This window comes from Vibrio satsumensis, from assembly GCF_050337435.1.
Classification (GTDB): domain Bacteria; phylum Pseudomonadota; class Gammaproteobacteria; order Enterobacterales; family Vibrionaceae; genus Vibrio; species Vibrio satsumensis.
Genome location: NZ_JAKJSX010000014.1, coordinates 57,672 through 115,342, shown reverse-complemented (window position 1 = coordinate 115,342; position 57,671 = coordinate 57,672). Strand labels below are relative to the sequence as shown.

At 44.5% G+C, this 57,671-nt stretch carries 45 protein-coding genes, 1 other RNA gene and 1 riboswitch (2 of these 47 cut by a window edge); of the genes, 26 read left to right on the top strand and 20 right to left on the bottom strand.

The window, feature by feature from the left end:
- Together dptH and L4C44_RS18400 are read left to right on the top strand one after the other, a co-directional pair.
- Nucleotides 1–2,415, top strand: the 3' end of a protein-coding gene (dptH, locus tag L4C44_RS18405; RefSeq protein ID WP_428805539.1) for a DNA phosphorothioation-dependent restriction protein DptH. Its footprint begins 2,682 nt before the window's first position; the window shows 2,415 of its 5,097 coding nt (coding positions 2,683–5,097); the start codon falls outside the window, past its left edge; it ends in the stop codon at nucleotides 2,413–2,415.
- On the top strand, nucleotides 2,412–4,208 hold the full coding sequence (locus tag L4C44_RS18400) for a DUF262 domain-containing protein (RefSeq protein ID WP_428805538.1): 1,797 nt from the start codon (nucleotides 2,412–2,414) through the stop codon (nucleotides 4,206–4,208). The genes dptH and L4C44_RS18400 overlap by 4 nt, the downstream gene beginning before the upstream one ends.
- Before the next feature lie 91 nt (nucleotides 4,209–4,299).
- Here the strand turns inward: L4C44_RS18400 and dndE are convergent, their stop codons facing one another.
- The 6 genes from dndE to L4C44_RS18370 all read right to left on the bottom strand — a co-directional run bounded on the left by dndE (nucleotide 4,300) and on the right by L4C44_RS18370 (nucleotide 12,153).
- A complete protein-coding gene (dndE, locus tag L4C44_RS18395; RefSeq protein WP_102266002.1) occupies nucleotides 4,300–4,647 on the bottom strand; it encodes a DNA sulfur modification protein DndE in 348 nt (115 codons plus the stop codon).
- Entirely contained in the window at nucleotides 4,647–6,656 is a 2,010-nt protein-coding gene (gene dndD, locus L4C44_RS18390) for a DNA sulfur modification protein DndD (protein WP_428805537.1), read from the bottom strand. The genes dndE and dndD overlap by 1 nt, the downstream gene beginning before the upstream one ends.
- Before the next feature lie 8 nt (nucleotides 6,657–6,664).
- Nucleotides 6,665–8,299 (bottom strand): DNA phosphorothioation system sulfurtransferase DndC, encoded by a 1,635-nt coding sequence (locus L4C44_RS18385; RefSeq protein WP_050052917.1) that lies wholly within the window; start codon nucleotides 8,297–8,299, stop codon nucleotides 6,665–6,667.
- Nucleotides 8,296–9,375 (bottom strand): DNA sulfur modification protein DndB, encoded by a 1,080-nt coding sequence (dndB, locus tag L4C44_RS18380; protein ID WP_102305505.1) that lies wholly within the window; start codon nucleotides 9,373–9,375, stop codon nucleotides 8,296–8,298. Before dndB ends, L4C44_RS18385 begins: the two co-directional genes overlap by 4 nt.
- 205 nt (nucleotides 9,376–9,580) lie before the next feature.
- Nucleotides 9,581–11,599 carry a DNA phosphorothioation-associated putative methyltransferase gene (locus tag L4C44_RS18375; protein WP_428805536.1) on the bottom strand — a complete coding sequence of 673 codons (2,019 nt, stop codon included), beginning with the start codon at nucleotides 11,597–11,599 and terminating at the stop codon, nucleotides 9,581–9,583.
- 26 nt (nucleotides 11,600–11,625) lie between these two features.
- Entirely contained in the window at nucleotides 11,626–12,153 is a 528-nt protein-coding gene (locus L4C44_RS18370) for a hypothetical protein (protein ID WP_428805535.1), read from the bottom strand.
- Between the two features lie 187 nt (nucleotides 12,154–12,340).
- Between L4C44_RS18370 and L4C44_RS18365 the strand changes: the two genes are divergently transcribed.
- The 4 genes from L4C44_RS18365 to L4C44_RS18350 all read left to right on the top strand — a co-directional run bounded on the left by L4C44_RS18365 (nucleotide 12,341) and on the right by L4C44_RS18350 (nucleotide 16,986).
- On the top strand, nucleotides 12,341–13,135 hold the full coding sequence (locus L4C44_RS18365; protein WP_428805568.1) for a YeeE/YedE thiosulfate transporter family protein: 795 nt from the start codon (nucleotides 12,341–12,343) through the stop codon (nucleotides 13,133–13,135).
- A 46-nt stretch (nucleotides 13,136–13,181) separates the two neighbouring features.
- Nucleotides 13,182–13,910 carry a DUF429 domain-containing protein gene (locus L4C44_RS18360; RefSeq protein WP_428805534.1) on the top strand — a complete coding sequence of 243 codons (729 nt, stop codon included), beginning with the start codon at nucleotides 13,182–13,184 and terminating at the stop codon, nucleotides 13,908–13,910.
- Nucleotides 13,911–13,990: 80 nt separating this feature from the next.
- Complete coding sequence (locus L4C44_RS18355; RefSeq protein WP_428805533.1) at nucleotides 13,991–14,800, top strand: M15 family metallopeptidase; 810 nt, start codon at nucleotides 13,991–13,993, stop codon at nucleotides 14,798–14,800.
- 305 nt (nucleotides 14,801–15,105) lie between these two features.
- Nucleotides 15,106–16,986 (top strand): ATP-dependent zinc protease family protein, encoded by a 1,881-nt coding sequence (locus L4C44_RS18350; RefSeq protein WP_428805532.1) that lies wholly within the window; start codon nucleotides 15,106–15,108, stop codon nucleotides 16,984–16,986.
- A 209-nt stretch (nucleotides 16,987–17,195) separates the two neighbouring features.
- Here the strand turns inward: L4C44_RS18350 and ssrA are convergent.
- Nucleotides 17,196–17,562, bottom strand: a transfer-messenger RNA (tmRNA) gene (gene ssrA, locus L4C44_RS18345).
- Nucleotides 17,563–17,628: 66 nt separating this feature from the next.
- On the bottom strand, nucleotides 17,629–18,114 hold the full coding sequence (gene smpB, locus L4C44_RS18340) for an SsrA-binding protein SmpB (RefSeq protein WP_004735156.1): 486 nt from the start codon (nucleotides 18,112–18,114) through the stop codon (nucleotides 17,629–17,631).
- A 119-nt stretch (nucleotides 18,115–18,233) separates the two neighbouring features.
- On the opposite strand from smpB, the gene L4C44_RS18335 reads away from it, so the two are divergent.
- Nucleotides 18,234–18,662 (top strand): SRPBCC family protein, encoded by a 429-nt coding sequence (locus L4C44_RS18335; RefSeq protein WP_017106599.1) that lies wholly within the window; start codon nucleotides 18,234–18,236, stop codon nucleotides 18,660–18,662.
- 3 nt (nucleotides 18,663–18,665) lie between these two features.
- Nucleotides 18,666–18,977 (top strand): RnfH family protein, encoded by a 312-nt coding sequence (locus L4C44_RS18330; RefSeq protein WP_146491359.1) that lies wholly within the window; start codon nucleotides 18,666–18,668, stop codon nucleotides 18,975–18,977.
- 156 nt (nucleotides 18,978–19,133) lie between these two features.
- On the opposite strand, the gene bamE is transcribed toward L4C44_RS18330, so the two are convergent.
- The 3 genes from bamE to nadK form a co-directional block, all read right to left on the bottom strand.
- Nucleotides 19,134–19,493 carry an outer membrane protein assembly factor BamE gene (bamE, locus tag L4C44_RS18325; protein WP_009848326.1) on the bottom strand — a complete coding sequence of 120 codons (360 nt, stop codon included), beginning with the start codon at nucleotides 19,491–19,493 and terminating at the stop codon, nucleotides 19,134–19,136.
- A gap of 167 nt (nucleotides 19,494–19,660) precedes the next feature.
- The gene (gene recN, locus L4C44_RS18320; RefSeq protein WP_428805531.1) at nucleotides 19,661–21,325 is read right to left on the bottom strand and encodes a DNA repair protein RecN; all 1,665 of its coding nucleotides are present in this window, start codon (nucleotides 21,323–21,325) and stop codon (nucleotides 19,661–19,663) included.
- A 280-nt stretch (nucleotides 21,326–21,605) separates the two neighbouring features.
- Nucleotides 21,606–22,490, bottom strand: a complete 885-nt coding sequence (nadK, locus tag L4C44_RS18315) for an NAD(+) kinase (protein ID WP_017066747.1) — start codon at nucleotides 22,488–22,490, stop codon at nucleotides 21,606–21,608.
- Between the two features lie 143 nt (nucleotides 22,491–22,633).
- On the opposite strand from nadK, the gene grpE reads away from it, so the two are divergent.
- The 4 genes from grpE (at nucleotide 22,634) to dnaJ (ending at nucleotide 28,698) form a co-directional block, all read left to right on the top strand.
- On the top strand, nucleotides 22,634–23,215 hold the full coding sequence (gene grpE, locus L4C44_RS18310; protein ID WP_019823922.1) for a nucleotide exchange factor GrpE: 582 nt from the start codon (nucleotides 22,634–22,636) through the stop codon (nucleotides 23,213–23,215).
- Nucleotides 23,216–23,603: 388 nt separating this feature from the next.
- Complete coding sequence (locus tag L4C44_RS18305; RefSeq protein ID WP_428805530.1) at nucleotides 23,604–24,878, top strand: dicarboxylate/amino acid:cation symporter; 1,275 nt, start codon at nucleotides 23,604–23,606, stop codon at nucleotides 24,876–24,878.
- 473 nt (nucleotides 24,879–25,351) lie between these two features.
- Nucleotides 25,352–27,265, top strand: coding sequence for a molecular chaperone DnaK (gene dnaK, locus L4C44_RS18300; RefSeq protein ID WP_019823919.1), 1,914 nt, complete (start codon nucleotides 25,352–25,354; stop codon nucleotides 27,263–27,265).
- Between the two features lie 284 nt (nucleotides 27,266–27,549).
- On the top strand, nucleotides 27,550–28,698 hold the full coding sequence (dnaJ, locus tag L4C44_RS18295; RefSeq protein ID WP_048608049.1) for a molecular chaperone DnaJ: 1,149 nt from the start codon (nucleotides 27,550–27,552) through the stop codon (nucleotides 28,696–28,698).
- A gap of 169 nt (nucleotides 28,699–28,867) precedes the next feature.
- On the opposite strand, the gene L4C44_RS18290 is transcribed toward dnaJ, so the two are convergent.
- Nucleotides 28,868–29,350, bottom strand: coding sequence for a type IV pilin protein (locus tag L4C44_RS18290; protein ID WP_428805529.1), 483 nt, complete (start codon nucleotides 29,348–29,350; stop codon nucleotides 28,868–28,870).
- A gap of 51 nt (nucleotides 29,351–29,401) precedes the next feature.
- Here L4C44_RS18290 and L4C44_RS18285 point away from each other — a divergent pair, with 51 nt between their 5' ends.
- The 7 genes from L4C44_RS18285 (at nucleotide 29,402) to tadA (ending at nucleotide 36,371) form a co-directional block, all read left to right on the top strand.
- On the top strand, nucleotides 29,402–29,950 hold the full coding sequence (locus tag L4C44_RS18285; protein WP_428805528.1) for a GspH/FimT family pseudopilin: 549 nt from the start codon (nucleotides 29,402–29,404) through the stop codon (nucleotides 29,948–29,950).
- Nucleotides 29,934–30,569, top strand: a complete 636-nt coding sequence (locus tag L4C44_RS18280; RefSeq protein ID WP_428805527.1) for a PilW family protein — start codon at nucleotides 29,934–29,936, stop codon at nucleotides 30,567–30,569. Before L4C44_RS18285 ends, L4C44_RS18280 begins: the two co-directional genes overlap by 17 nt.
- Nucleotides 30,566–31,903, top strand: a complete 1,338-nt coding sequence (locus tag L4C44_RS18275) for a hypothetical protein (protein WP_428805526.1) — start codon at nucleotides 30,566–30,568, stop codon at nucleotides 31,901–31,903. Before L4C44_RS18280 ends, L4C44_RS18275 begins: the two co-directional genes overlap by 4 nt.
- On the top strand, nucleotides 31,893–32,342 hold the full coding sequence (locus L4C44_RS18270; RefSeq protein WP_146491364.1) for a type IV pilus modification PilV family protein: 450 nt from the start codon (nucleotides 31,893–31,895) through the stop codon (nucleotides 32,340–32,342). Before L4C44_RS18275 ends, L4C44_RS18270 begins: the two co-directional genes overlap by 11 nt.
- A 298-nt stretch (nucleotides 32,343–32,640) precedes the next feature.
- On the top strand, nucleotides 32,641–34,203 hold the full coding sequence (locus L4C44_RS18265; RefSeq protein WP_060983336.1) for an AbgT family transporter: 1,563 nt from the start codon (nucleotides 32,641–32,643) through the stop codon (nucleotides 34,201–34,203).
- 186 nt (nucleotides 34,204–34,389) lie between these two features.
- Nucleotides 34,390–35,679, top strand: a complete 1,290-nt coding sequence (locus tag L4C44_RS18260) for a hemolysin family protein (protein ID WP_428805525.1) — start codon at nucleotides 34,390–34,392, stop codon at nucleotides 35,677–35,679.
- An 86-nt stretch (nucleotides 35,680–35,765) separates the two neighbouring features.
- Complete coding sequence (gene tadA, locus L4C44_RS18255; RefSeq protein WP_371714501.1) at nucleotides 35,766–36,371, top strand: tRNA adenosine(34) deaminase TadA; 606 nt, start codon at nucleotides 35,766–35,768, stop codon at nucleotides 36,369–36,371.
- 61 nt (nucleotides 36,372–36,432) lie between these two features.
- On the opposite strand, the gene L4C44_RS18250 is transcribed toward tadA, so the two are convergent.
- On the bottom strand, nucleotides 36,433–36,564 hold the full coding sequence (locus L4C44_RS18250; protein WP_017059878.1) for a hypothetical protein: 132 nt from the start codon (nucleotides 36,562–36,564) through the stop codon (nucleotides 36,433–36,435).
- 315 nt (nucleotides 36,565–36,879) lie between these two features.
- A complete protein-coding gene (gene mltF, locus L4C44_RS18245; protein ID WP_146491366.1) occupies nucleotides 36,880–38,448 on the bottom strand; it encodes a membrane-bound lytic murein transglycosylase MltF in 1,569 nt (522 codons plus the stop codon).
- Between the two features lie 329 nt (nucleotides 38,449–38,777).
- Here mltF and purL point away from each other — a divergent pair, with 329 nt between their 5' ends.
- Together purL and L4C44_RS18235 are read left to right on the top strand one after the other, a co-directional pair.
- Entirely contained in the window at nucleotides 38,778–42,674 is a 3,897-nt protein-coding gene (gene purL, locus L4C44_RS18240) for a phosphoribosylformylglycinamidine synthase (RefSeq protein ID WP_428805524.1), read from the top strand.
- Nucleotides 42,675–42,938: 264 nt separating this feature from the next.
- A complete protein-coding gene (locus tag L4C44_RS18235) occupies nucleotides 42,939–43,472 on the top strand; it encodes a DUF3332 domain-containing protein (RefSeq protein ID WP_008223831.1) in 534 nt (177 codons plus the stop codon).
- 97 nt (nucleotides 43,473–43,569) lie between these two features.
- Here the strand turns inward: L4C44_RS18235 and dapD are convergent, their stop codons facing one another.
- The gene (gene dapD, locus L4C44_RS18230) at nucleotides 43,570–44,601 is read right to left on the bottom strand and encodes a 2,3,4,5-tetrahydropyridine-2,6-dicarboxylate N-succinyltransferase (protein WP_428805523.1); all 1,032 of its coding nucleotides are present in this window, start codon (nucleotides 44,599–44,601) and stop codon (nucleotides 43,570–43,572) included.
- A 504-nt stretch (nucleotides 44,602–45,105) separates the two neighbouring features.
- Here dapD and ushA point away from each other — a divergent pair.
- The gene (gene ushA / locus L4C44_RS18225; protein WP_428805522.1) at nucleotides 45,106–46,806 is read left to right on the top strand and encodes a bifunctional UDP-sugar hydrolase/5'-nucleotidase UshA; all 1,701 of its coding nucleotides are present in this window, start codon (nucleotides 45,106–45,108) and stop codon (nucleotides 46,804–46,806) included.
- 83 nt (nucleotides 46,807–46,889) lie between these two features.
- Here ushA and L4C44_RS18220 read toward each other — a convergent pair whose 3' ends face one another.
- The 5 genes from L4C44_RS18220 to L4C44_RS18200 all read right to left on the bottom strand — a co-directional run bounded on the left by L4C44_RS18220 (nucleotide 46,890) and on the right by L4C44_RS18200 (nucleotide 51,176).
- A complete protein-coding gene (locus tag L4C44_RS18220; protein ID WP_285955020.1) occupies nucleotides 46,890–47,531 on the bottom strand; it encodes a MarC family protein in 642 nt (213 codons plus the stop codon).
- Between the two features lie 229 nt (nucleotides 47,532–47,760).
- The gene (locus L4C44_RS18215; protein WP_428805521.1) at nucleotides 47,761–48,750 is read right to left on the bottom strand and encodes a GGGtGRT protein; all 990 of its coding nucleotides are present in this window, start codon (nucleotides 48,748–48,750) and stop codon (nucleotides 47,761–47,763) included.
- A 23-nt stretch (nucleotides 48,751–48,773) separates the two neighbouring features.
- Nucleotides 48,774–49,466 (bottom strand): iron-sulfur cluster assembly scaffold protein, encoded by a 693-nt coding sequence (locus tag L4C44_RS18210; protein ID WP_428805520.1) that lies wholly within the window; start codon nucleotides 49,464–49,466, stop codon nucleotides 48,774–48,776.
- Nucleotides 49,467–49,659: 193 nt separating this feature from the next.
- A riboswitch (Fluoride riboswitch) is annotated at nucleotides 49,660–49,743 on the bottom strand.
- Nucleotides 49,744–49,897: 154 nt separating this feature from the next.
- Entirely contained in the window at nucleotides 49,898–50,191 is a 294-nt protein-coding gene (locus L4C44_RS18205) for a YebG family protein (RefSeq protein WP_008223840.1), read from the bottom strand.
- A gap of 88 nt (nucleotides 50,192–50,279) precedes the next feature.
- On the bottom strand, nucleotides 50,280–51,176 hold the full coding sequence (locus L4C44_RS18200) for a LysR family transcriptional regulator (protein WP_428805519.1): 897 nt from the start codon (nucleotides 51,174–51,176) through the stop codon (nucleotides 50,280–50,282).
- A 163-nt stretch (nucleotides 51,177–51,339) separates the two neighbouring features.
- Here L4C44_RS18200 and L4C44_RS18195 point away from each other — a divergent pair, with 163 nt between their 5' ends.
- The 4 genes from L4C44_RS18195 to recB form a co-directional block, all read left to right on the top strand.
- Nucleotides 51,340–52,335 (top strand): TDT family transporter, encoded by a 996-nt coding sequence (locus L4C44_RS18195; protein WP_165924416.1) that lies wholly within the window; start codon nucleotides 51,340–51,342, stop codon nucleotides 52,333–52,335.
- A 127-nt stretch (nucleotides 52,336–52,462) separates the two neighbouring features.
- On the top strand, nucleotides 52,463–55,939 hold the full coding sequence (gene recC, locus L4C44_RS18190) for an exodeoxyribonuclease V subunit gamma (protein WP_428805518.1): 3,477 nt from the start codon (nucleotides 52,463–52,465) through the stop codon (nucleotides 55,937–55,939).
- 6 nt (nucleotides 55,940–55,945) lie between these two features.
- Nucleotides 55,946–56,107 (top strand): hypothetical protein, encoded by a 162-nt coding sequence (locus L4C44_RS18185; RefSeq protein WP_394142477.1) that lies wholly within the window; start codon nucleotides 55,946–55,948, stop codon nucleotides 56,105–56,107.
- Between the two features lie 240 nt (nucleotides 56,108–56,347).
- A protein-coding gene (gene recB / locus L4C44_RS18180) for an exodeoxyribonuclease V subunit beta (protein WP_428805517.1) crosses the window boundary here: on the top strand, nucleotides 56,348–57,671 show its 5' portion. 2,351 nt of this gene lie beyond the right edge of the window; only the first 1,324 of its 3,675 coding nucleotides appear in the window; the start codon lies at nucleotides 56,348–56,350; its stop codon lies off the right edge, out of view.

The following is a 57,671-nucleotide window of genomic DNA, read 5'->3' as shown; positions in this document are numbered from 1 at the left end:
GGTTTTGGCTTGAAAGGAACGGATTACCAAGACTACCCACATTTGATGATGGCTAAATACGTCGGTGCTCTGTTAAAACCTGCGCTCAAGCCGAATACTCAATATCACGGTGCAAATGCAGTTGCCCTTGCCGTAAGTGAAGACTTTAAAGGTTTACTGGAACGTTCATACGATAGCTCTATCTGGACGACCATCATTGATCCTAAGGTGACGTTGGACTTCTTCCACAGCAATGAAGACGTAGTATTGATTCACTATTCAGATCAGTACACCAGCTCTTCTAGCTACGATGCAATCACCGTTACCGCGCAGCGAGGTTTGTTTGAGAAAGTCATCAAGCAAGGTGATGGTGGCCAAATCAATGAGTTCAACGCGTTCAACGGTGATTGGCTGTTGAAAATGATGACTTGCGCGCCGACCATCAATAAAGAGCGCAAAGGCGTGATTGGTGCCTACAAGTTCGTTACTAGCCTAGTGCATGACTCAGACATTACATGGGTGCCGCTGTCTGTTGCTGAGATGATTCGTGTATCGGGTAATATTGGTCTGAAGATGTCTGACAGCGAATTCTCTCGTAACGTTCAAGGCTACAAGAAAGGCGAAATTTCTGACGATGTATTATTGGTTGGTTTCAAAGACCAAGACATGTACTTGCTACCTGTTGAAGTGAAAACGGGTTCGGTGCCGAATTATAATAAAGCCGTTAAACAATCGAAAGAGCTATTGCGTTACTTAAGCCAAGACTTACTTGGTAACAAAGACTTAGCGAGCAAGTTATACCGTGGCTTGTTCATGCGCCAAGTTTTGATGCAAGTTGATAAGTATCGCTTATACAAAGTATTTGCTGATGATTACTTCGACACTTTACTGGCAAACAAAGAAGAGTGGCTAAGAGGCGACTATTCACTTGGCCAAATCGCAGATTACCCAGAAGGCTTTGTGGTTAGCCACCTTGAAGGGGCTGGCTGTTTACAACCTGACTACCATATGATGGAAGGGGTGTTAAAAGTCGACCTACCTATGGGGCTACTTCCTGGCTTGGTGGAAACTCCGCTGCAAGAAGTGTTGAACGAATTAGATGTAGTGAAACTTTGCCACGTGCCAAGTGAGTATGTGCTGAATGGTGAAACTCGATTAGAGAAACTTGCTGAAGTTGAACCTCAGCCAGTACTTGTGGAATCTGATGAGGTTGAAACTACAGAGCCAGTGCAGCCTGAACAGCCTGTTGTTGAAGAGCAAGTATCGCCAGTCGTTGAACCTATGAAGGTTGAGTCTAACAGCAACTTAAACGTGTTGTTTGGTCATAATGCGCTAACACAAGCACCACTGAACTGGGAGCCAACGAATACCGCCAAATTCATGAATACCAATACTGGTATTATCGGCACCATGGGGACGGGTAAAACGCAGTTTACCAAGTCGGTGATCACTCAGCTTTACCGTAATCAAGTAGACAACGTAAACGGTGCGCCAATTGGGATGCTTATTTTCGACTACAAATCCGATTATGTAGACGATAAGTTCCAACAAGCGACTGCGGGTAAGAAGTTTAACCTTCACAAACTGCCATACAACCCATTGAGCTTATTTGGTGATACGCCGATGCTGCCTGTACACACAGCTCGCGGCTTCTCTGAAACCATGGGTAAAGCGTTTGGCTTGGGCCAAAAGCAGCAACTGCGTTTGCGTAAGCTGGTGGGTGAAGCGTATGAGTTAGCGGGTATTCGTAAAGCAGATCCAAGCACTTGGTCAAAACCAGCGCCGACAATCTCACAAGTATGGGACTTATTCATTGAAACAGACCCAGATGAAGATTCATTATATGCGGCACTTGAGAGCTTATATGAGCTAGAGATCTTCGAAGACGACAATACCAAGTGCATGAGCCTTTACGATCTTGTAGATGGCATTACAGTTGTGGAGCTAGCAGGTTACCCAGCAGAGATTCAAAACCTTGTAGTCGCACTGACATTAGACCTTTTCTACTCACAGATGCAGAAGAAAGGTAAGCCTGAAGTACAGGGCGATTTCCGTCAAATTACTAAAATGATTTTGGTGGATGAAGCCGATAACTTCATGTCTCAGAACTTCCCAAGCTTACGTAAGATCTTGAAGGAAGGCCGTGAGTACGGTGTTGGTGTGATCCTTTCTACACAAGACATTACGCACTTTCAAACTGGTGAGAATGACTACTCAAGCTACGTACTTACTTGGGTAATCCACCGCGTAGCGAAGATTCGCCCGCAAGAGCTAAAAGCCATGTTTGGTGTAAACGAAAAAGCTGAGCAAGAGAAGCTGATGGAAACCATCAATAAGCTAGAGAAGCACTATAGCTTATACATTGATGGTGCGAAGAAGATACTCCCAATGAGAGATAGAGCATTCTGGGAATTAATTAATAAGGATTGTAAATGAAGGTAACGCCGGAATATAAATCATTTGGTGAGCTTTTTCATGAAAGTAACGTCTTTGAAACACCTATGTTTCAAAGAGACTATTCTTGGGAAGGTGAGCAAATCGAGCAGTTTACAAATGATATAAAAGAAGCTCTTGACAAGAAGTCGGAAGAACAAGATTACCAGCATTTTTTTGGAGGAATTGTTTGTGCGCAAGAAGAAGGTGTGGGAAATCGTAAAATAGTAAATGCTTTAATTGATGGGCAACAAAGGCTCTCTACTATTGTTATGTTTTTCTCACGCTTAAATTTTGCTTTAAAGAACTTAGAGTGTGATGGAGAAGATCTGATTTTCAAAGGTACTCTTCAAAATTTAATGTCAAAGTATCTTAAGTATACAGAGCGAAAAAATAGAGAAAGTGTATTTCATCCGAGGCTTACTATCGGTGTGGCTGACAATGAGTTCTTTCAGTCTGTAATCAATTCTTGTGATGTCGAGTCAGAAAGAGATTCTCATAAGCTAATTAAATCTGCTAGTAATGATCTTTATAATTTCATTATTAACGATCTATTTAGTAGTAAAACAGTGACAGAAGTGCTGGATATTGTTGATGATATAATTAGTATTTTCGAAGAGTCTTTTTTACTTATTCACATTATTACTACTAGTGTAGATGATGCTTACAAGCTGTTCATGGTACTTAATGACCGAGGCTTAAACCTAACTGAAGGTGAATTACTAAAAGCACATACACTTGGTAATTATGATCCTAAAAACCCACTTGTTTCGCAAATGGCAAAGGATTGGGACTATATTTTGTCTCATGAAGCAAATAAAGTCAGTGATTACCTGAGATGGTCTGCGACGATGATCAAGGGCCGTCATATTACTGCGAATGAAACTTTAGAAGAATTCAAGTCAGGTTATTTTGAGAATTCATTAGATATTGAAGAAATGGCGAAGAATGTAAAGTCGTTGAGAAAGAGTGTCTTTAAATTATCATTAATCTCAGAAGCTGAGTGGCCTTATGAAAGAAGCGAAAAGTATACTAGTTTTCATTCGACAAAGTTAGAGTGGTTAATTAAAAAGCTTAAGCATACCCATGCAATGCCGTTACTGCTTGCTAGTTCATATCTAGATGAAAAGCTGTTTCAATCTGTCATCAATGAAACAGTTAAATTTTTCATTAGATACAAAGTTATTAGTAACCTCCATGCTTCTGTTTTTTCTAAGGTATATCCGTCATTAGCTAAGAGTATTCATGAAGATAGCGATAACTTTAACATAAAGAGCCTTCATGAAACCTATCAAAAACAACTAGATAGCAAAGACCCTAATGATCTAGCTTTAGAAACAGGTATTAGGAGTATGTATTATCAAAGAAAAGGTGATAACAGACCCCTAAAATATTTGCTTATAACATTGCAAGAAAACTGGGCTTGGGTAACAGATGGATATAAAACAGGGCCAGCAAACAGGTTAAAGAGGGAAGATATTACAACTGTATTTGACTTCAATAATACATCTCTAGAGCATCTGTACCCATATAGTGCAAAACCTGAAGATGTTTCAGAAGATATGGAAGCAATAAAAAACTCAGTTGGAAATTTAGTATTATTGGACTTAGATAGAAACAGGTCTAATGATAATAAAATTTTTGAGGAAAAAAGAGATGTATTTGATAACACTGGTATTGGAGTGCATAAATTAGTTTTCGATAGCGAAAGTTGGGGAAATGAAGAAGCAAAAGTTCTAGAAGAAAAGTATCTCGAGTGTGCGAAGCGAGTTTTTTGTTTTAAAAGAATCTTATAAGCTCTTTACACTCAATAGCAGACCACAAAAGCCCTGAGGTTAAAAACATGCCCACTTAATAACTATAAAGTGGGCATTACACTAGATAAATTTATATTTTTAGTGCTAATTCAGTTAATGATCTGTGGTTCCTTATAGAAGCAATTCCATCTTCAACATGCGCTGCCCAAGCTTGTTGATACTCTTTAGCATCAAGCTCTGGGTAGTACATTTTTAACATTAACTCAGTCACTTCACCAGTTTCACCAAGCCATGTGTACTTATCTAGCACCAGTGAGCCATCTAACTTGGCTTCTTGACCTTGGTATCGGAAATCACTTTCAATAGAACGAAAGAAAGCAATACGTGCCGAAACGTTTGGAGTGATTCCAGTATAGCCCTTCAACTTTTTAAGCTGCTCTTCGGTAGAGCGGGTTAAGTTCATGCGGTTAGGTAGCATTACACAGCCTCCTTAATCGATTCTTTCCAGAAGTAACCTTCCTTCAACGTTGAAGACTTGGTTGTGCCGTCGAAACAGATCTCGTAAGTACGAGCAAGATCGTCTTGGATGAGGCTTGTGTAGTTCCTATCAATTTCTGTGTCTGTCGATAAAATTACCACTTGGTGGCTTGCTGTTGGGAAATAATTCTCAACCAGTTTGTCACGGTGATGCGAATCTAATCGGCCTAATGGTGTATCAATGATAATTGGCAGCTTACGACCAGATGTACGCCCAAGTGCCTCTAGAATCGAGATTGCGTATATTTGCTTCTCACCAGCAGACATCGCCTTACGGTTGATCTTAATACCGTGTTCATCAACTAACTCAACATCGAACGTAGCTGGATTGATCGAAGCTGTAAGCTGCAAGTCTTCTTTTCGGGCTAGTTTTTTGTATGATTGAACGAATTCATTTTCTAACTGATTTACACGCGCTTTGGTTAACTGTTCACCAAACTTCTCTAGTAATAAAATCGAGTTTTGGGCGTTGCTAACACTTTGATCTTTGTTGGATTGATCTTTGTGCTTATCGTGTAGCTTTTGAATTTGGCGAGCTGTATCCAGAGCTAGTCGAAGCTCTCGTTTGGCTTTTTCTAGCAAGTCATGGTATTCAATAATCAGTTGTTCTTTCTTCTTATCTAGAGCACGGACATCTGCAAACAACTCTTGCACTTGTTCTTGCTCAGGGGCGCGCGCGATATTACTGGAAGCGTTGTCGATCTCTTCTTCAACTTTTTGAAGACGTACTCGTGCCCTATCAAAGCGAGCAAAAGAGTCTTGCGAAAGGTTAGATAACTGGTAATCGATGGTGTTTGACTGACGGTCAGAAATATCTAGAAGTAGGTCTGTAGAATCAAATTCACCTACATGAGCTTTAAAGCTGTCTGCGATTGCATTTTGCGCCATCTCTGTATCAAAGCTTGGGTATTTTGAGCATAGGGTTTCTAAGAATGAATCTAGCTCATTACCAAAGCTCTGTTTCTTCTTAACTTGTTGCTCTTGCTTGATTTGAGTTTGAAGCCTTTGCATTGCCTTTGGAGCAAGTGAAAATGGAAGGTTAGTTTCCATTTCCATGCGGATTTGCTTCTCCAGTTCCACTTTCTCTTTAAGAAGGCTCTCTACTTTTTGTTGTTCATCTTCTCTGGTCTTAGCCCAAGCGCCGCCACTTTGCGTTAGCTCAGCTTCTTTCACGTGTATATTTCGGGATTCCTCCCTTATGTTCTCAACGATAAAGTCGGCTTTGCTACGCAGCTTTTCAGCTTTACGTTCGTGAATAATGCGTTGCTCGTCTAGGGAATTCATCTCTTCTTTTAAAGACTGACTTAAAGCTCCGGCTCCTTGTTTCTTTAAGAAAATGTTGAGGTCGCTTTTTAGTTTCGCGATTACATCTAAACCAAGTAGACGACGCACAGCCGTTTTAAGAACGCTACCAGATTCATCTTCTGCTAGCTCAGCGATTTTCTCGCCGTCGAAGAAGAACAGATCAGCAATACCTGTTGGAATAAGCTCATTAAGAAAGCCTTGGCACTGCTCGTAATTCAACTCAGGAATTTGAATACCATCTTTCTCAAGGCACAGGTTATCTTTCTTACCGCGCTTCCAACCGCGAATCACTTTATAAGTGTTCTCTTCACCGTTTTGGCTGTATTTAAACTCAAGCTCGATCGATGCATTATCTTGAACGCCGCCATGGCCGACACCTTTGTGAATCAGTTCCGATAAAGCGTCAACGTAGTCACCATTTGAAAGTAATTGGCTAAATGATTGACGCCCGAAAAGCGCTAAGCGAACTGCTGTCAGTATTGATGTTTTACCGGCACCATTTAAGCCGCCAAACAAAATAATTGGTCGTTCGGTCCCTTCGATAGGGCCACTTTTACTTAAACGAGCCGGAGCGGGGCGCAAGTCAATTTCATGCACACCGCGAAACACGCGAAAGTTGTTTAAAGTTAGTTTTGTAATCAACATTTCAGTATTTAAAACTCTTTTTGAAGCTGTTTATCTAGGTCAGCAAGCTGTTCGTTATAGCGCTCAATTTCTTGTTGGTGAATATCAAACTCGGCTTTGCTTTGTAGTGAAGCATGCTTTTGTTTGATTTCTTCCAAGCTTCCCCAGTCTCGTTTCAATAGCGATGCGATCTTGTTCGAGATGCCACTACGACGGCTCAAACCTTCCATAGATACCTCAAGCTCGATGAGTTTCATGATCATTTCAGGTTCGACATCGAAGTTATTGCAAAGCTCATGGATCAGCTGTGCGTCATCTTTACCAAAACTTGCGTTATCGTCATACACCCAATCAAGGTCGTAGCCATAAACGTCTTTAAAAATAGTTGGTAGAGAGTCATCCCAATCCGGTTCGTTTGGATCGTGGATCCACTCTTGGCGAATAGCATGCAGCTCTGGCACTGTGATTAACTCAATCTCTCGGCCTTCAGCTTTGTATTTCTTATCTAGCTCTAGTAATTCACGGAGCCATTGACGGCGGTATTTAAGCCAGTAAGGACCCGGGACGTGTTTACGCTCGCTAGCAATATCTTCGCCTTCTTTCGCGTATTGGTAGCTTACGCGACCGGTACGACGTTTATGGTTTCTGAACTCTGCTTTGTTAGCAGGATCTGTCGTCATTGCTAACTTATTGCGGAACTCAAGAAGAGGTGCCATCCACTCTTCGCCATTTTGGATAAGGCTTTCCATCGCTCGGTCTTTGGTTACTACGGTACATGTCCAGCAACCAAAACGAGAGTTACCACAAGAGGGGGTAGTTTCGTCAATCACCATTGGACATTCACCTTGGCCTGAAGAGTCTTTATATAGATTCCAAAGCACTAGGTTTTTACCGCCCCATGGGTTTTCCCATTCTAGGTCATAGTCATCTTTCCAGATGTTTCTAGTACCTAGTGGCGTTTCTTTTGTCTCTAGGTGACATAAACGCAAGATCTTCCAAACATCATCAACAGCCCATGTATCAATAGGGGTGTAAATAAATGCATTGGCTAGCGTTGTATGACGAGCTAGACGAGAGCCATCAATTTTGTGTTTAGCGATAACCTGAGCACGCGAGGCACTTTCTTGGCTACGTGAGCCCAATACAACAATCACCTCATCAAATTGAGATACTTTGCTTTTGATGAAGTCACTAACCGGATCGATCTTCATTCGCTCCGTACACCAGCGAAATGAACGTGTCGGTGCTGGGTAGCCTTTACCAAGAAGGCTTGACCAGAACGTTTGGTCTGACTCAGGTACAACTTTGTGGCAGCTGATTGGCAAGTCGTCACGCTTAGCGCCTTTTTGTATTGCCGCTAGGGAGTCTTTAATGTGGTTAACAACAACAGGTGTCTCAACCAGTGTGTCTGATGAAACGACAAATACGGGTTTGTGGCGTTGTTCTTTCTCTAGACCAAGTAGTGCCATATAGATTAAAGACATGATAGCGGAGGAATCTTTACCACCACTGTAGCCGATCACCCATGGGCGGTTGTCTGCACAATAGACGCGTTGAACGTCAGCAACATAGTAGCTGAGTTTATTATTTGCGAACTCTTCAGCGTTGATGAATTCTTGGTATTCTTCGGCGAGATCTTCTGCCAATTTTAGCTCGTGTATCATGATAACTGCTTCTCTAGAGCTTTTTCTTCTGGGGTTAGTGGTAACCCAAGTTCAATTTTAAGTGCGTTTGCCGTGAGCTGAATGTTGATGTTCGATTTACTCAACTTGCCGTGGTTCATGCTGCGCTTTATCCATTCAGGATTGGTTTTCAACCAATTGACTTTCCCTAGTAGTTGAAGTTTTTCTTTCCATTGCTTTGGCTCTTGGCACAACAGGTGTTTACCCAAGACGCCAATCGCATGTAGCCCGACACCATGTGCGTGGATGTATTCTTGGCGAAGCTGTGCTGGGGATACTTGTTTGTCGATCACCATTTGCCAATCTTTGATATGGCGAGTGACCTCTTCCCAAAACTCAGACGCTAACTGCTTCTCTTCTTCAGTGAAACCATCTTTTGGTCCTTTACTTAAAAGTGCTCTTGTTGATTGTTTAATGCTGCTTAAAGTAAATAGCTTGTTCGACTTTGGACTGATGTTGGATTTTTCCATTTCAGTCATTCCAATGAAGGGTTTCACTTTAGCTGCTAATTCACGCGCTAATTCAGAGCTTTCGTCTCGGTGATCGTAGAGAGTACCAAGAGATGGACTGGGTTTTACTGCGTATTTGTTTAAGTCAGCAAACATTTGTTGGCTTCTACCTAAACCTTCATCGATGAAGAACAATACTGGAATGTTGTCTTGCCCAAGGTCTGGGTTTTCTCTTAGTGCTTCTTCTATCGCTTTACGACGGTGTTGGCCATCGTTAATTAGAATCTGCGCATCCATCGGGATTTGAAGCGTCCCTAAGTTAGGGGCTCCTTCGTGATCGTGGAAAGATATATCAACTCCAACCGATGCTGTTAATGCTGAGAATACGTACTCTTTAGGGTTGTCGAGTAGGTATCTGACCATTTCAGGTATGCGAGTCTTGTTTAATGTCCTTTGAGCTCTAAGCTCTGGTGGAACATCATCTTCGTTGTAACTGAAAATCTTCGGGATGATTCGAAGAGGGCATGTCGCAATGTAAAATGGACGTCCTGCTTGAATACCTCTGACAGCTGGAAATGAATAGCAATAGCCTGAATCTTGATTTTGCATAGTGAACTCTAAGTTATGTTATTTGTCTATGACATAAACCATAGTTGGTATGTCATATTTTGACAAACTAAGCTTTCGGTTTGTTATGCTTTAGTCTTATCTATGCGAATTATTACATAGGTATGCCAAAATAGGCTGAATATTTTACAGGTATGTAGGCCAGATATCTATGGTAACGATAGGTTTTTATAGTACTAAAAAAGCGCTATTTTGAACTTAGCGTAAACCCTTTGATTTCTTTATGTTCCTTCTCTAAAAGCACCTCAAATTCTGTTCTCATCATCTGTGTTTCCTCACTTGCTTCAAACTCCATGAGCTTCGCCAATCGTTTATCAAAGCTCTGTTGTTTCTTGTAGTTCTCGTGCTCGGTTGGCATGTAAAGATACTTATTGAGCAGTGGCGGCCTGCGATCTTCATTAATGTAATCGAAGAAGTCGATGTCTTGTTCTGCCATTTTTATCTTTATGCGCTCTACTAAGAACGGCACAGATTTTTCAAAGTCGTCATAAGCAGTCAGGGTAAGTTTCCCGGATGTGATATGAATTTTAATTAGGTCTATTTCTTCATCCAGTTCGCCATACATTTGTAACCCTGCACCAACGTAGACTCGCAGCACTAGTGGTAAGTTGTCGATAAAGTCTCTATGTAGGATCAGTGAATGTCCTTCGTTTAGCAGGCTTGCTGGCAGTTGGCTGTGTGCTTTCTCGCATTGCTGATGAATTAAGTCGGTGTCGGCAATCGCAAACAGTAATTCTGCAGCCAGGTTGATCGCGGTTTTGTAATCATCAAACAAGGCTTTGATGTCGCGCTTTAGCGGCTCTGGTTGCTGCGTATAGGTTTTTCTTTTCTCAAACAGTCCCATAGCAAAGTAGAGGAGAAGATCTTCTTTTCGGCTCTTTTCTGCTTGTTCAAACTCTTTGGTATCAAACATCTCTTGCAGTAAGTTAAAGGTTTTTCTGTGTGAGCCAACCAGCTCTCTTACTTTGTCTGATTGTTCAAATTCATCATTGGCAGGAATACGCCCTAGCTCTAAGCAGGTATTCCAAAAGTCATTAAACAAGTCTTGATGTTGAGTAATAAGCAGTTTGGCTTTGTCTTTGGCTTCAATAGGCTCTGGCGAAGTCAGTTGCTGCCATTTATGGTGGCGTTTGTATTTACTCTGTAGGTACTGTTGCTCTTCCAATTTGTCTTTGAAGATATAGAAGATACCAGGCGCGACGGTAATGGCATCTTCTTGTAGGCTTCTCTCTATGTACGCTTTGATCTCTGATTGCGCATAGTATTTTTGGAAGGTGTTACGAGAGGTGATCACCCCATCCTTATAAGGTTTGAACTGAGCAATGTAGTTTTCGTTGGCCAGCATGACAGAAACCACCAGAAGCTTGTCTGCCAGCTCCCATGCGCCTAGTAGGGCATCGAGTCTTTCATCTTGATCTTCTATTACGTTAAGAACAAAACCTATGTTTACGATATCAGAATTGGATTTGTCGTTGTCGGGTTGAAAGTTCGGATCCCAACCTAGAGCGTCGAGGCCATGTGCTTCGAGCTCTCTTAAATCGTCTCCGCGGCCGCAGCCGTAATCGAAAATTGAGTGTTCGCCTTTTAAGTAACCATGTTTAACGAGAGTCTTCATTGGTGCGGAGAGTTCATGACGCACGATGGCCGTTCTGTGCCTATCAATCCCTGCCTGCTCTTGCGTTGTCACAGAGGAACATCGGAATAGTCGACCATCGACAAGCTCGTAACCATGGCGTGCTATTAGGTTTTCCCAAGAACGTTTAAAACCAATCAAACGGCTGTTCTCATAAAGCCCTGCATTCTCGCCTTCTTGTGTGAGTGAAACGAAGTGCTCGTAATATTCACTCGTAGGCAAAACCATGGTTTCTTTTCTATGTAAGATCGGCGGGTTTTCAGATTCGAGATAACCTGTAATTTTGTGGCTTAGTTTAGAGAGGTCGACATTGAGGCTTTGTTCTAATGCGGGATAGGAATCAGTATAAAAATTAGGGTAGTGAAGAAGAGATAAGCGGAACTCTTTTTTAAACAGTTTAACGAGGTTCCAGTCTTCTTCATCTAAGTTAACGGCTTTTGCTACGGCAGGAATAAACTGTGTTAATACTTTAGGCAATGCGCTGAATGCGTCTTTATGAAGATAAATGGCATCGGGAAGTTGTTTTCCAACTTTTATTTGAGAAGTAAGTTCAGCAAATAGCTCTTCGTTCATTCCTATTCCTTAGGCGTTTTTGAAGATTATAAATCATCAAACAATGCCTGTGTGGCGCTGCCTTTTGCACTTTTTGTGTTTACGCGAAGCCCATCACTTCGGCGTTGTCGGATAAGGGCATATTTTGAATTATCAGCCCCAACGCTAATATGCAGAGGTTTATCTTTGCCATAAAAATAGAGGCGGTCGAATTCTAAATGTGTACAGATAAATCGAGCGACCTCATCCATACGTTGCTCATACCCTTCAACATAAATATCACACGCAGCCCCATTGCGCTTACAGATACGGCTATCCCGGGAGTTGAGTTCCATAGAGGCATGTTGGTCAATATCGGGCGCCATATCCCCAGGGCTATTTTTCAATATCCACCTTAAAAGAGGATGGCTTGTATAACCATAGGTTACCGTTACTTCTCCTAGTGAGCGTTCGATAGGTTGTAAAATTTGAACCGCTAAACACTGGAGCTCAGTGGCAGAAAGTTTATTAACCTTGTTGTCTCCTAAGTAATTAGGGTGTCTAGACTTATGCCAATCAATAAGCTTGTGGTGCATATTCTGTCCTTAGGGTTCTAGGTTGCTACTATATTTAACGAACGACGACAGCAAAATCAATGCAATCTGGAGGCTATGTATGTTGTTTATTCTCGCTTTGCTCTGCATTTTCTTATTAGGATATCTCGCCCAAACCACAGGCCTTTGTATGGTGAGAGGAGTAAAAGAGGCGATTAAAGGATCACCAATGTTCATCGTTGCGATTGTTTTTAGTGGATCGCTGGCTTGGGTATCAATGGGGTTAGGTTCAGTGGTTGAGGGGCGTCAGTTGTCCATAGCTTTTTGGCCGAGTTTGTTCTCACTGTTTGGGGGCTTTCTGTTTGGTATTGGAGCGGCAATTAATAGTGGTTGCGGGGTATCTACCGTAAGCCGTTTAGCTCGCGGCGAAGTGGTTATGTTGGGGACTATATTCGGTTGGTTTGTTGCTTGGTTGGTGTTTGCTCCAGTTTTGCCTTCGGAGTTGAAAGGATCTAGGTTAGTACTGTCCGACTTTTCCAGATACATATTTCTTGGAAGTATCTCGCTCACAATTGTGGTGAGTTGTTACTTTATGAACTCGGTCAATCGTAAGCTGTGGTTTTCAATGCTGGGCATTGGGTTGATGGCCGGTTTCGTATTCTTGTATGAACCGCATTGGACGCCAAGTGGTTTGCTGAAATCTATGGGTACTTCAATTTGGCATGGGAAGACAGAAGACTGGCCGAGTAGTGAGCGTTTTATATTGATGACCTCGCTGTTAGTTGGAATGATCAGTGCTGCACTATTTACAGGATCTTTTTCATTGAGGTTTAGCCCGATACGTCGGTTTGGTAAACATTTAATTGCCGGTGTACTGATGGGGTTTGGAGCCGTAATGGCCGGAGGAGGGAATGACACTCAACTTCTTGTTGCCATGCCGGTGCTCTCTCTAGCGGGTGTTTTTTCTGTGTTGAGTATCATTGTTGGTATATATACCGGAGTTAAGTTGATCCAAAGTCGATAGTTAGCGACAGTACGTAGATTACATGTATACGTAATTTGAGATGACAATGAAATACATCGGAATTGATGGCTGTAAGGCGGGATGGATCGCTTGGATTGTTTCTGATAATCAGGCGCCAGTGTTCAAAGTGGTAAAGGCGCTTGATGAGCTAGCGAGTGATCTTGTCGGTTCGACGGCACTTATCGATATGCCGATTGGTTTTAGTGACGCACAGACTCCAGATAGATTATGCGATAAAGCAGCAAGACGTTTCCTCACCAGCAAGCGTGGATCTTCGGTGTTTCCAGTGCCGTGCCGAGAGGCGGTTTATCAAACCGATTACATTGCGGGGTGTAATGCCAATGTGGAGCAGCTTGGTAAGAAGTTCTCTAAACAGACTTGGGGCATAGTTCCCAAGATCCGCGAGCTTGATGAACTCATTGAATCTCATCCCAATCTTTCTATCAGGGAATCACATCCTGAGGTGGTGTTTGCAGCTTTGAAAGGGGAACCGCTTACCTTTTCTAAGCGGACTCAAGAGGGCAAAGAGGAAAGGCTTTCTATTATTCAGCAACTCATCCCGCAATGCTGTGAAGGCTTGGCGTTGGCCATTTCAAACACCAAGCGTAAAGATGTCGCGATAGATGATATTTATGACGCATTCATATTGATGTTGATTGCGTATCACGCTCCAACATTGTCGTGCTTGCCTGAATTTTCTGATATTGGCGGAAAGGCGGATAAGGATCAGAACGGACGAGTTCGAGAGATTGTCTATTGGGACAAAACGCGCTAACAAAGCGTGCGTTTAGTTTTGTTTAATGTGTTATTTTTCAACCCCTGTTGATTTCCACTCCTATTTTTTGAGTCTCTGATATGAAACGTTTTATTGTTGGTTTGCTGACAACCTTGATCAGTGTGGCGAGTTACGGCCAAGTTGCGCCTGTCTCTCAGTGGCAATGCGACATGATGAAAAAGAACAAGGTATTGAATAGTGGAGCGCCTGTTGGTTGTGAGCGACTATCCAAAGTGGATTTCGATTTCATTAATTTCAACGGGGAAACGCAACAGGGCAATATAATCGTGCTTGATGTTGTTGCACCTTCCGTTGAACGAATCTTTTCAGAGCTCAAACAACGCAATTTTCCTCTTCATTCCGCTCGCCTAATGCGTGAATTTAACGGTGACGATAACGCCTCAATGGACGCGAACAACAGCAGCGCGTTTAATGCTCGGCCTATCACTGGCGGAGGAGGTTGGTCGAAGCATGCTTACGGTGTGGCAATCGACATCAACCCAGTTCAAAACCCTTTCTTAGCGTTCGATAGCAACGGAACCATCACGGTTAAGCCATCACAATCGGCAACCAGCTATGTAAACAGAACGCGCTTTCGTGCTCGTAATGATATTGAGCGCCGAGGCATGGCGGAAGATGTGGTCGAGCTGTTTGCACATCATGGTTTTATGATCTGGGGAGGAGACTGGAATGCCCCAATCGATACTCAGCATTTCGAGGTCGGTTCGAGAAAGTTCGTTAATCAACTGCTCTCTAAACCCAAACCAGAAGCCAAGGTGTTATTTGAGCGATACGTCGAATCTTACCGCCAATGTTTTAATAAAAATAAAGTCGAGGGCGCAGAAAAAGCTCGTGCTATCTGTGCAAAGAAAACAGTCGGGACTTTTTAGTGCTATGTTTATCTAGAACCGTTTGTGTTTTAGCAAGTTAAGCTCGCTTCAAGGGTATTTTGAATCGCTAAGGTCAACGCGCGTCGTTGGCCTTTTTTATATTCGTTTCTCCTATAGAACACCGAGTAATCAAAAGGTTATTGGGTATCCGTTAGTCAATAATTGATGAAGTAATACGGCGCAAAGTCATCGGTTTGTCATTGAAAAAGTCATAGCGTAAACGTTATGTGAGAACCATTGCTGGTGGGGGAACTTATTGCCTTTTCACCAGTATTATTAGTGAACTGATCACAACGGACCAACTAATGAAAAAGATACCTTTGGCTCTAACTCTTTTAAGCACTCTACTTTTTTCACAATATTCTTTGGCTACAGACACTTCACACACCACGCAAAATCCGACTTACGAACTCGATGGTAAGGCGGTATTAGGCCGTACTGAGAATGTGTACCTCTCTAGCGTTCAAGGGCTTAAAGACGTTCCTTTCATTGGCAAAATCGACACTGGTGCTGAAACCACTTCCATGCATGCAGAAGACATTCATGTAAAAAGCACACATGCCGATTACAAGAACCTCAAAGACAAAGAGTTGATGGCGGCATTAACCGAAGATGTGCTGAACAATAGCGGCGTTGATTACGATGATTGGGATGGCAGCACCTTTGCGAAATATGAAGCGGTGGTCTCTTTTAAGGTTCAAAACCCACGATCGGGAGACATGGTATTAATCGAAGCGCCTTTAGAGCGTGTCAGCATGATCCGCAGCCGCACCAGCAGCACGCCTTTGCTTCGCCCGACGATTAAAATGTCGCTTACCATTGCGGATCAAGAATTAAAAACAGACGTTAACCTTACCGACAGAAGCCACTTCTCTGCGCCTGTGCTGATTGGTAAAACCTTCCTTGCGGATAACGCTTTAGTGTTTGCGGGTTATGACTACTTGCAAGAGCAAGAAAATGCGACGGTTGTTGGCCGTAAAGAGGTGGTGTCTATCTCTGGAATGGCGATGAATGCGACCTTCTCTTTAAAGAACCGCTACAGCATTTTGCATGCAAAAGACATCGACATAGACAAAAAGAACAAACAAGTGACGTTTGATATGTTCGACAACGACGGCAAACAAAAAGAGATGACATTGCCATTAGTTCGTATGTTAAGCGTGAGTGGTAAGAAGAGACCTTTAGTCTATGTGCCTGTTCAACTCGATGAAAACACAACTAAAGACGTTTTGGTGTACCTACGTGAGCGCTCGAGTAATGAGTCGCAGTTGAGATTTGGTACCAGTACCGCCAGCGAACTTTTCATGATTGACACCAGTGCGGAGAATATTTTATCAGAAGGTTCAGAGAGCTTTAGTGATGTGGCTGAGTCTGGTGAGCCTATGATTATCTCGCCGGAAGAGGACATCACCCTAGATGACTTCCCGCTTAAGGCTGTGGCTTCTTTCACTGTCAATACGCCTTTGCTGAAGGTCGACAGTTTTGAAATGTCAGGTAAAGGCAAAGAGGCTTCTGTTGAATTTTATCTTACGGATGTAAATGGTGAGAAGCAGAAGGTAACAAAGCCAATTATTAAGAAGCTTAAAGTCGGTGATGATACTCGTCCGGTTGTAAGTGGTGAGTTTGCGGTCTCTGGAAACGTTCGTACGCAAGAGTTTGCCATCGACGTGCTCAACACAAATGAGAAAGAAGCGTACTTTATTTTAGGTAAGAAGATGGCAAAAGAAGGCGTTTACGTTAATACGCGTTCTGACTACCTTCTGAAAGCTGAGCCACTGTTTAAAGTTGGGCACATCGAAGTTGTTGAAGTGAATGGTATGAAGTTCCCGGCCAAGCTAGATACTGGCGCGGATGTAAGTTCAATGAACGCAGTTAATATCAAACGATTCAAGAAAGATGGCCAAGACATGGTGAGTTTTACCTATCAAAACAACCAAGGCGATAAGCAAGATTTCACTAAGCCAGTGATTGATGTGATGCGCATTAAAGCTAAAAAAGGCGAGAAGGTGAACATTCGCCCTGTAGTAGAAATGAAGGTTAAGTTGGGTGACCTAGAAAAAGAGGTGAGGGTAAACCTTCAAGACCGTTCGCGCTTCGAATACAGCATGATTCTAGGTAAGAACTTCTTAAAGCACGGCGCAGTAGTGAGTAGCGATGAAGATTATGTGCTGGGTGATATGGAGTAACACCTAAACTTATCTAAGTTCGTATCAGAACAGTTCTAAACGGCCACACATTTCAGCAATAGGATGTGTGGCTTTTTGTTGATTGTCTGTTTTTTGATATTGATGCGCTGGTGGTTAAGTGTTTGTTATAAATGAATTTACCCACTAATTCATAAGATGCAGACAAACAAAAAGGGCCAACTCTTTCGAGTTGGCCCTTTCCAAACGTTTGGTGGAGCTGGCGGGAGTTGAACCCGCGTCCAAAAATCATTCATCATTGGTACTACATGCTTAGTCGATCTTTAATTTCACCAGCAACCTGCGAACCGACACGCTAGTTAAAGGCTAACCTGAATTATAATTCGCGCTTTTCCTCTCAGGTGGGAGAAGCCACGCTAGCTAGTTTGGGTTTGATCTCTTATTGGTCCCCGTCTTACGAGCGGAAGCTAGGGTAAGAGAGCTCTGAGCAGGTTATTAAGCTGCTAGTGCGTAGTTTTCGTCGTTTGCGACTATTTTTTTGCGGCTTTTAACGTGGCCAACCGCCCCACGGCATGCACCTCAGACTTCAAAATTCCTGTCGAATCCTAAATCAGCCCCAAGTGTTATTTGCATAGTACCAGAAAAGCTTACCCTGTCTAGCACTGTGCGTTTAAGTGCTTAAAATTAACGCAAATTACTCTTCATAATTCGTGCTTTATCTCTCGCCCAATCTTTTTCTTTCATATCAGTACGTTTATCGTGCAGCTTTTTACCTTTCGCTACGCCAACTTTAATCTTCGCCCAAGAGCGAGACCAGTAAAGTGCGGTTGCGACAAGTGTCATGCCTTCACGGTTAATACGACCGATAAGGTTGTCGAGCTCTTTTCTCGACATAAGGAGTTTACGGATACGTGTTGGGTTCGCCACGATATGAGTACTCGCTTGAGTAAGCGGAGTAATCGTCATACCACTGATGAATGCTTCGCCATCTCGGATGTAAACGTAGCTTTCTGCGATATTGGTTTTGCCTTCACGTAGGGATTTTACTTCCCAGCCTTGTAGCTCAAGCCCCGCTTCTATCTCATCATCGATGAAATATTCGTGGCGAGCTTTCTTATTAAGCGCAATGGTATTGCTACCGGCTTTTGATTTTGATTTATTCTTTGCCATAATGGCCTCATTATACGGATTGCACCCTAGTTGGGGAATCCTTTTTATTTGCGCTCTGGCCCAATACAATTAAAATTGCAGTTTGTGTTAATGTAACGCTGTCTTTAACAGGAGTCTATATGCCAAAGGTTACTCGTTCAGCATTAGTGTCGTTTAGTGCCGACCAGATGTTCAGCTTGGTCAATGATGTTGCTCGTTATCACGAGTTTTTGCCAGGGTGTTCTGGTTCACGTGTGATCGAATCTTCAGATTCAACTATGGTAGCTTCGGTTGATGTCTCTAAAGCGGGTATCAGCAAAACATTTACCACATCGAATCGCTTAGCGGATGGTGCTGAGATTTTGATGGAGTTGGTGGACGGCCCGTTCAAAAAGCTGCAGGGTGGTTGGTACTTTACTCCGCTCGACGAGCAAGCTTGTAAGGTTGAACTTAAGCTAGAGTTTGAGTTCTCTAGCCGAATGATTGAAATGGCATTTGGTAAGATTTTCAATGAGCTGACGAGCAATATGGTCAGTGCTTTTACTCAACGCGCGAAACAGGTCTACTAAGCCATGACTATTGAATCGGATATGATCCACGTAGAGGTTGTCTTTGCACTTCCTCAAGAACAGCGTGTGTTTACTTTGGTAGTGAACAAGCACGCGACCGTTGAAGAGATCATTGCGCAGTCTGGCGTTTTGGAATTGTACCCAGAGATCGACTTAGCGAAAAATAAGGTTGGTGTATTCAGCCGCAACGTTAAGCTAGATGCGACGGTTCGTGATAAAGACCGTATCGAAATCTACCGTGCATTGTTGGCCGATCCAAAAGAGATTCGTCGTAAGCGTGCTGAACAAGCGAAAGCGGCCGCAGCTAAATCGTAACGCAAAACAAATTTAACTAAGAAGAGAGCTCGCTATATTGGCGAGCTTTTTTGTGGCTGTTAGTTAGACACAGCAGCTAATTTGTAGCAGATATTAAAAAACCTGCTCATGAGCAGGCTTTGACGATTCTTGCTTGAGAGCTTTGTTGGCTGAAAGCTAGCGAAGGCTTTCGAAGAACTCATCACTGGCTTCAAAATCACCATTGATCGTTACTAGAGTGCCTGTAGCATCAAAGTTCACGACAAGGTTTTTCTGAATAGGGTCGTTGTGACCTTTTTGATGGTGGTAAATGTAATACCACGTATCTGGGTAGCCATTTTCGATAAGCATAGGTGAGCCCATAACGTAACGAACTTGTGTTTTTGTCATGCCAAACTTGAGCTGGTCGACAGCTTCTTGTTCAACATAGTTACCCTGATTGATGTCAATTCGATAAACCAACTTCTCTAATAGAGAGCAACCGGTCAACATTGTTAGTGCAAGTGGAACTGCAACTAACCACTTTTTAATTCGCATAGTTTGAGATCTTTCTTCGCTAAAATACTGCCTGATAATAAACAAGCTCCAGCAAGAAGTAAAAAGCTCCTTGCGCTTTGAGCTTGTTATGACTGGCAATTTTGAATTAAGTTGCAAAATTGCCAAGATTTTTCGGTAAATTATCAGAAAGTTGCTGAATATGTAACCTAAGCTGCGATTAATAACTCTTTTGCGTTGGCAAGCGTCGATTCGGTAATTTGGCTACCACCAAGCAGTCGAGCAAGCTCTGAAATGCGCTGTTGTTGATCCAAGGTGTGCATTTGGGTCTCTGTCTTACCCGATTTAGTGTTCTTAGCTACGAACAGTTGTTGGTGCCCGCAACCTGCCACTTGAGGTAAGTGCGTCACACACATCACCTGCGTAGATTCGCCCAGCTTACGTAGCATTTTTCCGACAACAGCCGCTGTTGGACCACTGATACCCACATCGACTTCATCGAAAATCAGGCTTGGTGTGTCTACTTTTTGCGCTGTGATTACCTGAATCGCGAGTGAGATACGCGACAGCTCACCACCAGACGCTACTTTAGCAATGGGCTGCATTGGTTGACCTGGGTTCGTCGACACAATGAAGGTCACGTTGTCCATGCCCAATGGCGACGGGTGGGTGTTGGTGTTGTTCACTTCAATGGCAAACTGTGCTTTTTCCATGCTCAGTTCGTGCATGCTTTGCGTGATCAGTTTGTTTAGTTCTTTTGCGTAACGAGTTCGAGATTTATGAAGCTTCTCTGATTTAGCAACGAACGATTGGTATTGGTTTTCTACCTCGTTTGCCAATTCTTCCAACTTTTCATCAGAGCAATCAAGCGCTTCAACTTGTTGTAGTAAGTCTTGATGATGCTTATAAAGCTCTTCAGGCAACACGTGGTGTTTACGAGATATCGACATCACTTTTGAGAAACGTTCTTCAACATAAGCCATACGACCGGGATCGACATCAATGCTGTCTAGGTATGTTCTTAACTCGTTGTTGGTTTCTTCAATCTGAATAATCGCTTCAGAGAGTAAATTCGGTAATTCAGCCAACTTTTCATCGAGCTCAGCTAACTGAATTAAGGAGTTATTGGCCGATTGCAGAATACCAAGCGCATTAACTTCTTCGCCTTCATAAATAAGCTCGATAGCTTGCTGGCAGGTTGTGGCCAGTTCTCCGCTATTGGAGAGGCGCTTATGCTCTTGTTCGAGGTCTTCATATTCTTCCTCCCCAATAGATAGCTCATTTAACTCTTTGATTTGGTATTCAAGAAGTTGTTTTTGAGCTTGGTTTTGCTGGCTATTTTCACGTAACTCTTTTAAGTGATTATCCGCTTGTCGCCATGCTTGGTAAGCGTTACGTGTCGACTTCAATAGGTTCAAGTGGCCTGCGTATTGATCAAGCATGGCCATTTGGTAGTCGCTCTTCATTAACTGATGATGAGCATGTTGACCATGAATGTTGATCAGCAGTTGGCCAAGTGATTTCAATTGCGAAAGAGGAACCGGGCTGCCGTTGATGAATGCGCGAGAGCGACCTTCTTTAGAGATAGTTCTGCGTAAGATGCACTCGCTGCCATCAAGTAGTTCGTTGTCTTCTAACCAGCGGGTAGCGTGCAGATTGTTCTCAAGTAAAAAAGCGGCACTGACTTCGGTTTTTTCTTCACCCTGTCTAACCATTCCTGCATCTGATCGTCCTCCAAGACATAAGCCTAAAGCGTCGATAGCGATAGATTTACCTGCACCAGTTTCCCCGGTGATTGTTGTCATGCCTTTAGAGAGTTCTAGCTGTAAAGACTTAACAATAGCGAAATTATTAACACTTAAATGAGCCAGCATTTTTATTTACCTGTATAACTGAACAATACTGTATATAAGCTCAGTATATACTGTTTCTTTATACAGTAAAGTCGACAGGTGAAAATTTTTTGCGATAGCTCTCAGAATTGAACTTGTCTGTAGATCACTGAAAGCAATATAGATTCCCAACTCAGTCGTTCCTCCCTCTTGGGAATGACTGTGTGATGGGTTGGCATGAAGATATAGATGGTGGGCTTTTAATCGGCAATAAAAAAGGCTGACGAATGTCGTCAGCCTTTCAAAATTATTCACTATTTACTTAGAACAGCTTACTCGACCAGCCTAGCTTGTTACGTAGGACATGGTAGTAATTGTAGTCTTTAGGGTGGATCAACTTGAGCACATTTGGGCTTTGGTAAATGTGAATCTCATCGCCAGGAGAAACAGGCAGCGAGATTTGACCATCACAGCTCACTTCCTGAGTTCCGCGGTTATCAGGCGATACGATAAGCTTGATACGACGCTTGCCATCCACCACAAGTGGGCGACTTGAAAGGGTGTGCGGGAACATTGGTACTAGTGAGATAGCATTTAGGCTTGATGACAGGATAGGGCCGCCGCCAGAAAGCGAGTAGGCGGTAGAACCTGTCGGTGTTGAGACGATCAAGCCATCAGAACGCTGTGAGAAGGCGAAGCTGTCATCGATATATACTTCGAACTCGATCATGTGAGCAACTTGGCCGGGGTGAAGTACCGCTTCGTTGAGTGCCGCATTATGGCTTTTTATTTGGCCGTGACGGTGAATTTCTGTTTCAAGCAGGAAGCGTTCTTCTTCCATGAACTCGCCTTTGAGAACATCAGTAAGCGCACTCTGGAAATTTTCAGGGTTGAGGTCGGTAAGGAAGCCAAGATTACCTCGGTTAACCCCAATCACTGAAATGTCGAAACGTGACAAGATTCTAGCGGCACCGAGCATATTTCCGTCGCCACCGACCACAATGGCGAGATCGGCGCGCTTACCTAATTCAATCAGGCTAGAAAAATGTTCTTTTGGGATGTCGTCTAAAATAGTGGCGAGTCTGTCATCAACAAACACTTGATAACCCTCAGCACTTAACCACTGATAGAGCTCTCTATGAGTCTGAATTGCTTGCTGATCTCGAGGTTTACCGATAATGGCGATGACTTCAAATGGCTTTTTCATAACGTTTCCAAACGAATTAGGCTTGAATCAAAATTCTTCATCCCCATAATAAAGGCAAGTTGAACGTCTATGCGAGTGTTTTATATCAATTTGGGGCGCAAACACGCCTGTCACTTGCATTGAAAACGAATTCTGGAGATATCATGAGCAACGAAGAAAACAAAGTAACCGAAGAAGAGCTAGATCAGATCATCGCTGAAGCTGAGAAAGTTGAAGAAGCTGAGCTGAATGAAGACGCTGCTGATGAGCAGGAAGCAAAAATCGCTCAACTGGAAGCTGCACTGCTTTCTAGCGAATCTAAAGTGAAAGAGCAGCAAGATTCTGTTCTTCGCGCTAAAGCTGAAGTTGAAAACATGCGTCGCCGTAGCGAACAAGAAATTGATAAAGCGCGTAAATTCGCTTTGAACAAGTTTGCTGAAGGTCTGCTTCCTGTAATCGACAACCTAGAGCGTGCAATGCAAGCGGCAGACGCTGAAAACGAAGTGGTTAAGCCACTGTTTGAAGGTGTTGAACTAACGCACAAGACGTTCGTAGACACAGTTGCTAAGTTTGGTCTTAAAGAGATCAACCCTGAAGGTGAAGCGTTCAACCCTGAATTCCACCAAGCAATGTCTATCCAAGAAAGCCCAGACCACGAATCAAACACGGTTATGTTTGTAATGCAAAAAGGCTATGAACTAAACGGCCGTGTGGTTCGCCCAGCGATGGTTATGGTTGCTAAGTAATTACTTATTACGTTGCCAGCTGATTGATTAGCGCATTGACTGAGTAAGTCGTGGCGGCAAAATAAATCACTGGTTTACGTGAAGTGAAAAGAGAGGCATATGCCTCTCTTTTTTTATGTCTATAGCTTGAGAGTCCACGTAAATAAGCATCAAAACCGTATTGAGAATGTCGTTCTTTTTATTTCATTTAGATCAGCGATTTAGAGTTTTGTGTTATGAAACTTGTTGTGAATGAGTAAATGTTTTGATGTCACATTTGTGATGTTTTTGTAAATAAACACTTTTAATTGTTATCTTTGTATGTAAAATCCACTGCCATATAGCGATTTTGATCGCATATATAACTATAAAAGTACAAATTTCAAACACAACAAACTGGAGAAGAACGATGGATAAATCGCTCTCAAGTAAAATTTTTGTAGGCTTGTTTGCTGGTCTACTTATTGGTACTGCTATTCAGTACCTATTCAGCGGTATTGCTATTTTTGATACGTATCTACTTGGTGCTGCAGAAGGTGCTGGTGGTATGTTCGTATCACTTATCAAGTTACTTGTAGTTCCTCTTGTATACGTATCTATTGTTTGCGGTATTGTTGAGCTAAAAGATATTCGTTCATTTGGTCGTCTTGGTGGTAAAACCTTTGGTCTTTACATTATTAACACCATCATCGCGATCTCAGCAGCGCTAACGATTGGTCTTATTTTCCAACCAGGTGCAGGTGCGAATCTAGCGGGTACGGTTTCTGAGACAATTGCGCTTACAACAACTGAAACACCAGACATCTTCTCTCTTGTTGTTAACATCGTTCCTAGCAACCCTGTAGAAGCGTTCGCAAGCGGCGACATGCTGCAAATCATCTTCATGGCAATTTTGACAGGTCTTGCTATTCAAGCGCTTGATTCTCGTGGTGGCCCAGCTATCAAGACATTCAAGATGGCTAACGAAATCATGATGAAGCTTATCGGCCTAGTAATGAGCTTGGCGCCTTACGGTGTATTTGCTCTGATGATTCAACTGGGCGCAACACTGGATGCAGACACGCTAATGTCAGTTGCTGGCTATGTGGCGCTTGTGGTTGCAATGCTAGTGTTCTGGATTTTCTTCTTCTACCCAATGATGGTTGGTTCATTCACTGGTATTTCTCCAAAGCAGTTCCTACGTGCAACGCGTGAGCAAGTTCTATTCTCACTATCTACAGCAAGTTCGAATGCAACAATCCCAGTAACTATGCGTACTCTTACTGACAAACTAAACGTATCTAAGTCAGTAGCAGGTTTCGGTGTACCACTAGGTGCAACAATGAACATGTCTGGTGTATCTATCTACATCGCACTAGCGACTATGTTCGTAGCAAACGCATTTGGTCAGCCAATCAACACTGCTGATATCTTCACTCTAGGTCTAACTATCCTGCTTCTTTCTATCGGTGCTGGTGGTGTTCCAGGTGGCGGTGTAGTAATGGTAGGTGTTCTATTGCACCAACTAGGTCTACCACCAGAAGGTCTAGCGATTGTTGCTGCTGTTGACCGTATCTGTGACATGTTCTGTACTTCTTCAAACGTAGTAGGTGATACAGCGGTGAACACTATCGTTGCTAAATCTGAAAACGAAATTGGCGTTGAAGCTAATGAAGAAGCTGAGCTACAGGAAGCAGAAGCTTAATTCAGAGACTCTTTCCGCTATAGATTTAATCTGAGCTGAAACCCTGAGTAGATAAACGGAGCCCAAGTGGCTCCGTTTTTTATTGGGTGAGAAGGTCACTTTATCTACTTTTACTCAACAAACGATAGTGCGGCCTTAATTGTTGTGTGAGGGAGCCTCTTTGAGAGTCCGTTTACAGAAACAAGACTTTGCTACAAGAAAGGATAGTCGAGGGTGAATAAACCCAGTTATGGGACTTATGTAGGCGGTAATGATATGTATTCGTGCCTAATCATTCCTTTTATTAAAATAAATGTAAAAAAATCCATTTTCACCCTTGAAAAGGCTTCGTGAGCCCTTATCTATGGTGCATACGAAAGCAAATTACATTTGCACTTAAATTTTGTGTATTAGGGTTGAATCCCTGATTACCGCCCCCCACATATGTGGGTATAGCAAAAAACTAATATAGATTATATTTCGGAGATAGCCTGATGGGTCGAATCATTGGTATTGATTTAGGTACTACTAACTCTTGTGTTGCTGTTTTAGACGGCGACAAACCACGCGTACTAGAAAATGCTGAAGGCGAACGCACAACAGCATCGGTAATCGCATACACTGACGGCGAGACGCTAGTTGGTCAACCTGCGAAACGTCAAGCAGTTACTAACCCTCAAAACACGCTATACGCAATTAAGCGTCTAATCGGTCGTCGTTTTGAAGATGAAGAAGTTCAACGCGATATCGAAATCATGCCTTTTAACATTGTTAAAGCTGATAACGGTGATGCATGGGTTGAAGCGCAAGGCCAAAAAATGGCTGCTCCTCAAGTATCTGCTGAAGTTCTTAAGAAAATGAAGAAAACAGCTGAAGACTTCCTAGGCGAAGAAGTAACTGGCGCAGTTGTTACTGTTCCTGCTTACTTCAACGATGCTCAACGTCAAGCAACTAAAGATGCTGGCCGTATCGCTGGTCTAGATGTTAAACGTATCATCAACGAACCAACTGCTGCTGCTCTAGCTTACGGCCTAGACAAGCAAGGTGGTGACCGCACTATCGCTGTATACGACCTTGGTGGTGGTACATTCGATATCTCTATCATCGAAATCGATGAAGTAGAAGGCGAGAAAACTTTCGAAGTTCTTTCAACTAACGGTGACACTCACCTTGGTGGTGAAGATTTCGATAACCGCATGATCAACTACCTAGTAGATGAGTTCAAGAAAGAGCAAGGTATCGACCTTAAAGCTGATCCACTAGCAATGCAGCGTGTTAAAGAAGCAGCAGAAAAAGCGAAAATCGAGCTTTCTTCTACTACTCAAACTGACGTAAACCTACCTTACGTTACTGCTGATGCGACTGGTCCTAAGCACATGAACATCAAAGTGACTCGTGCGAAGCTTGAGTCTCTAGTTGAAGACCTAGTTCAACGTTCTCTTGAGCCACTAAAAGTAGCTCTAGCAGATGCTGACCTATCTGTAGGCGAAATCACTGACGTTATCCTAGTTGGTGGTCAAACTCGTATGCCTATGGTTCAAGCTAAAGTAACTGAATTCTTCGGTAAAGAGCCACGTAAAGACGTGAACCCTGACGAAGCTGTTGCAATGGGTGCTGCTGTTCAAGGTGGTGTACTAGCTGGTGACGTTAAAGACGTTCTACTACTAGACGTTACTCCTCTATCTTTCGGTATCGAAACGATGGGCGGCGTGATGACTAAGCTTATCGAGAAAAACACAACTATCCCTACTAAAGCGGATCAAGTGTTCTCTACAGCTGAAGACAACCAAAACGCAGTAACTATCCACGTTCTTCAAGGTGAGCGTAAGCAAGCGACTTACAACAAGTCTCTTGGTCAGTTCAACCTAGAAGGTATCCAACCAGCACCACGTGGCATGCCACAAATCGAAGTAACATTCGACCTAGATGCTGATGGTATCCTGAACGTATCTGCTAAAGATAAAGCAACAGGTAAAGAGCAGAAGATCACTATCCAAGCATCAGGCGGCCTGTCTGAGGAAGAGATCGAAGCAATGGTACAAGAAGCAGAAGCTAACAAAGAAGCGGACAAAAAGTTCGAAGAGCTAGTAACTGCACGTAACCAAGCTGACCAAATGATTCACGGCACTAAGAAGCAAGTAGAAGAAGCTGGTGAAGCTCTACCTGCAGACGAGAAAGCTAAAATCGAAGCAGCTATCACGGCACTAGAAGAAGTTAAGTCTGGTAACGACAAAGAAGCTATCGACGCTAAAGTTCAAGAACTTATGCAAGCAGCTCAGAAGCTAATGGAAATTGCTCAACAGAAAGCTCAAGCTGAACAAGCTGGTGCTGACGCTGGTGAACAACCTAAGCAAGACGACGATGTGGTAGACGCAGAGTTTGAAGAAGTTAAAGACGACAAAAAATAATTTCGTCGCAGAGTAGCCTGATTTCGTTGTCGGAAGTGCTCACCTACTAGCGTAGGCTCCGCGCTTCCTCCTAGAACTCAAGCTATCTGCTTAGAAATTTGTCTCGAAGACTTATTAATACGGGCGTCAGAGGTAACTCTCACGCCCGTAAATTTGTATTTAGACTTGTCGATCTAGATAATAGCTTTATTCGGCATTTCAGCCGGCAGAACTTTTATCTAGATTGATACACAGACTACTGAAGTGATCATTCGGTAGTAGCAATTATTTTGGTGACCTAGAACATGTCAAAACGTGATTTTTACGAAGTATTAGGCGTAAGCCGCGATGCATCAGAGCGCGATATTAAAAAAGCGTACAAACGCTTAGCGATGAAATTCCACCCGGACCGTAACCAGGGTGACGAAACCGCAGCAGATAAGTTTAAAGAAGTAAAAGTAGCGTACGAGATCCTAACTGACTCTCAAAAGAAAGCAGCTTACGACCAATACGGTCACGCAGCCTTTGAACAAGGTGGCATGGGCGGCGGCGGTGGTTTCGGCGGCGGTGGCCAAGGTGACTTCGGCGATATCTTCGGTGACGTATTTGGCGATATCTTCGGCGGCGGTCGTCGTGGTGGCGGTCAACAGCGCGCACAACGCGGTTCAGATCTACGTTACAACATGGAGCTTTCTTTAGAAGAAGCGGTTCGTGGTGTTTCTAAAGAAATCGAAGTACCAACTCTTGTCGAGTGTGATACTTGTGACGGTAGCGGCGCGAAAGCGGGCTCTTCTGCACAAACATGTGGCACTTGTCATGGCCACGGCCAAGTACAAATGCGCCAAGGTTTCTTTGCGGTTCAACAGACTTGTCCTACTTGTAATGGTAAAGGCAAGATCATCAAAGACCCATGTAACTCATGTCATGGTCAAGGTCGCAAACAGAAGACGAAAACACTTAACGTTAAGATCCCTGCTGGTGTTGATACTGGCGATCGTATTCGTCTATCTGGCGAAGGCGAAGCGGGAGAGCAAGGCGCTCCAGCTGGCGACCTGTACGTACAAGTACACGTAAAAGAACACAACATCTTTGAGCGTGACGGCAACAACCTTTACTGTGAGGTTCCAGTAAGCTTCTCAATGGCTGCTTTAGGCGGTGAAGTTGAAGTTCCTACACTGGATGGTCGTGTAAACCTTAAAGTGCCAGAAGAAACACAAACGGGCCGTATGTTCCGTATGCGTGGCAAAGGCGTGAAAGGCGTTCGTGGCGGCGGTGTGGGTGACCTAATCGTTAAGCTAGTGGTTGAGACTCCAGTTAAGCTAAGCTCTCGCCAAAAAGAACTACTGCGTGAATTCGAAGAAACATGTTGTGGTGAAGCGGCAAGTAAGCATAAGCCAAAATCTGAAGGTTTCTTTAGCGGCGTTAAAAACTTCTTCGATGACCTAACTAAGTAATCAATTCATTGATGTATTAGGTTATTGATACTTTAGGTTGTTGATAATATTAGAAAAGCCTGCTCATGTAGCAGGCTTTTTTGTGTCTGTAGGTTAGAGAAAGAAGCTCATAGAGGAAAGAATTGAGGTTGCACAGATAAATTCTAGAGCCCTTTGGTGGTTGCTCTTGTTACTTCCAACACGCTTCTGGCTCTGAAACGCCAGAATGGTGTAGCTCCAAAATATCGGTCGTTGAGTCTAAGCAGTCATCGTTTGTCTGTGGGGCGTGCGGCTCAGCTTGAATAGTATAGGTGGTGCTGCTTGCTGAGATAGCGAGCGTGTATCGGCTTGTATCGGTATCGCAAAAACTGCATGTCCCGGTGGAAATAATCCCTTGCGCTGCGGATGCATAATCGCCCACATATAGTGTTTCCATCTCTAATTGTATCTTGGTCATGTCGGCTAACGCGGTGACACGATGCGCCTTCATGACATGGTTGGTATAACTCGGGTAGGCGATTGCCCCAAGTACTCCCACGATGACCACTGCCAGCAATAACTCGATCAATGTCATCCCTCTCATACTTATGTTGTTGCTGTTGCATATATTTTTTCGAATCATCGCGAGTAGTTTCCTTTCATAGCTCAGCCCATTCTTCTCCGGTGGTAGCATCGCTGCAAGATTAAATGCGGTTACGCATTGAGTTACATAGGAATTTGGGAAATGACTCGCGGGTTTACTTTGTTAGAGCTGTTAATAACAGTATCGGTACTGTCGATACTGATAGCGACGGCTGCCCCTAGTTTTAGTTCTCTGTTAACGTCCTCCAAAATTCAAAGACTCGCCCCTGAGGTTCATGGTTTCTTGGTTACTGCGCGATCCGAAGCCATTGCCCGAAATCAAGAACTACACCTTCTATTTTTGGTTTCGAATACGTTAGGTGCGATTGAGGATACAGAAGGTGAGTGGGATTTGGTTCTCAGCACTACCGCTTCTTATGTGCCAGGTAATGTGGTGATGCATCTTGATGGTTCAGCCTATCAAGATATCACAGTCTCGTTCAGCTTTTTAAATCAGAACTCAATCTCTATTGATGGAGTAAGAGGTCGCTTTATTAATGGTAACGTCACCATAGCTTCAGTGAGTACACCGTCTGAAGAACTTTCTATTAAGGCATCAAATACAACAGGGCGTATTCGGATTTGCAGCAGCGACCCTAATAGCTATGGGCGCAACAGCATTGGTCACTATGGTTATGAGATCTGCAACTAAGCTTGCTCAAGGTAGTACCTTGGTAGAAATGATGGTGGCCTCTGCTATAGGCGTGATTGTTATAGGGACGATTGGTAGTGTGTTCATTACTAACCAACGTCTAAGCTCAGAGAAAAGCCTGGAGGTGCTCCTTTCACAAAACTTGTTCTCCACTGCACAAATGATGAAAGAAGAGATTTTGCGTGCCGGATATAACGCCAATGCCGGACAGTCGGTAACGTTATCAGGTGCACCAAATACGATTTATGCCCAGCAAGTCAGTGCTGATGAAGCTTATCTTGGTTTTGTTTATCTGCAAAATAGTACCTCATCTGCTTATCGAAATATTGTTTATCAGTTCAAAGACAATAAGCTCAACTACTGCCTTGGAGAATCGACCGATCTTTTGGCTATCGATGAAAAGCCATTTAGCAATGCAAGCGGTGATGTGACGATGATGTGTCAAAGTTTGTTCTTCGAACGACAAATTCAGATAGATGCGTTCTCTGTTTCTGTGGAAGACATATCGAGCAGTCAGGCGAGTTCTCAAAGGATCAACATGACGCTTGAGGCGTCGTTAGTGAATGCGGATTTGAGCCAAAAAGTGATGACATCCGTTGTGCAAAGGAACTGGCAATGACGAGTGATAAGCAACAAGGAGCGATAACGCTGATGTTAGTCAGTATTCTCTTGATTGGTGTACTGATCGTTTCTCTTGGTTCATTTAAGGTCACGTTCTATCAAATCAAGCGGGCGCAAAATGAGGTCCAAGCGCGCAAAGAACACTGGCGATCGGAAGGGGGCTTAGAGTGTACCTACTCCTACTTACTTGAATTAGACAAGACAATTGCTGATATCAAAGACGCGAGTACTCGTCCTGCAGATTTTTCTGATTGGTGTTCTCCTTACGAAAATAAACCGCAGATCGAAATCTCGGATAGTGCAATTTCTAGCGCTTACATCGTAGCGTCATCCTCAAACGTACAGTCACTTTTTAAGACAATAAGAGAAAGATCTCAGCTCGGTAGTGGGGCGATTCAGTCTACTGGTCCTATCGAACTTATTGGAACTTTGAGCCTGAAGCCGACAGCGAAAGAAGACCCTTTAAGTGGCAATGAATATGAGTGTGTCAGTGTCTCTTTTGCTGATCTGTTCACCTATCAATATAACGAAACCCATAGTAATTCAGGACAGGCATTAGGGTTAGAGGTACTCGATCCTATTGCTGATGGTCCATTTTCTGGCTTCGATGGCATTTGCCATAGCGACTATAAAACAGCGATCCCTAAAGGCGTTTCTGGTAGCTCTTATTCGATCTATGCCCCTGATTATTATCAAGGAACCAATCCAGCGCCTTTTAAGAAGGACTTTAATCCGGATCCGAATATGAATCCCTTTTACACCTTTTTTGGTGTTGTTAAAACCGAGCAAAATATTGTCGACCTGTCACAAGATACGGATTTGTTTAAGCATGTTCAGCTATTGAATGCGACTGAGTGCGGCACTGAGATTATGGAGCACTTTACGGCAGGGCAAACCAAGGGGCTGTGGGTTGAAGGCAACTGCCATATTAATGCTGCGGTTGCGGCCACAATCAATCCATCACAGCTGTTGGTTGTGCAAGATGGTGTGTTGGCACTAAATGGAGCCATGGCTTACAACGGAGTGATTTATCATTTGGTCGATTATCAAAAGAGCCATGTAAAAACGCGTGTCGATGACTTTTGGAAGAACCTTTTGCCGAATAACGTATTTGCGCCTTTTATTAAAGACATAGATAACGCCAGTGTCGTCAAAAAAAGTGTCGGGATTCAGTTTGCATCTGGTTTGCCTTCTGGTGGCCTTATTTTTGATTCACCTGCAGGTGTGACGACCATTGTTGGTGACATGGACTTAGATTTTCGTGCGGATTCTAATCCGATTGATCTGCCTTCAACTTATCAGTGGAAGCGAGGATCATGGAATGATTTCTAAGAACTCAGGTTTTAGCTTGATAGAGGTTCTTATCTCTTTTCTGTTGATTGGCGTTGCCTCGTTAGGTCTGGTTAAATTGCAGGTCTACGCTGAACAAAAATCGGATTTTGCGCTCCACAGCGTAGAGGCGCTGCATTTTGCTGAAAGGCAGATGGAGTATTATCGAACTCGGGTATCTAATGCGAGTGGGGCGGTAGGTTTAATTCCTTTTTCGGAACTAAATCAGGCGAGTCACTGTCTCAATAGAGGCAGTTCAGATCCTTTATCCGGTTTGTCGGGTTCTGCCTATGCCATGACCTGTGAAGTGACTAATGCAGGCGGTGCTTTGTCCGATGCGTTAAAAAATATTACTGTCACAATTGCATGGCGAGATCGTATGAACCATGCGCAAAGTATTTACCTCGAAACTATGCTATCCAAATACAGTGAGTTTGATTGACCTACAAGCAAACGTTTACTGCATGCCAAGGCTCATGCCACTTCTTTTACTGATAATTTTCACTCCTCGGACATTGTTTGCGTGCTAGTTAAAACTCTGTATATGGAATGGTGTTTTTTGTGTTTTTATATTGTTGTGGTTGTATGGTATTTTTGCAAAATATGTCTCCATTTATGGAAAATCAGGTGGAATCTTGTGCTTTTTAACAACGACTTTAATAGAATATGTGCTGTACCAATAGGCCGTGGTCAAAACTTATATTAGGCCTAAACAAAACAACATCACATATGGAGTTACAATGAGTAACCAAGCCGTAAAAAAAGCACCATCGACTGAGAAGATCAGTGGCATGGACCGCTTTCTAAACTTCATTGAACGCGCCGGCAACAAAATTCCAGATCCAGCAATTCTGTTCTTCTGGGCTCTAGTTATTGTATGGGTAGCATCTGCACTTTTATCGAATCTTTCATTCGACTTAATCAACCCTCAAACGGGTGCTGCTCTTGAAGTAAACAACCTACTAACTGGTGAAGCACTTGCTAGCTTCCTAGCGAATATGGTTACCACGTTCACAGGCTTCGCACCTCTAGGTATCGTACTTGTTGCTATGCTAGGTGTAGGCGTTGCTGACTCTTCAGGCTTCATTACGACTGGCCTTAAGAAGATGCTTAACTTCACGCCAGCTAAGCTACTAACGCCAATGCTAATCCTTGTTGCTATCGTGTCTCACACAGCAGCAGATGCAGGTTACGTTCTAGTCATCCCTCTTGGCGGTATCATCTTCCACGCTGCGGGTCGTCACCCTCTAGCGGGTATTGCAGCAGCGTTTGCTGGTGTATCAGGTGGTTTCTCTGCGAACTTCATCCCTTCAGGTATTGACCCGTTACTAGCTGGTTTCACTCAAACAGCGGCAAACGTTCTTGACCCTGAATACGTGATTAACCCTCTAGCGAACATCTTCTTTACTGGCCTATCTTCAGTTCTTATTGTTGCTATCGGTTGGTACGTAACTGAGAAAATTATCGAGCCTCGCCTTGCTAATACGCCAGTTGATGAAGATGCAGAAGCGGCACCTGATCTTGGTACGTTCACTGCAATCGAATCTAAAGCATTCCGTTACGCTGGTTGGGCAATGGTTGCGGGTATTGGTCTGCTTATCGCGGCTCTAGTTCCTGAAAACTCAGCGCTTCGTTCACCTGAAGGTGAGCTAACAGCGTTCTCTGCTCCAGTTATGAAGTCTATCGTTCCTCTGATCTTCATCCTGTTCATCATTCCAGGTATCGTCTACGGCCGTGTAGCGGGTACTTTCAAGAACAGCAATGACGTAATCAAAGCAATGTCAGAGACAATGGCTACGATGGGCGCATACATTGTAATGTCGTTCTTCTGTGCACAGTTCCTATCTGCATTCGGTCAATCAAACATCGGTACAATGCTTGCGCTTTACGGTGCTGAAGGTCTGAAAGCGATGGACCTTCCTGGTGAAGCAACGGTTGTTGGTATGATTCTACTAACGGCTTCAGTCAACCTGCTTGTAGGTTCGGCTTCGGCTAAGTGGGCGCTTATCGGTCCAATCCTAGTTCCAATGCTAATGGTCGTGGGTATCTCTCCTGAGCTATCTCAAGCGGCTTACCGTGTAGGTGACTCAGTGTCTAACATCATCTCTCCACTAATGGTGTTCTTCCCACTGGTTGTTGTTTACTGTCAGCGCTACGTTAAGTCGACAGGTATTGGTACTCTAGCTTCTCTAATGATGCCATTCTCGATTGCCATGCTAATCGGTTGGTCTTTGTTCTTGCTAGCTTACTGGGCTCTTGGTATCCCACTAGGTATCCAAGCACCTTATACTTACACTATGTAAGATTGAACTAAGCGATATTAAGCTTTACTCATTCCTAAGCCCGCACCGAAATGTGCGGGCTTTTTTTTCGCTATCTTTTTCTATTTTTTTATATCAAAAACTTTTTATATTCAAAATAAAGGCACTCAGCTTATAATCCGGATTACGGCTAATTGTTGGCCGGTAAATTTAGGAAATCCAAGCCACATGAAAATTCTGCTTTTAGTAGGGTTAATTGTTTTAAATGGTCTGTTTGCCATGTCAGAGATTGCATTGGTAGCAGCAAAAAATAGTCGGCTGAAACGCTTAGCCGAAAAACACCGTTCCGCTCAGATTGCTCTTGAGCTCAAAGAAAACCCAACCCGCTTCCTCTCGACTATTCAAATCGGTATCACAGTAATCGGCCTGCTCAGCGGTATTGTGGGCGAGGCAACGCTATCGGCTCCACTGGCCGTTCAACTTGAACTATGGGGACTCGATCCAACACAAGCGAATATCTTGTCTACTGCGGTTGTGGTGGTGGGTATTACTTATTTCGCCATCGTTGTCGGTGAGTTGGTACCAAAGCGTTTTGCTCAATCTCAAGCTGAAAACATTGCTGTGTTAGTCGCGCTGCCAATCTTCTGGTTATCTAAAATCGCGACGCCGTTTGTGTTTGCGCTGTCGGCTTCTACGGAAGGCATTCTCAAGTTGATGGGGCGAGGTGGTGACGAAGATAGCGTAACTGAAGATGATATCCATGCACTTGTGAAAGAGGGTTCTGAATCGGGTGTGATTGAACGCGGCGAACAAGAGATGATTCGTAATATCTTGCAGCTTGATGATCGCCTTGTGAGCTCTTTAATGACTCCGCGTCGAGACATCGACTTTTTGGATGTCGACCAACCAGTAGAGCAAATCTTAAAGAAACTACGTTCATCAAAGCACAGTGTGTTTCCATTGTGCCAAGATCACCTCAATAAAGTGGTGGGTACGGTGTCAGCCAAAGCCTTGCTGAATCAGGCAGGCAATCTAAGCATTCAAGTGATCATGGGGCTGTCTCGCTCACCGATCTATGTTCCAGAATCGATGAAAGCTCTGCGTTTACTTGGCTACTTTAAAGAGTCGGGTACTGAGATGGCATTCATTGTCGACGAGTATGGCGATGTTCAAGGTCTTGTGACTCATTACGATATTCTTGAGGCGATTGCTGGCGAACTATCGAATAACCCGAACGATCTTTGGACTGAGCAAGTGGAAGACGGTTTGCTGGTGGATGGATTGATTCCGATCAGTGAACTGAAAAACCGTTTAGAGCTGTCGGATTCTGAGGGTGAAAGCGAGAGCTTCCAAACGTTGAATGGCCTTGTGACTTGGCTAATAGGACGATTACCTGATGCAGGCGAGGTTGTTCAATACCAACAGTGGCAGTTTGAAATTATCTCTGTTGAGAACAATCGCATTGTGAGCATCAAAGCGACGCCAATAGCCGAGAGCATAGAAGACGTTAATAGCTAACAGTTCGACCAACTAGCAAGCGGCAATCGTTCATTGTCTCTTGTTGTCTATTATCTCTTTATTGTTCATTATCACGAAGATTAGGTATGCTTCACCGCATACCTAATTTCGTTTTAATCCTTTGTTTTCTGGAGTTCCCTTTGTCAGACCATCAATTCACCCCTCAAGATGAAATCTTCATGCGACGCGCCATCGAGGTAGCTAAGCAAGCAGAGAGTGAGGGAGAGGTTCCTGTGGGTGCTATATTAGTGAAAGATGGGGAGATTATCTCTGAAGGGTGGAACCGTTCGATTGGCAGCCACGATGCAACGGCACACGCAGAAATTGAAACTCTGCGTAAAGCGGGTCAAACCTTAGAAAACTATCGCCTGCTCGATACCACTTTATACGTCACGCTCGAGCCTTGCCCAATGTGTGCAGGTGCTTTGCTACACAGTCGAGTAAAGCGCATTGTGTTTGGCGCTCCAGACTTAAAAGCGGGCGCTGCAGGTACAGTGTTGAATTTGTTTGAAAGTCAGGCCTCATACCACTATGCCGACGTTGAACATGGCTTGTTAGAGGAAGAGTGCCGTGAGCAATTACAATCGTTTTTCAAGCGTCGTAGAAAAGAGATAAAAGAGAAGCGCAAGCAAGAACGTCTGCTGGAAGAGCAGCGTGTAGAAGCAGATATGAAGGCTGGTAACAAGAAGTAGCAGCGAGCTATAGGCACTCTCAATCGCACGAGTGCCAAGCAAACTGACTTGGTAATTACATTTACTCAGCAATCATCTGCATGAAAGCGCGATTGCGCCAAATGATCTTCTTCTTATTATTTGAAAGCATACGCTTACGACGGTTTGCAGCAACGGTCTTATCAAGGCGTTTCGATTTCAGTTTCTTCATCATTTCAATGATTTCCTATGTGTCGTCTGACTTTTTAGTTTGGACTAACGATTTAATTATAGTGTTATTCGTTTGTTTGGCCTGTCGCACACTTGGCTTACTTAGAAGAGCTGTTCTAGTCTAAAGCCAGCATCGCAGTGCAGCAGAGCATAATCTTGATTGTGGTGTGCCGTTATAAGGTTCGATTGTTACTGCAATATGACACTCGAGATCTGATCATTATTTTCCTGCCTGTGTCCCTTATCCTGTAGCGACGAAAGAAGAGTCGAAAAAAGCAATAAAAAAGAGCAATGCTAGATGGCATTGCTCTTTTGGTTTTTACTGCGAAGGCTCAGAACTGCTTACTGTCGATTGAGCTGCGCTGATACTTGATTCAGCACCTGAGGTTTCTAAAGGTGGGATCACCACCAAACCTTCAAGGCTTGCTTCTTGTTCTTTATTACGCTGATTTACATGGCCAATAATGCTCTGGTAATAGCGGCGAATGTTCTCAACGTAATTCCTTGCTTCATCACCACGCGCATAGCCGTATCGAGTTTGGCTGTAGTACTTCTTCTGCCTCAACAGAGGAAGTCGATCTTTTACATCACCCCAAGCGTCAGGGTTGCCGCCTTGTGCTTTGGTTAAGCGGCGAGCATCCATCATGTGACCGTAACCTACGTTATATGAAGCGAGGGCAAACCAGATCTTTTCATGTTGAGTAATAGAGTCTGGAACTCGGTTAACGATACGGCGCAGGTACTCGACACCGCCTTGTACTGACTGTTTCGGGTCAAGACGATTGGTAACACCTACGCTCTTCGCGGTTGGCAGCGTCAACATCATCATGCCTCGAACACCAGTAGGAGAACGCGCGACTGGGTTCCAGTGTGACTCTTGGTATGCCAAAGCAGCAATCAAGCGCCAATCAAATTCTTGCGAGTATTGCTGAAATAGTGGTGACCATTTAGGTAGCTTACTATCCAATGCGCGGATAAAGGCACGAGTATCAACGTAGTCAAAGGTACCAATGTGGCCGATGTATTTCTCTTCCAGTGAAGCCAGTTCACCAGACTGTTTAAGGTTACCGAAGAACTCAATCAGCAATGCATACAGACTCTCATCTTCTGAACGCTCTAAGTACCAAGAGATAGGTTGGTCTTCTGTTAGTTCAAAAGCCAAAGCTACATCAGGGTATAAACGCTGCGCCAACGAGAGCTCAATGGAGTCTGCAACGGTAAACAGTCGCTCTCCGGTTGATACTTCTTTTAGCAGGTCATTGATGTCCGCATTACCGACCGCATCGTAGATAAAGTCATCGTGTATGTTCTGAAGCTGTTTTAGTGTTGGTTCAAAGTGTGAGTCTTTCACCACAACTAAAGATGGCGTCAGTGTTTCATTTGATGCCGTTTCTTCTGATTCAGATTGTTCTTTTACAAATTCGGCCTGACGCTCGTTCTCAAACTTGATCAGTTGATCGAGGTTTCTTGGTCGCCATTGACCTTTCTTGTACACTACTTGTTGGCTTACATAGTAATAAGCAGGTGCGGCGCGATAAGCGCGTGTCAGGTTGTTATTTTGCGTTAAGCCAGTCGCGATAAGATCGATCTCACCTTTCTGCAGTGCAGGGAACAAGCCAGACAAACGGTAAGCGGGTTTAACCTCAAGCTTTACACCAAGCTCCTGCGCAAACTCACGAGCTAATTCGTAATCTAAGCCGGCTGGGCCATCAGGACCGATGTAATAAGAGAGTTGGTTATTTAGGGTGCCGACACGAAGAACGCCACGATCTCGTATCTGCTCAAGGACACTTTTAGGTTCAGATTCAATCTGACATCCAGCCAACCCAACTAGGGCGATGGTGAGCAGAAGGAACTTAGACGAAAAGATGAGCGTAAATTTAGGCATCAAAATGAAATCTCGAAAAGTGGAAGCCCCTTTATACCAAACCCCGCAAGGCTGGCAAAGCAGGTTTAATTAAACAGTTGTAAAAGTGGTGATAAATGCAGCAAAAGTACCATTTACGGAGAAAGATAAAAAAAATCACGCAAACGGTTGCTTTTGGTGTTACGTCACAAAAAGAAATGCTTTATAATGCGCTCGCATTGAAGAGGTGGAATCGGCATAGGTTTGGCAACCTTCGGGAATAGCTTCGAAGAAAACAGTTAGGTTGTTCCTATAACCCACTGAATTTATTCCAATACTACCTTAATCAACTGCATAAGAGACGTAAGCACATGAGAATTTTGCGTGGCTCCCCAGCTCTATCTGAGTTTCGTGTTAACAAGCTTTTAGAGCTTTGTCGTGAATTAAGCTTACCTGTAACAGGTATTTACGCTGAGTTTGCCCACTTTGCTGATCTAACGGCAGACCTAGATGAGTCTGAAGTTGAGAAGCTAGAAAAGCTACTGACTTACGGTCCAACGATTGAAGAGCATGAACCTGAAGGTTTACTGCTGCTTGCAACGCCACGCCCGGGCACTATCTCGCCTTGGTCTTCAAAATCAACAGATATCGCACATAACTGTGGACTGGCTAAAGTGTCACGTCTAGAGCGCGGTACTGCTTTCTACATTGAAACCTCTGCTGAACTTTCTGAGCTTCAACTTGTTGAGCTGAAAGCAATCCTGCACGACCGTATGATGGAAGTCGTTTTCACTGACTTCGAATCAGCGGCGGCGCTTTTCACTGTTGCTGAGCCTGCTCCTTATGCGGAAGTTGACCTATTAGCTGGCGGACGTAAAGCGCTTGAAAAAGCAAACGTTACCCTAGGTCTTGCTCTTGCAGAAGATGAGATTGATTACCTTCTTGAAAGCTTCACTGAGAAGCTAGGTCGTAACCCGACTGACATCGAGCTAATGATGTTTGCACAAGCGAACTCAGAGCACTGTCGTCACAAGATCTTTAACGCTGACTGGACTATCGACGGCGTTAAGCAAGAAAAATCACTGTTTAAAATGATCAAAAATACGTTTGAAGTTACTCCTGATAACGTACTTTCTGCATATAAAGATAACGCAGCAGTTATGACTGGCTCTGAAGTCGGTCGTTTCTTCCCAGATCCAGAAACTCGTCAGTACAACTACCACCAAGAGAAAACACACATCTTGATGAAAGTTGAAACGCACAACCACCCAACGGCAATCTCTCCATGGCCGGGCGCATCTACAGGTTCAGGCGGTGAAATCCGTGATGAAGGCGCAACAGGTATTGGTGGTAAACCAAAAGCTGGTCTGGTGGCGTTCTCTGTATCTAACCTTAAGATCCCGAACTTCGTTCAACCTTGGGAAACTGACTTTGGCAAGCCAAGCCGTATCGTTACTGCTTTGGATATCATGCTTGAAGGTCCTCTTGGTGGCGCGGCATTCAACAACGAATTTGGTCGTCCAAACCTACTAGGTTACTTCCGTACTTACGAAGAGAAAGTAAACTCTCACGCAGGTGAAGAAGTACGCGGTTACCACAAGCCGATCATGCTAGCTGGTGGCCTAGGTAACATCCGTGATGAGCACGTTCAGAAGAAAGAGATCCCAGTAGGTGCAAGCCTAATTGTTCTGGGTGGCCCTGCAATGAACATCGGCCTTGGTGGCGGTGCGGCATCTTCAATGGACTCTGGTTCTTCTTCTGAAGATCTTGATTTCGCTTCTGTTCAACGTGAAAACCCAGAGATGGAACGTCGTTGTCAGGAAGTGATCGACCGTTGTTGGCAGCTAGGTGATGCGAACCCAATCGCATTCATCCACGATGTGGGCGCGGGCGGTATCTCAAATGCACTTCCTGAGCTAGTAGACGATGGCGAGCGTGGCGGTATCTTCAACCTACGTGACGTGCCAAACGATGAGCCGGGCATGAGCCCACTTGAGATCTGGTGTAACGAATCTCAAGAGCGTTACGTAATGGCGGTTGCTGACAAAGACATGGCAACGTTCGACGCTATTTGTAAGCGTGAGCGCGCACCTTACGCTGTGGTTGGTAAAGCAACAGAAGAACGTGATCTTAAATTAGAAGATTCTCACTTCGACAACACGCCAATCGACATGCCAATGGACATCCTATTAGGTAAGACACCTAAGATGCACCGTGACGCGAAAACGCTAAAAGCGAACAACCCTGCGATTGACCGTTCTGGTATCGAAATGAACGAAGCGGTTGACCGTGTTCTTCGTCTACCAACAGTTGCTGAGAAAACATTCCTTATCACCATCGGTGACCGCTCGGTAACTGGCCTTGTTGCTCGCGACCAAATGGTTGGCCCATGGCAGGTTCCTGTTGCTAACTGTGCTGTAACTGCAGCAAGTTACGACTCTTACCACGGTGAAGCGATGTCTCTTGGTGAGCGCACGCCAGTAGCTTTACTAGACTTCGGCGCATCGGCTCGCCTAGCAGTTGGTGAAGCAATCACAAACATCGCTGCGACCAACATCGGCGATATCAAACACATTAAATTGTCGGCTAACTGGATGTCACCTGCGGGTCACCCAGGTGAAGATGCAGGTCTTTATGAAGCGGTGAAAGCGGTGGGTGAAGAACTATGTCCAGCACTGGGTCTAACTATCCCTGTGGGTAAAGATTCAATGTCGATGAAGACCAAGTGGGAAGAGAACGGCGAGCAGAAAGAAGTAACGTCTCCGCTATCTCTTGTTATCACTGCGTTCGCACGTGTTGAAGATGTTCGTAAGACGATTACGCCTCAACTGCGCACTGACAAAGGTAACACAAGCCTAGTTCTTATCGACCTAGGTAACGGCAAAAACCGTCTAGGTGCAACGGCACTGGCACAGGTTTACAAGCAGCTTGGTGACAAGCCAGCAGACGTAGACAACGCAGCGCAACTGAAAGGTTTCTACGAAGGCGTTCAAGCACTTGTTGCTAACGACCAAGTTGTGGCTTACCACGATAAAGGTGACGGTGGTCTATTCGTAACACTGGCTGAAATGGCGTTCGCAGGTCACTGTGGTGTTAATGCAAATATTGAAGCGCTAGGCGAAGACACACTAGCAGCGCTATTCAACGAAGAGCTAGGTGCGGTAATCCAAGTTCGTAACGACGACCTAGACGCAGTACTTGCTACGCTTGCAGCAAACGGTCTAGAAGCGTGTTCACACGTAATCGGCTCTGTTGAAGCATCTGATGAGCTAGTGATTAAGTCTGGCGAGTCTGTAGTAGTTGAACGTAACCGTACTGAACTGCGTACTATCTGGGCTGAGACGACGCACAAAATGCAAGGTTTACGTGATAACCCTGTATGTGCAGATCAAGAACACGAAGCGAAGAAAGACAACTCAGACCCAGGTCTGAACGTGAAACTAAGCTTTGACGTAAACGAAGACATTGCTGCTCCTTACATCAACACGGGCGCTAAGCCTAAGATGGCAATTCTACGTGAGCAGGGTGTTAACTCTCACGTTGAAATGGCAGCAGCATTCGACCGTGCAGGCTTCGAAGCGACTGATATTCACATGAGCGACATCCTAACGGGTCAAGCGGTACTCGAAGAGTACAACGGCCTTGTGGCTTGTGGTGGTTTCTCTTACGGTGATGTACTGGGCGCTGGTGAAGGTTGGGCTAAATCAGTTCTGTTTAACGATTCGACTCGTGACCAATTTGAAAACTTCTTCAAACGTGAAGATACTTTCTCTCTAGGTGTATGTAACGGTTGTCAGATGTTGTCTAACCTGCGTGAACTTATCCCTGGAGCTGAATACTGGCCACGTTTCGTTCGCAATGAGTCTGAGCGTTTTGAAGCACGTTTCAGCCTCGTTGAAGTTCAGAAGTCTGATTCTGTATTCTTCAATGGCATGGAAGGTTCTCGTATGCCAATCGCAGTTTCTCACGGTGAAGGCCGCGTAGAAGTGCGTGACAATGACCACCTAAATGCGATTGAAAACTCAGGTACGGTTGCTCTACGTTACGTTGATAACAACGGTAACCAAACGCAGCAATACCCGAACAACCCGAACGGTTCGCCAAACGCTATCACTGGCCTAACAACGACCGATGGCCGTGTGACTATCATGATGCCTCACCCAGAGCGTGTATTCCGCACGGTTGCAAACTCTTGGTCTCCAGAAGGTTGGGGCGAGAATGGTGCTTGGATGCGTATGTTCCAAAACGCTCGTAAGAATGTAGGTTAATCACTTTCATACAGATCGCATTAATCTAGGCTAGGTTAATCAAAAATGAAAAGCGTAGATCGAAAGGTCTGCGCTTTTTTATTTCTTAAAATTTAGGAACCAGAGCGAAAAAATTAATGGTTGCAGTTTGCTGTTCTAAAAATCTCCACTACGCTAAATGTTATGGAATCAATTTGTTAGGCGAATAATTCTTGCACTCGAGCAAGGAAAACTTCGTTCGGCTATGCAAAAACTGAATCAATCATCGTGGCATAAGAGGGATCTATGAAAACAACAATTACAAAAGCAGTAGCAGTGGCAGCGATTGTCATGTCGTTAGCTGGATGTGTCGGTAGCAACGCCGTTACTGGTAAATTAATGAAGTTCAACGTCGAGGTGGTGGATAACCGTTACGCTCGTGCGGGTGTCAACTTCTTGCTTGCTCCGGTTTACGCACTCACCACCGCAGCCGATTACATTGTCTTTAACTCAATCGAATTCTGGGCGGGTAAAAACCCACTCACAGGCGCACCTCACATCTTTGATAGCAAAGTCGATACCATGATTGATGTGAATGACAGCCTTGATGATTCACTAAAAGAAGCCCCACTTGGTTTCAATAATCGTCAGATCGAATGGGGTGAGATGCAGCAAATTGATGAGAACACGATTCGTATGGACATCACTTATAACGATGGTCAGAAAGCCGTTCTGACTGGTGTTCGTGATGGCGACAAGGTCAGCTACTACATGGATGGTACGCTAGTATCAGAAACCTCTATTCAAGCGCTTGAACAGCTAGCCGCAGAGAAAGCGTAATCCTTCTAGTAATATACCAATAAAATAAAAGCCGCTGGATTCAACTCCAGCGGCTTCGTATTTTCTAGCATCTAGCATCTAGCATCTAGCGCTTAGATTAGTTGTTGCTGTGTAGCTCGCTGTTCAGTTCAACAGCAGACTTGTTCGCTAGACATTCAATTTGACCAGTGATCGAGTTGCGACGGAACAGAAGGTCAGAAACGCCAGCTAGGTCGCGAGCTTTAATGATTTCTACTTCGTTGCCTTCTTTATCTAGCATGCGAACTTTCGTACCAGCAGTCACATATAGGCCAGACTCAACAGTACAGCGGTCGCCCATTGGGAAGCCAAGACCCGCGTTTGCGCCTAGTAGGCAGTTTTCGCCGATAGAGATAACCATAGTACCGCCACCAGACAAAGTACCCATGATAGAAGCGCCGCCGCCGATGTCTGAACCGTTACCTACAACAACACCTGCAGAGATACGACCTTCAACCATGCTTACGCCAGTTGTACCTGCATTGAAGTTGATGAAACCTTCATGCATTACTGTTGTGCCTTCACCCACATGTGCGCCTAGACGAACACGAGAAGTATCAGCAATACGAATACCTGTAGGTACCACGTAATCAACCATTTTAGGGAACTTGTCGACACAATCTACAGATAGGGCACGACCAGCAAGGCGAGCTTCGATTTGACGCTCAGCAAGCTCAGGAAAGTCGATTGGACCCTCGTTTGTCCATGCGATGTTGTGCAGTAGACCGAAGATGCCGTCTAGTACTGTACCGTGTGGTTGAACTAGGCGGTTAGAGATGAGTTGCAGTTTTAGGAAGCCTTCAGCAATAGATGTTGGCTTCTCGTCTGTCGCAAGAACAACAAGAACAAGTGGCTGTTCAGATGCTGCTGCTTTTTCTGCGAAAGATGCGTTAGCTGCATCATCGTTTGCTGCGAATGCTTTCGCGAGTTCTGCGCTTTGTGCTGCAGAGATTTCGATAGCTTGGTTGCCTTCAGAGTAACCTGATACTTCTGCCACAGCGGCTACAAGAGCATCGCTTGGGTTTAGAAGTGGGTTAGGGAAGAACGCTTCAATGATTTTATTGTCGCGATTTTTGGTTGCCGTACCGAAGGCTAGTGAAAAGTAAGCCATGTTGAATCTCCATGTGTTGAGTCTTGATTTTGCTATTCCAAAACAACGGCTCGAATAACAAGCGCTGCCGCTAGCAAAGTTAATTTAATTGCGTTCATCATAAAGAGAGCGCCCTCGTTATGAAAGGGCGCATTGGGATAAAGTCTGTAAAATGATATTGCTTGTCTTTCTGGCGATAGTTTTCATTATCCGGATACTGCACCATGTTCTTAATGCTACGGCGTTTTATTCAACCACTCAGTATGCTTTCATTTCTATATCCGTCACTCATATTCAACTCACCTTGTTGTTAGCAGTATCAATAGGCTGAGTCACACTTTCTTTATAAATTTATGTTTATTATCAGAATTATTCGACTTCTGTTGATTAATCGCTTGTGCCTACAGTCCGAGTAAATACTCAAATTTTCAGCTGCGTAATTAAGATGAAGATCACTATAACCCTATATTAATTAAGTATATTTCCAGCCATAACGACATTAAAACGATTAATAAAGGATCTTCTATGAATTTTACTAAGTCTTTACTGGTGCTCTCTATCGGCGTAGCGATGGTTGGCTGTGGCTCGGACAATGATGATACGGCAGTGACATGTGATACTGCGGCTTCTTGTACCAAGTTTACCGTTTTACATACCAATGATAACCACGGTCGTTTTTGGGAGAATAGTAAGGGTGAGTACGGAATGGCTGCTCGCAAGACTTTGATCGATAGCATTCGTGCAGAAGTCACTCAAAACGGTGGTGAAACCATTCTATTGTCTGGTGGTGATATTAATACCGGTGTGCCTGAGTCTGATATGCAGGACGCGGTACCAGATTTTGTTGGTATGAACCTTCTTGGTTACGACGCAATGGCATTAGGTAATCATGAGTTCGACAATAGCTTAGATGTGCTAGAGATGCAGGCTGAACTGGCTGATTTCCCAATGCTAGCGGCGAATATTTATATCAAAGATGGAGACACAGTTACTGATGAACGCCTTTTCTCTCCATACAAAGTATTCACTATTAATGGGTTAAAGGTTGCGGTTATTGGCCTGACAACTAAAGATACGGCTAAATTAGTTAATCCTGACAACGTCGCGACAATTCACTTTGCCGACCCACAAGTTGAAATTAAAAAAGCCATAAAAGAAATCGAGGCCAATGAAACGGTTGACCTGATTTTTGCTACCACGCATATGGGGCACTACGCCGATGGTCAACATGGTAGTGAAGCTCCTGGTGATGTGTTACTTGCTCGTTCACTGGAGGAAGGGCAATTGGATGCCATTATTGGCGGGCACTCCCAAAACCCTGTCTGTATGGAAGGCAATGAATACGCAGACTTTAATCCGGGAGATGATTGTAAGCCAGATCAGCAAAATGGTACTTACATCATGCAAGCTCATGAATGGGGTAAGTATGTAGGCAGAGCTGACTTTGAGTTTTATGACGGTAAACTGCATTTAGCGAAGTACGACTTAGTGCCGGTGAACTTGAAAGAGAAAGACGAAAATGGTGATTATCAGTTTATCCAAGCTGAAATTGAACCCAACGCAACAGTTATTGCTACCCTTTCCGCGTATCAGCAACAAGGCCAAGAGTTGCTTGATGAAATTATTTCAAACACCGATGCGAAGCTTGAAGGTGATCGTAATGTTGTTCGATCTGAGCAAACCAATCTTGGTCATTTGTTAGGTGAAGCATACCGTACTTACGACTTAGTGAATGCTGACTTCGGTGTTATGAATTCTGGTGGTGTTCGTGATTCTATTCAGGCGGGAGATGTTACATATCGTGACGTGCTGACTGTGCAACCTTTCGGAAATTTCGTGACTAAAGCAACGATGACTGGGGCTGAGGTGAAAGCGTACTTAGATGTTGTTGCGACTATGACTGCAGGCTCAGGCGCTTACGCTCAATTGGATAATATTAGTTTAACTGTAGACTGTGATTTGGGTGATGTGACCATTCGTGACATCAACGGCAAAGGCTTTGACTTAGCGGACACCTACACGTTCTCCGTGATAAGTTTCAGTGCTGCTGGTGGTGATGACTACCCAGTAATTGATGTTGAATCGACGCAGTTAACGGATGCCTCAGTGCTACGCGAGTTCTTTGTTAAGAACCCCGATGTCACTGCAGCGAATTATGCACCAGTGGATGGTGATCTAATCTACATGAGTAATGGTTCAGAAGTAAAAGGCTGCCCTGCGAACTAATTTATAACTCATAAACAAAAACGACAAAGAAAATAGCCAGCAAATAGCTGGCTATTTTTGTATTATATTTTTGTAGTTTGAGCTTAAACAAACAGCGCCTTGTAAGCCTGTTCTATCCCCTCAATCAGCATCTGCATACCGATAACGGCGAGTATCAAACCCATCATTCGTGTAATTACATTCAATGCGCTTGGTCCAACTGCTTTAACGAAGCGCTCGCCGAATACAAATAAGACATAGGTTAGGGTGCAGAGGAGGCCAAATGCCACAATGGTAATTATGGTCTCGTAAATCCCCTCTGTGCTGGCAAAGTTCATCGCAGTGGCAATGGTGCCGGGGCCTGCCAGAATTGGCATGGCTAAAGGTGATACTGCGATGCTTAGCGCCGCGTCTCGTTGGGCGTCTGAGTTGACTTTCTCTTTCGCTTTGGCGTGTGTTGAGTCACCTTGCAGCATGTGGAAGCCAATCAAAAAGACCAGAATACCGCCTGTGATGCGCAGTGCATACAGTGTGATACCAAAGAGATCAAAGATCAGTTTGCCTGAGAGCGCAAAAGTACTGACGATGATGAATGCGATAAACACTGAACGGAAGGCGATGGATTTGACCGTTTCTCTGTCATTGTCACCGGTTAATCCAAGAAAGATCGGAGTGTTGGCGATAGGGTTCATTATGGCAAAAAAGCCCATGAACACGGTAATGGTATGAATGATGAGCTCTTTCATATTAATCCTTTGAAAAGATGCAGTTAAATACTAATGGTTTGTGTATTTAATCTCAGATACAAATAATTATTAGAAATAGATAGTAGAGCAAGTGTGAATAAAAAACAGCCAGCATAAGGCTGGCTGTTTGGTTTTAGTGATAGGTGTAGGGTTTTGGTCGTCCGTTATTGCTTGTTTCTCAGTTTACGGACTCCACTCTATGGATAGATTGTGGTGCTCAACGTTGTCGTTATACGCTTTGAGATTCGCTCACTGCTACAGCCAATGCAACCGTCGCACCCACCATTGGGTTGTTGCCCATGCCGATGAAGCCCATCATTGCCACGTGAGCAGGGACAGAAGAGCTACCTGCGAACTGCGCGTCAGCGTGCATTCTGCCCATGGTATCTGTCATGCCGTAAGACGCTGGACCTGCGGCTACGTTGTCTGGGTGCAATGTACGGCCGGTACCGCCGCCTGAAGCGACTGAGAAGTAAGGCAAGCCTTGGCGAGTGCGCTCTGCTTTGTAGATACCAGCAACAGGGTGTTGGAAGCGTGTTGGGTTGGTTGAGTTACCCGTGATACTCACATCCACTTCTTCTCGGTGCATGATCGCTACACCTTCACGTACATCATCTGCGCCGTAACACAAGATCTCTCCACGAGGGCCTTGTGAGAAGCGGCGACGTTCTGTTTCAACTAACTCACCCGTTTGGTAATCAAATTGAGTGCGAACATAGGTAAAGCCATTGATGCGAGAGATTAAGTAAGCCGCATCTTTACCTAGACCATTTAAGATCACTTTCAATGGGTTTTGACGTGATGTGTTGACGTTTAGCGCAATTTTAATCGCCCCTTCTGCTGCAGCAAAAGATTCATGGCCCGCAAGGAAAGCAAAACAATGGCTCTCTTCATTGAGAAGACGAGCTGCTAGCGCGCCATGCCCAATACCAACTTGGCGTTGCTCTGCAACACTGCCGGGTTTGGTGAATGCTTGAAGGCCTTCACCAATAATATTCGCTGCTTGTTCTGCGCTAGTGGCTTTACGAAATAGCGCTAGTGCTGAGCCAAGAATATAGGCATCGGCAGCGCTTTCAAAAGCGATAGGCTGGGTGTCCATTACTAACGCTTTTGGATCAACGTTGTGGGCTTTGCAGTATTGGTCAGCTTGCTCCAAAGAGTCGAAGTTCATTTCTGCCAATACGCGAGTTACTGATTCATTAAATTGAGTGTTCATCATATCTTTCCCCTAAATTGGCAAAATTACTGTTGGCGTGGGTTAATGGTGGTAACGGCTTCATCGAAGCGACCATAAGTCCCCGTCGCAAGGTCAGCAGCTTCATTGGCAGGCATGCCTTGATTAATCGCCTTCATCATTTTGCCGAGGTTGAGATACTCGTAGCCAATCACTTCGCTGTGATCATCAAGTGCAAGCTTGGTCACGTAACCTTCTGCAAGCTCTAGGTAACGAACGCCTTTCGCTGAGGTTGAGTAGCTAGTACCTACTTGGCTGCGCTGTGTTTGACCTAGGTCTTCTAATGCGGCGCCAATTTCTAGGCCGCCTTCAGAGAATGCAGACTGAGTTCGACCGTAAACAAACTGCAGGAAGATTTCGCGCATCGCTACGTTGATCGCATCGCACACCAAGTCTGTATTGAGTGCTTCGAGAATGGTTTTTCCAGTGAGGATTTCGGCTGCCATCGCGGCTGATTGAGTCATGCCTGAGCAACCAATCGTTTCGATTAGCGCTTCTTCGATGATGCCGCTTTTTACGTTAAGTGTCAGTTTGGCTGCACCTTGTTGTGGTGCACAAGTGCCCACGCCATGGCTTAAGCCAGAAATAGCGATGACATCTTTTGGGCTAACCATTGCGCCTTCAACTGGAATTGGCGCTGAATTGTGCAGATCACCCCTTTGAATAGGGCACATGGATTGAATTTCTGAAGAGTAATGCATAATGTTTTCTCACTAATAAAGTCGTAATGACCTAGGGCGTTGAGAAAACAGGACGTGTTGGAAGAGGTGCGGCTAATTCACTACAGATCTTGAGTATCGATAATCCAAAGGTGTCATGAAGCTCGGTCTTAATAGACTAAGTCCATTTCAAAATGGAGGAATAGCGATACACCCAACAGTATTACCTGTTTTCGATTCTGTAGGAGTCATTAGCACGGTTCGAAAGAACGGGCGGTTGAAGCAAAAGCTTAGGTGGAACCCCATCACCTGATGGCTATAGATTAGATCTTCATCACACTTTTGTGCAAGCGAATGTTTAGAGCGATTTCGACTATAAACAGAGTTCATTATATTTCGATAAGCATAAAAAAACGCCAATAACGGACTCTGATTAGAGGTGTCATTGACGTTTTTTAGAGAACTCCAGCTAGTTACGCTGCATCTTCTTCTGCGTCTTCAACAGCTTCAAGCTTCTTAGCTTTTTTCGGAGCTGGCTTACGCTTAGCACCTAATGCGTAAAGAACTTCTTCTTTGTTCTTTGCTAGGTACATTGCAAGTTCTTCTTGCTTGCCTTCATCTTCAACTAAATCGCTTTTGCCTAAAAGTTCAAAAAGCTCATCAGCCATATCCAGCATTTTGTCGTATGCGTCGGCTTCGGCTTTAGAGGTAAAAGTCATTTTCTCTTCTCCGTTGCGTTCCACCACGTACTTGACGATAACAGCCATGGTTAATCCTCTAAGTTTGATAAATTTTACTGGCTTTTTATACAGTTTCTGATGTTAAAAGTCCAGTTGGAGCCCCAACTATGCGGCCTCAATCTTGATGTGTAGCCCAGTCTTCACAATAACTCATGAAAGATTTCAGTAGTGGGCTCTGGTATTTGTCCTTGTGTACCAGCATCCAGAAACGTCGTTTCATGTCGAGTGGCACATCGAGCGCTTTCACTCGGCCTGAATCAATCGCGCGTTGTGCTGCTAAACGCGATAAACAGGCAAAGCCAAGTCCTGCAGAAACAGAGTTGATGATCGCTTCAGTGGTGTTGAGTTCAAAGGATTCATACCAATGTTCGATGCGAGGCGCAACGGCACGAAGGAAAAACTCGCGGGTCCCTGAGCCTGATTCACGTAGAATCCAGTGACTATCTTCCAAATCGCTTAAAGTCACTTTTTCTTTTGAAACGAGAGGATGTTGATTACTAACAATAATACACATTTCATCGCAGCTAAACTGACTCGAAATGAGTTCAGGGTGTAATGTTTTTCCTTCAATTAGCGCGATATCAAGTTCATAATCCACCAACTTTTGGCAGATCAGGGCACTGTTTGAAATGAACAAGCTTTGATCCTGATGCTGAGTTCGTTCACGAAAGCCAGATAGAATAAATGGCGCAACCTGATTACCTATTGTGTCACTCGCGCCTACCTTTAGATTGCCACTTAAGGGCTGGTCGTCACGGAACAAAACATCAATACCAGCAGCACGATGTAATATCTCATCGGCCAATGGGAGCAACTTATGCCCTTCTTGGTTGAGAATTAATCGGTTGTTGACCCGGTCAAATAGAGAGTGACCGAGTTGCTTCTCCATTTCGCCTAGTGCCATGCTGACCGCAGCTTTAGACAAAAACAGCGCTTCTGATGCGGCGGTAAGCGTCGAATGCTGGGTAATGGTGACAAACACTTTGAGTTGTTTAATTGAAATATTAGCCATCAGATCCCTAGTTTTACTCTGCTGGTGAAAATGGGTTATGTTCAGTATTGATGAACACTTGTTATATATAATTGGATATTATTTAACGAAGCGCAAGCGTATTATGGCTTCAACAAGCTGATGAGTTCACAAGTTTAGTGAATTAAGTTTAAGAGAGGCTGACATGATTCAACGTATTAAATATAGATTAACAGGAGCTCCAACACCCATGGCAGGGTTAGCACTAGCAATCGCAAGCTTAGGCTGGTGCTGGGATGGAGTTTTAGTCGCACAAGGTATTTTGCACACTCCAGGCTTAGTCCAGTGGATCAGTGCAGGTATTGCAGCGGTATTGCTTCTTGTTTTAGCTGTGAAATTTTTGATTCATGGCCACCTATTGCGTGAAGATCTTGCTCACCCTGTTGTCGGCAGTGTGGTACCAACATTTGCGATGGGGTGCATGGTGGTGTCAGCGTCTTTGGCGCCAATCTCTCAATTCTTACAAGAAGCTATGTGGTTGGCTTCTGTGGCTTTGCACGTTGTGTTTCTAATGAGCTTTTTGTACCACAGAGCTAAAAACTTTGAGATTCACCACATGGTACCAAGCTGGTTTGTGCCACCGATCGGTATTATCGTCGCTGACGTTTCTTTCTCTGGTAATCCAGTTTTAGAGCCAGTAGCTAACGCGACTTTGGTATTCGGCTTATTGGTTTACGCAGTAATGCTACCAATAATGGTTTACCGCTTGATCTTCTCTCACGAAGTGCCAGATGCGGCAAAACCAACGATTGCGATTATGGCAGCACCGGCAAGCCTATCTTTGGCGGGTTATCTAACAGTGACAGCAAGCCCTTCACCAGTGATTATTGGTTTGCTATTTGGTATTGCAGTGTTGATGACGTTCATTATCTATATGGCGTTTTTCAAACTACTTCGTCTGCCATTCAGCCCTGGTTATGCAGCGTTTACCTTCCCAATCGTGATTGGTGCAACAGCCTTGTTTAAACTGGCTGCGTGGATGCAAGCACAAGGTATTGAAGCGCATTACATCAATCAAGTGTTTGGCCTAGCGTATCTTGAATTGATTGTGGCTACATTGGTAGTGGGTTATGTAGCTGTTCGTTACTACATGAACTACAAACCTCATCGTGTTTTAGGCGCGGTAGCGGGTAGATTGTAAGAGGCGATAGTTCAAAAGATAAACGAAGCTTAAGTTTTCAGTATTTCATAAGCTTATATTGCTCATCCAAACTTAGCACTTATGCTAATCTGGCTTTATATTGTGGCAAGATTAGCGTGAGTGCACTTTGTTTACTGTTTACCATTCCAATAAAGTTGATACTTTAAAAATTCTTCTCGTTCACTTAATCAAAAGTGACCCTTTAGCCAATCCCTTCGAAAAAGAGCAGATTCTGGTTCAGAGCCCGGGTATGTCTCAGTGGCTTAAGATGGAACTCGCCAAAGAATTTGGTGTAGCAGCAAATATCGATTTCCCACTCCCAGCAACCTTCATTTGGGATATGTTTACCCAGGTGCTTCCTGATGTGCCTAAGCGCAGTGCTTTTAACAAAGAAGCGATGACGTGGAAGCTGATGAGTTTGCTACCCGCGAAACTTGACCATCCTGATTTCTTACCGCTACAGCGCTATCTTGAAAACGACGAAGATGATTCAAAGCTGTATCAATTAGCCGAGAAAATTGCCGATATCTTCGATGGCTACTTAGTATATCGTCCTGAGTGGATGGCGATGTGGGAAGCGGGAGAGCCCGTTACAGAACTGGTCGATAGTGAAGGGCAGCAAGAGCACCCTTGGCAGCCTATTTTGTGGAAAGCGCTTTATGATCAGACCCTCTCCCAAGGCCAATCGAAATATCACCGTGGTAATTTGTATCACGACTTCATTGAAGCGTTAGCTAATCAACAAGGCCAGTTACAACACCTACCGAAACGTCTGTTTGTGTTTGGTATTTCGTCGCTGCCTCCCCGCTATATGGATGCCTTGAAAGCGCTGGGCGAGCAGATTGATGTTCACCTAATGTTTACTAACCCTTGTCAGCATTACTGGGGCGATATTCGTGACCGTAAGTACTTGGCGAGAGTGGAAGCGCAGCGTCGCAAGCAGTTTGCATTGGTTGATGGCTTACCTCAGCTTGAAGGCGAAGTATCGCCATTGAAAGATGGTATTGAAGCCAACGTTGAAGATGAACTACACACCAGCCAAGCGGTGGGTAATAGTTTGCTTGCGTCTATGGGGAAGCTGGGCAGAGATAACCTGTTCTTGTTGTCTCAATCAGACAGCGAAGAGCACGAGTTCTTTATTGATGTTGAGAGAGACAGTCTGCTGCATCAACTGCAAGCCGATATTCTCCAGTTAGAAGAACACCAAGATGATCACATCTTAGATTCCAGCAACCACAAACAAGTGGTTGAACTGGGTGATCGCTCATTGACTGTGCACGCTTGTCACAGCCCTATGCGTGAGGTGGAAGTTCTTCATGACCAGCTGTTAGCAATGTTCGACGCTGATCCGACATTAAAACCACGCGACATCATCGTGATGGTGGCTGATATCAATGCCTACAGCCCTGCGATTCAGGCGGTATTTGGTAATGCTCCGGGTGAGCGTTATATCCCATACTCGATCTCGGATAGAACGGCAGACCAAGAGAGCCCGATTCTGACCGCGTTCATGCAGCTGGTCGCGCTACCGAACACGCGTTGTTTAGCGTCTGAGTTGTTAGAGCTACTGGAAATCCCAGCGATGATGGCACGCTTTGGTATTGATGAATTTCAATTTGAGCAAGCCAAGCAGTGGGTTGAAGAAGCGGGTATCCGCTGGGGCGTCGATTCGTCTACGGCAACTGAGTTTGATTTGCCAGCCACGGAGCAAAATACCTGGCTATTTGGTATCCAGCGCATGCTCCTGGGCTATGCGATGTCGGATTCTGCAGGTTTGTTTGAAACTGAACACTCTCCAATTGCAGCTTATAACGAAGTTCAGGGCATTAACGCCGAACTTGCGGGTAAGCTAGCGCACTTTATTGATCGTATTACCCATTACCGCCAACGCCTTGCTGAGACGCAGTCCATCGATATGTGGCGTGAAACCTTGCTGCAAATGATTGATGACTTCTTCGCCGTTGAGCTAGAAGGCGAGGTGGTGCTTAAGTCGATTCGTGATGCACTTTCTCAACTGAATGAACAGCTTGATGACGCCTTGTACGAACAAGAGCTATCGCCAAGTATCATCTATCAGTACTTAAACAATAAACTTTCAGGCGCGCGTATTAGTCAGCGTTTCTTAGCGGGGCAAGTGAACTTCTGTACTCTGATGCCGATGCGTTCTATCCCGTTCAAAACCGTTTGTCTATTAGGCATGAATGACGGGGTTTACCCTCGCTCAATGCCGCCAGAAGGTTTCGATTTGATGAACGGACGTACTCGTCCCGGTGACCGTTCTCGTCGTGATGATGACCGTTACCTATTCTTAGAGGCGATGTTGTCGGCGCAAGAATGTTTGTACATCAGTTACGTCGGCCGCTCGATTCAAGATAATACTGAGCGAGTACCGTCGGTGTTGGTTTCAGAGTTGATTGAGTACTGCCAGCAGAACTACTGCCTAAATGACGATCAAGCGCTACCAAGTGATGATTCTGGTATCAAGCTGACTCAAGCGATCAGCTTTGAGCACACCATGACGCCGTTCAGCCCGGCAGCCTTTACACAAGGTGATGAAAGCCATGTATTGAGCTACGCCAAAGAGTGGCTTCCTGCGGCCAACCGTTCTGGTGAGCGCAGTGGTGAATTCAATCGCGCGTTGGATGACTACTTGCTTGGTGCGACTTATCCGTTAGAACTCGATTTGGTTGAGCTACAGCGTTTCTGGCGCTTGCCAGTGCAATACTTCTTTAATCGCCGCTTAAAGGTAGTGTTTGAGCCACCGCTTCCGGTAATGGAAGACGATGAGCCGTTCGTGCTTAATGGCTTAGAAAGCTTCCAGCTTAAGGATGCTCTGCTGCAAGTGTTGCTAGACCATCCAGAAGGGGCTGATGAAGCGGTTCGATTGTTTGTCTCTGAGCAAAAAGCACAGGGCCGATTACCGGTCGGAGCTTTTGGTGATATCGAATTTGAAACCAATCGCGTTCAAGCGGAAGACTTAGCCAAAGAGATTCGATTTGTGAGCGGATCACCGCAACAAGATCTCGAAGTGAATATCGAATTTGATGTGTTAGGCGAGGGTAAACCCGTTCGTTTGATGGGTTGGCTTACTCAAAACTATCAATCAGGGCTGGTACGTTTTCGTAGTGGCAAAATTCGTTCGCAAGATTACTTGGCCGCGTGGATCGATCACTTGTGTTGCGCAGTGATGGGGCACGGCAAAACGACTCATATTATTGGTTATGACAGAAAAGAAGGTGTGGTTCACCAAACGCTACAACCTATCGGTGATGCGCAGCAGGCGAAGAGTTTATTGGCTGAGTTAGTGCGACTGTTTTATCAAGGTATGACGGCACCACTGCCGTACTTCCCTAAAACCGCCTTGGCTGGCGTTGAAGCGGGTTTTAGCCGCGGTAAATGGGTCGATGATGAAGAGAAGTCGCTCAAGAAAATGGCCGATACTTTTAATGACAGCTTCGCTTTCACTGGCGAGGGTCGAGATACCTACATCTCGCGTATTTGGCCTAAGTGGGACGATGAGCTGGCGGCTGAGTCGCGTATGTATTCAACGCTTGTGTTACAGGCGGCAAGGTTGGCTGCTGCCGATCTGGAAGATCAGGAGTAAGTGGCTGTGATCGATAAGATCAATTGTGTGTACGCTGAACTAATGAAAGACGAAATAGAGTCGTTGGTAAGCATTTGGGACGCTTGCTTTCAAGGTGAAGGGAATCAAGATGAAGAGAAGCAAGGTACAGGAAATAAAGTGGCCGCCAGTAAATCATTATTAGTGTAGGGCGTTCGCTGTACGGCCACAGGTCAGAGGGACCATTATTCTGTGGTTCTAAGTAGGCAATGAGTATAAGACTCGAATCGCGCTCCTGAACTCGTGGGCGCATAGTAGCGAGGCGATCTGAATTGATCCGTGAGAGAGATCGCACTAACTATTAACAAATCAGCGTAGGACGTAAATTGAATGACGTTTTCCATGCTAGGTCACATTTGTAACAACATATTTATCAGAAGGCAGTAAGGCATGACGACCACAAGCAGTGTTCAGGTAATTGCTCCACAGACACTCAATACCATGACGTTTCCACTTCATGGCGCGCGTTTAATTGAAGCATCGGCGGGTACAGGTAAAACATTTACCATCGCTGGCTTGTACTTACGCTTACTGCTCGGACACGGCACGGCAACACCACAAGGTGAGCTTACAGAAGCCACCCGACACCATGAGCCACTAACCGTAGACCAAATTCTGGTGGTGACTTTTACTGAAGCAGCAACGGCTGAGCTGCGAGATCGTATCCGTGCTCGAATCCATGATGCGCGCATTGCGTTTGCTCGCGGGCAAAGTGACGACCCAGTGATTGCTCCTTTGCTGCAAGAAATCGAAGACCACGCTGGCGCTGCGAAAACTCTGCTTAATGCCGAAAGGCAAATGGATGAGGCCGCGGTATACACCATTCACGGTTTCTGTCAGCGCATGTTGACCCAAAATGCTTTTGAATCAGGAAGCCGTTTTGATAATGAGTTTGTGACCGACGAAAGCCATCTGAAAGCACAAGTAGTTGCTGACTATTGGCGTAAGCAGTTTTATCCGCTACCTATTCAACTGGCTGGTGAGGTGCGTAATATCTGGGGTTCACCGGCTGCATTGTTAGCAGACGTCAATCGTTACCTGACGGGCTCTCCATTGAAGTTAACTGTCGACGCGATGTCGGGTGATTTGCAAACTCTGCACAACCAGAACCTAGACAAAGTGAAGCAGCTCAAAGCGCTGTGGTGTGAGTCTGAAGCGGATTTTTTAGCTTTGATCTCTGGCTCGGATGTGAACAAACGCAGTTACACCAAGAAGTCTCTGCCGACATGGCTAGAGGCGGTGACGGCATGGGCGCAAAGCGACACCCATGATTATCAATATCCAGACAAGTTAGAGAAGTTCTCTCAAGCCACTTTAATCGAGAAAACACCGAAAGGCACCGCACCGCAGCATGTCGTTTTCGAAGCGATTGAAGATTTCTTAAATAACCCTGCCGACTTGAAAGCTCCGTTATTGGCGCATGCGATTACCCATTGTCGAACTATGCTAGCCAAGGCTAAACAGCAGAAGCAGTGGTTGTCGTTTGATGACTTGCTGACCCAGTTATCTGCGTCGATAGATGTCGATGAGCAATCCTTGCTGGTGGAAAGAATTCGCACACTCTACCCGGTGGCGATGATCGATGAATTCCAAGATACCGATCCGCTGCAATACAGTATTTTTAGCCGAATCTATCTCGATAATCCGCAGTGCGGCTTGTTTATGATCGGTGACCCGAAGCAGGCGATTTATGGCTTTCGTGGCGCAGATATCT

Bases quoted from the DNA above. Each gene is read 5' to 3' on its own strand.
- L4C44_RS18400 (WP_428805538.1), top strand. From the start codon at position 2,412: ATGAAGGTAACGCCGGAATATAAATCATTTGGTGAGCTTTTTCATGAA.
- dndE (WP_102266002.1), bottom strand. From the start codon at position 4,647: ATGCTACCTAACCGCATGAACTTAACCCGCTCTACCGAAGAGCAGCTT.
- dndD (WP_428805537.1), bottom strand. From the start codon at position 6,656: ATGTTGATTACAAAACTAACTTTAAACAACTTTCGCGTGTTTCGCGGT.
- L4C44_RS18385 (WP_050052917.1), bottom strand. From the start codon at position 8,299: ATGATACACGAGCTAAAATTGGCAGAAGATCTCGCCGAAGAATACCAA.
- dndB (WP_102305505.1), bottom strand. From the start codon at position 9,375: ATGCAAAATCAAGATTCAGGCTATTGCTATTCATTTCCAGCTGTCAGA.
- L4C44_RS18375 (WP_428805536.1), bottom strand. From the start codon at position 11,599: ATGAACGAAGAGCTATTTGCTGAACTTACTTCTCAAATAAAAGTTGGA.
- L4C44_RS18370 (WP_428805535.1), bottom strand. From the start codon at position 12,153: ATGCACCACAAGCTTATTGATTGGCATAAGTCTAGACACCCTAATTAC.
- L4C44_RS18365 (WP_428805568.1), top strand. From the start codon at position 12,341: ATGTTCATCGTTGCGATTGTTTTTAGTGGATCGCTGGCTTGGGTATCA.
- L4C44_RS18360 (WP_428805534.1), top strand. From the start codon at position 13,182: ATGAAATACATCGGAATTGATGGCTGTAAGGCGGGATGGATCGCTTGG.
- L4C44_RS18355 (WP_428805533.1), top strand. From the start codon at position 13,991: ATGAAACGTTTTATTGTTGGTTTGCTGACAACCTTGATCAGTGTGGCG.
- L4C44_RS18350 (WP_428805532.1), top strand. From the start codon at position 15,106: ATGAAAAAGATACCTTTGGCTCTAACTCTTTTAAGCACTCTACTTTTT.
- smpB (WP_004735156.1), bottom strand. From the start codon at position 18,114: ATGGCAAAGAATAAATCAAAATCAAAAGCCGGTAGCAATACCATTGCG.
- L4C44_RS18335 (WP_017106599.1), top strand. From the start codon at position 18,234: ATGCCAAAGGTTACTCGTTCAGCATTAGTGTCGTTTAGTGCCGACCAG.
- L4C44_RS18330 (WP_146491359.1), top strand. From the start codon at position 18,666: ATGACTATTGAATCGGATATGATCCACGTAGAGGTTGTCTTTGCACTT.
- bamE (WP_009848326.1), bottom strand. From the start codon at position 19,493: ATGCGAATTAAAAAGTGGTTAGTTGCAGTTCCACTTGCACTAACAATG.
- recN (WP_428805531.1), bottom strand. From the start codon at position 21,325: ATGCTGGCTCATTTAAGTGTTAATAATTTCGCTATTGTTAAGTCTTTA.
- nadK (WP_017066747.1), bottom strand. From the start codon at position 22,490: ATGAAAAAGCCATTTGAAGTCATCGCCATTATCGGTAAACCTCGAGAT.
- grpE (WP_019823922.1), top strand. From the start codon at position 22,634: ATGAGCAACGAAGAAAACAAAGTAACCGAAGAAGAGCTAGATCAGATC.
- L4C44_RS18305 (WP_428805530.1), top strand. From the start codon at position 23,604: ATGGATAAATCGCTCTCAAGTAAAATTTTTGTAGGCTTGTTTGCTGGT.
- dnaK (WP_019823919.1), top strand. From the start codon at position 25,352: ATGGGTCGAATCATTGGTATTGATTTAGGTACTACTAACTCTTGTGTT.
- dnaJ (WP_048608049.1), top strand. From the start codon at position 27,550: ATGTCAAAACGTGATTTTTACGAAGTATTAGGCGTAAGCCGCGATGCA.
- L4C44_RS18290 (WP_428805529.1), bottom strand. From the start codon at position 29,350: ATGCTACCACCGGAGAAGAATGGGCTGAGCTATGAAAGGAAACTACTC.
- L4C44_RS18285 (WP_428805528.1), top strand. From the start codon at position 29,402: ATGACTCGCGGGTTTACTTTGTTAGAGCTGTTAATAACAGTATCGGTA.
- L4C44_RS18280 (WP_428805527.1), top strand. From the start codon at position 29,934: ATGAGATCTGCAACTAAGCTTGCTCAAGGTAGTACCTTGGTAGAAATG.
- L4C44_RS18275 (WP_428805526.1), top strand. From the start codon at position 30,566: ATGACGAGTGATAAGCAACAAGGAGCGATAACGCTGATGTTAGTCAGT.
- L4C44_RS18270 (WP_146491364.1), top strand. From the start codon at position 31,893: ATGATTTCTAAGAACTCAGGTTTTAGCTTGATAGAGGTTCTTATCTCT.
- L4C44_RS18265 (WP_060983336.1), top strand. From the start codon at position 32,641: ATGAGTAACCAAGCCGTAAAAAAAGCACCATCGACTGAGAAGATCAGT.
- L4C44_RS18260 (WP_428805525.1), top strand. From the start codon at position 34,390: ATGAAAATTCTGCTTTTAGTAGGGTTAATTGTTTTAAATGGTCTGTTT.
- tadA (WP_371714501.1), top strand. From the start codon at position 35,766: ATGCTTCACCGCATACCTAATTTCGTTTTAATCCTTTGTTTTCTGGAG.
- L4C44_RS18250 (WP_017059878.1), bottom strand. From the start codon at position 36,564: ATGATGAAGAAACTGAAATCGAAACGCCTTGATAAGACCGTTGCTGCA.
- mltF (WP_146491366.1), bottom strand. From the start codon at position 38,448: ATGCCTAAATTTACGCTCATCTTTTCGTCTAAGTTCCTTCTGCTCACC.
- purL (WP_428805524.1), top strand. From the start codon at position 38,778: ATGAGAATTTTGCGTGGCTCCCCAGCTCTATCTGAGTTTCGTGTTAAC.
- L4C44_RS18235 (WP_008223831.1), top strand. From the start codon at position 42,939: ATGAAAACAACAATTACAAAAGCAGTAGCAGTGGCAGCGATTGTCATG.
- dapD (WP_428805523.1), bottom strand. From the start codon at position 44,601: ATGGCTTACTTTTCACTAGCCTTCGGTACGGCAACCAAAAATCGCGAC.
- ushA (WP_428805522.1), top strand. From the start codon at position 45,106: ATGAATTTTACTAAGTCTTTACTGGTGCTCTCTATCGGCGTAGCGATG.
- L4C44_RS18220 (WP_285955020.1), bottom strand. From the start codon at position 47,531: ATGAAAGAGCTCATCATTCATACCATTACCGTGTTCATGGGCTTTTTT.
- L4C44_RS18215 (WP_428805521.1), bottom strand. From the start codon at position 48,750: ATGATGAACACTCAATTTAATGAATCAGTAACTCGCGTATTGGCAGAA.
- L4C44_RS18210 (WP_428805520.1), bottom strand. From the start codon at position 49,466: ATGCATTACTCTTCAGAAATTCAATCCATGTGCCCTATTCAAAGGGGT.
- L4C44_RS18205 (WP_008223840.1), bottom strand. From the start codon at position 50,191: ATGGCTGTTATCGTCAAGTACGTGGTGGAACGCAACGGAGAAGAGAAA.
- L4C44_RS18200 (WP_428805519.1), bottom strand. From the start codon at position 51,176: ATGGCTAATATTTCAATTAAACAACTCAAAGTGTTTGTCACCATTACC.
- L4C44_RS18195 (WP_165924416.1), top strand. From the start codon at position 51,340: ATGATTCAACGTATTAAATATAGATTAACAGGAGCTCCAACACCCATG.